The sequence below is a fragment of the Nocardiopsis nanhaiensis genome (assembly GCF_054778635.1).
In genome coordinates this window covers 1-55,928 of sequence record NZ_BAAGZJ010000043.1, presented here as the reverse complement: position 1 = coordinate 55,928, position 55,928 = coordinate 1, and the positions used below count along the sequence as shown (strand labels likewise).

Annotated in this window: 50 protein-coding genes (1 of these 50 running past the window's edge); 28 read left to right on the top strand and 22 right to left on the bottom strand. The window is 69.4% G+C overall.

Annotation, left to right across the window (positions count from 1 at the left end; genetic code table 11):
• The 4 genes from ACYVD1_RS20420 to ACYVD1_RS20405 form a co-directional block, all read right to left on the bottom strand.
• Window positions 1-301, bottom strand: partial view of a sigma-70 family RNA polymerase sigma factor gene (locus tag ACYVD1_RS20420; protein WP_460775204.1) — the 5' portion only. The gene continues 290 nt to the left of window position 1, outside the view; 301 of the gene's 591 nt are visible here — the first part of the coding sequence; the start codon lies at window positions 299-301; its stop codon lies beyond the left edge, outside the window.
• A 133-nt stretch (window positions 302-434) separates the two neighbouring features.
• Complete coding sequence (locus ACYVD1_RS20415) at window positions 435-1,115, bottom strand: fasciclin domain-containing protein (RefSeq protein ID WP_460775200.1); 681 nt, start codon at window positions 1,113-1,115, stop codon at window positions 435-437.
• A gap of 137 nt (window positions 1,116-1,252) precedes the next feature.
• Window positions 1,253-2,887: a molybdopterin-dependent oxidoreductase gene (locus ACYVD1_RS20410; RefSeq protein WP_460775197.1), complete on the bottom strand. Its 1,635-nt coding sequence runs from the start codon at window positions 2,885-2,887 to the stop codon at window positions 1,253-1,255.
• A gap of 110 nt (window positions 2,888-2,997) precedes the next feature.
• Window positions 2,998-3,606: a fasciclin domain-containing protein gene (locus tag ACYVD1_RS20405; RefSeq protein ID WP_460775193.1), complete on the bottom strand. Its 609-nt coding sequence runs from the start codon at window positions 3,604-3,606 to the stop codon at window positions 2,998-3,000.
• Between the two features lie 258 nt (window positions 3,607-3,864).
• On the opposite strand from ACYVD1_RS20405, the gene ACYVD1_RS20400 reads away from it, so the two are divergent.
• The gene (locus tag ACYVD1_RS20400; RefSeq protein ID WP_460775191.1) at window positions 3,865-5,457 is read left to right on the top strand and encodes an OmpA family protein; all 1,593 of its coding nucleotides are present in this window, start codon (window positions 3,865-3,867) and stop codon (window positions 5,455-5,457) included.
• Between the two features lie 142 nt (window positions 5,458-5,599).
• On the opposite strand, the gene ACYVD1_RS20395 is transcribed toward ACYVD1_RS20400, so the two are convergent.
• A complete protein-coding gene (locus ACYVD1_RS20395) occupies window positions 5,600-6,292 on the bottom strand; it encodes a hypothetical protein (RefSeq protein WP_460775188.1) in 693 nt (230 codons plus the stop codon).
• 354 nt (window positions 6,293-6,646) lie between these two features.
• Here ACYVD1_RS20395 and ACYVD1_RS20390 point away from each other — a divergent pair, with 354 nt between their 5' ends.
• The 8 genes from ACYVD1_RS20390 (at window position 6,647) to ACYVD1_RS20355 (ending at window position 13,260) form a co-directional block, all read left to right on the top strand.
• Window positions 6,647-7,636, top strand: coding sequence for a LysR family transcriptional regulator (locus tag ACYVD1_RS20390; protein WP_460775185.1), 990 nt, complete (start codon window positions 6,647-6,649; stop codon window positions 7,634-7,636).
• 243 nt (window positions 7,637-7,879) lie between these two features.
• On the top strand, window positions 7,880-9,013 hold the full coding sequence (locus tag ACYVD1_RS20385) for an ABC transporter substrate-binding protein (protein ID WP_460775183.1): 1,134 nt from the start codon (window positions 7,880-7,882) through the stop codon (window positions 9,011-9,013).
• Complete coding sequence (locus tag ACYVD1_RS20380) at window positions 9,010-9,858, top strand: ABC transporter permease (protein ID WP_460775181.1); 849 nt, start codon at window positions 9,010-9,012, stop codon at window positions 9,856-9,858. The genes ACYVD1_RS20385 and ACYVD1_RS20380 overlap by 4 nt, the downstream gene beginning before the upstream one ends.
• Window positions 9,858-10,721, top strand: coding sequence for an ABC transporter permease (locus ACYVD1_RS20375; RefSeq protein ID WP_460775179.1), 864 nt, complete (start codon window positions 9,858-9,860; stop codon window positions 10,719-10,721). The genes ACYVD1_RS20380 and ACYVD1_RS20375 overlap by 1 nt, the downstream gene beginning before the upstream one ends.
• Window positions 10,718-11,605, top strand: a complete 888-nt coding sequence (locus ACYVD1_RS20370; RefSeq protein WP_460775177.1) for an ABC transporter ATP-binding protein — start codon at window positions 10,718-10,720, stop codon at window positions 11,603-11,605. Before ACYVD1_RS20375 ends, ACYVD1_RS20370 begins: the two co-directional genes overlap by 4 nt.
• Complete coding sequence (locus ACYVD1_RS20365; RefSeq protein WP_460754619.1) at window positions 11,595-11,942, top strand: hypothetical protein; 348 nt, start codon at window positions 11,595-11,597, stop codon at window positions 11,940-11,942. Before ACYVD1_RS20370 ends, ACYVD1_RS20365 begins: the two co-directional genes overlap by 11 nt.
• Before the next feature lie 10 nt (window positions 11,943-11,952).
• Complete coding sequence (locus ACYVD1_RS20360; RefSeq protein ID WP_460775173.1) at window positions 11,953-12,723, top strand: SDR family NAD(P)-dependent oxidoreductase; 771 nt, start codon at window positions 11,953-11,955, stop codon at window positions 12,721-12,723.
• A 36-nt stretch (window positions 12,724-12,759) separates the two neighbouring features.
• The gene (locus tag ACYVD1_RS20355) at window positions 12,760-13,260 is read left to right on the top strand and encodes a 2,4'-dihydroxyacetophenone dioxygenase family protein (protein WP_460754611.1); all 501 of its coding nucleotides are present in this window, start codon (window positions 12,760-12,762) and stop codon (window positions 13,258-13,260) included.
• Between the two features lie 92 nt (window positions 13,261-13,352).
• Here ACYVD1_RS20355 and lpdA read toward each other — a convergent pair whose 3' ends face one another.
• The 4 genes from lpdA to ACYVD1_RS20335 all read right to left on the bottom strand — a co-directional run bounded on the left by lpdA (window position 13,353) and on the right by ACYVD1_RS20335 (window position 18,783).
• A complete protein-coding gene (lpdA, locus tag ACYVD1_RS20350; protein ID WP_460775171.1) occupies window positions 13,353-14,759 on the bottom strand; it encodes a dihydrolipoyl dehydrogenase in 1,407 nt (468 codons plus the stop codon).
• Window positions 14,760-14,885: 126 nt separating this feature from the next.
• The gene (locus tag ACYVD1_RS20345; RefSeq protein WP_460775168.1) at window positions 14,886-15,893 is read right to left on the bottom strand and encodes a DedA family protein; all 1,008 of its coding nucleotides are present in this window, start codon (window positions 15,891-15,893) and stop codon (window positions 14,886-14,888) included.
• A gap of 132 nt (window positions 15,894-16,025) precedes the next feature.
• Entirely contained in the window at window positions 16,026-17,603 is a 1,578-nt protein-coding gene (locus ACYVD1_RS20340) for a hypothetical protein (protein WP_460775165.1), read from the bottom strand.
• A 73-nt stretch (window positions 17,604-17,676) separates the two neighbouring features.
• Window positions 17,677-18,783, bottom strand: coding sequence for a winged helix DNA-binding domain-containing protein (locus ACYVD1_RS20335; protein WP_460775161.1), 1,107 nt, complete (start codon window positions 18,781-18,783; stop codon window positions 17,677-17,679).
• 178 nt (window positions 18,784-18,961) lie between these two features.
• On the opposite strand from ACYVD1_RS20335, the gene ACYVD1_RS20330 reads away from it, so the two are divergent.
• Complete coding sequence (locus ACYVD1_RS20330; RefSeq protein ID WP_460775158.1) at window positions 18,962-19,762, top strand: maleylpyruvate isomerase family mycothiol-dependent enzyme; 801 nt, start codon at window positions 18,962-18,964, stop codon at window positions 19,760-19,762.
• A gap of 84 nt (window positions 19,763-19,846) precedes the next feature.
• On the opposite strand, the gene ACYVD1_RS20325 is transcribed toward ACYVD1_RS20330, so the two are convergent.
• The 3 genes from ACYVD1_RS20325 to ACYVD1_RS20315 all read right to left on the bottom strand — a co-directional run bounded on the left by ACYVD1_RS20325 (window position 19,847) and on the right by ACYVD1_RS20315 (window position 23,476).
• Entirely contained in the window at window positions 19,847-22,228 is a 2,382-nt protein-coding gene (locus ACYVD1_RS20325; protein WP_460775155.1) for a trehalase-like domain-containing protein, read from the bottom strand.
• Window positions 22,229-22,516: 288 nt separating this feature from the next.
• Window positions 22,517-22,687, bottom strand: coding sequence for a hypothetical protein (locus ACYVD1_RS20320; RefSeq protein WP_460775153.1), 171 nt, complete (start codon window positions 22,685-22,687; stop codon window positions 22,517-22,519).
• Between the two features lie 72 nt (window positions 22,688-22,759).
• Window positions 22,760-23,476, bottom strand: coding sequence for a class I SAM-dependent methyltransferase (locus tag ACYVD1_RS20315; protein WP_460775151.1), 717 nt, complete (start codon window positions 23,474-23,476; stop codon window positions 22,760-22,762).
• A gap of 155 nt (window positions 23,477-23,631) precedes the next feature.
• On the opposite strand from ACYVD1_RS20315, the gene ACYVD1_RS20310 reads away from it, so the two are divergent.
• Both ACYVD1_RS20310 and ACYVD1_RS20305 read left to right on the top strand, forming a co-directional pair.
• Window positions 23,632-24,462: an SDR family NAD(P)-dependent oxidoreductase gene (locus ACYVD1_RS20310; protein ID WP_460775149.1), complete on the top strand. Its 831-nt coding sequence runs from the start codon at window positions 23,632-23,634 to the stop codon at window positions 24,460-24,462.
• A gap of 383 nt (window positions 24,463-24,845) precedes the next feature.
• Window positions 24,846-25,583, top strand: a complete 738-nt coding sequence (locus tag ACYVD1_RS20305; protein WP_460775146.1) for an SDR family NAD(P)-dependent oxidoreductase — start codon at window positions 24,846-24,848, stop codon at window positions 25,581-25,583.
• 113 nt (window positions 25,584-25,696) lie between these two features.
• Here the strand turns inward: ACYVD1_RS20305 and ACYVD1_RS20300 are convergent, their stop codons facing one another.
• A complete protein-coding gene (locus tag ACYVD1_RS20300; protein WP_460775143.1) occupies window positions 25,697-26,317 on the bottom strand; it encodes a DUF4352 domain-containing protein in 621 nt (206 codons plus the stop codon).
• A gap of 235 nt (window positions 26,318-26,552) precedes the next feature.
• Between ACYVD1_RS20300 and ACYVD1_RS20295 the strand changes: the two genes are divergently transcribed.
• Window positions 26,553-28,694, top strand: coding sequence for an N-6 DNA methylase (locus ACYVD1_RS20295; RefSeq protein ID WP_460775140.1), 2,142 nt, complete (start codon window positions 26,553-26,555; stop codon window positions 28,692-28,694).
• 274 nt (window positions 28,695-28,968) lie between these two features.
• Window positions 28,969-30,351: a hypothetical protein gene (locus ACYVD1_RS20290; protein WP_460775136.1), complete on the top strand. Its 1,383-nt coding sequence runs from the start codon at window positions 28,969-28,971 to the stop codon at window positions 30,349-30,351.
• A gap of 214 nt (window positions 30,352-30,565) precedes the next feature.
• Here ACYVD1_RS20290 and ACYVD1_RS20285 read toward each other — a convergent pair whose 3' ends face one another.
• Both ACYVD1_RS20285 and ACYVD1_RS20280 read right to left on the bottom strand, forming a co-directional pair.
• Window positions 30,566-32,041, bottom strand: a complete 1,476-nt coding sequence (locus ACYVD1_RS20285) for a sodium/glutamate symporter (protein ID WP_460775133.1) — start codon at window positions 32,039-32,041, stop codon at window positions 30,566-30,568.
• 461 nt (window positions 32,042-32,502) lie between these two features.
• Complete coding sequence (locus ACYVD1_RS20280) at window positions 32,503-34,314, bottom strand: serine/threonine-protein kinase (RefSeq protein WP_460775130.1); 1,812 nt, start codon at window positions 34,312-34,314, stop codon at window positions 32,503-32,505.
• 207 nt (window positions 34,315-34,521) lie between these two features.
• On the opposite strand from ACYVD1_RS20280, the gene ACYVD1_RS20275 reads away from it, so the two are divergent.
• Window positions 34,522-35,910 (top strand): hypothetical protein, encoded by a 1,389-nt coding sequence (locus tag ACYVD1_RS20275; protein WP_460775127.1) that lies wholly within the window; start codon window positions 34,522-34,524, stop codon window positions 35,908-35,910.
• A gap of 78 nt (window positions 35,911-35,988) precedes the next feature.
• Here ACYVD1_RS20275 and ACYVD1_RS20270 read toward each other — a convergent pair whose 3' ends face one another.
• Window positions 35,989-37,677, bottom strand: a complete 1,689-nt coding sequence (locus ACYVD1_RS20270; RefSeq protein WP_460775124.1) for a hypothetical protein — start codon at window positions 37,675-37,677, stop codon at window positions 35,989-35,991.
• A gap of 393 nt (window positions 37,678-38,070) precedes the next feature.
• Window positions 38,071-38,487: a YchJ family protein gene (locus ACYVD1_RS20265; RefSeq protein WP_460775121.1), complete on the bottom strand. Its 417-nt coding sequence runs from the start codon at window positions 38,485-38,487 to the stop codon at window positions 38,071-38,073.
• 95 nt (window positions 38,488-38,582) lie between these two features.
• Here ACYVD1_RS20265 and ACYVD1_RS20260 point away from each other — a divergent pair, with 95 nt between their 5' ends.
• From ACYVD1_RS20260 to ACYVD1_RS20250, 3 genes are all read left to right on the top strand, one after another.
• Entirely contained in the window at window positions 38,583-39,116 is a 534-nt protein-coding gene (locus tag ACYVD1_RS20260) for an NUDIX hydrolase (RefSeq protein WP_460775119.1), read from the top strand.
• 79 nt (window positions 39,117-39,195) lie between these two features.
• Window positions 39,196-41,184, top strand: coding sequence for a sigma factor-like helix-turn-helix DNA-binding protein (locus ACYVD1_RS20255; protein ID WP_460775115.1), 1,989 nt, complete (start codon window positions 39,196-39,198; stop codon window positions 41,182-41,184).
• A 573-nt stretch (window positions 41,185-41,757) separates the two neighbouring features.
• On the top strand, window positions 41,758-42,747 hold the full coding sequence (locus tag ACYVD1_RS20250; protein WP_460775112.1) for a TerC/Alx family metal homeostasis membrane protein: 990 nt from the start codon (window positions 41,758-41,760) through the stop codon (window positions 42,745-42,747).
• 68 nt (window positions 42,748-42,815) lie between these two features.
• Here ACYVD1_RS20250 and ACYVD1_RS20245 read toward each other — a convergent pair whose 3' ends face one another.
• The gene (locus ACYVD1_RS20245) at window positions 42,816-43,067 is read right to left on the bottom strand and encodes a hypothetical protein (RefSeq protein ID WP_460775108.1); all 252 of its coding nucleotides are present in this window, start codon (window positions 43,065-43,067) and stop codon (window positions 42,816-42,818) included.
• Between the two features lie 385 nt (window positions 43,068-43,452).
• Between ACYVD1_RS20245 and ACYVD1_RS20240 the strand changes: the two genes are divergently transcribed.
• From ACYVD1_RS20240 to ACYVD1_RS20220, 5 genes are all read left to right on the top strand, one after another.
• Window positions 43,453-44,328: a hypothetical protein gene (locus tag ACYVD1_RS20240; protein WP_460775105.1), complete on the top strand. Its 876-nt coding sequence runs from the start codon at window positions 43,453-43,455 to the stop codon at window positions 44,326-44,328.
• Window positions 44,329-44,682: 354 nt separating this feature from the next.
• Window positions 44,683-45,414 carry a class I SAM-dependent methyltransferase gene (locus tag ACYVD1_RS20235; protein WP_460775102.1) on the top strand — a complete coding sequence of 244 codons (732 nt, stop codon included), beginning with the start codon at window positions 44,683-44,685 and terminating at the stop codon, window positions 45,412-45,414.
• 189 nt (window positions 45,415-45,603) lie between these two features.
• Window positions 45,604-45,867 (top strand): hypothetical protein, encoded by a 264-nt coding sequence (locus ACYVD1_RS20230; protein ID WP_460775099.1) that lies wholly within the window; start codon window positions 45,604-45,606, stop codon window positions 45,865-45,867.
• A 444-nt stretch (window positions 45,868-46,311) separates the two neighbouring features.
• Entirely contained in the window at window positions 46,312-46,941 is a 630-nt protein-coding gene (locus ACYVD1_RS20225) for a hypothetical protein (protein WP_460775096.1), read from the top strand.
• A gap of 187 nt (window positions 46,942-47,128) precedes the next feature.
• Window positions 47,129-48,427: a purple acid phosphatase family protein gene (locus ACYVD1_RS20220; protein WP_460775094.1), complete on the top strand. Its 1,299-nt coding sequence runs from the start codon at window positions 47,129-47,131 to the stop codon at window positions 48,425-48,427.
• A gap of 115 nt (window positions 48,428-48,542) precedes the next feature.
• On the opposite strand, the gene ACYVD1_RS20215 is transcribed toward ACYVD1_RS20220, so the two are convergent.
• Complete coding sequence (locus tag ACYVD1_RS20215) at window positions 48,543-48,725, bottom strand: hypothetical protein (protein WP_460775089.1); 183 nt, start codon at window positions 48,723-48,725, stop codon at window positions 48,543-48,545.
• Between the two features lie 267 nt (window positions 48,726-48,992).
• Window positions 48,993-49,352, bottom strand: coding sequence for an MmcQ/YjbR family DNA-binding protein (locus ACYVD1_RS20210; protein ID WP_460775087.1), 360 nt, complete (start codon window positions 49,350-49,352; stop codon window positions 48,993-48,995).
• A gap of 183 nt (window positions 49,353-49,535) precedes the next feature.
• Between ACYVD1_RS20210 and ACYVD1_RS20205 the strand changes: the two genes are divergently transcribed.
• From ACYVD1_RS20205 to ACYVD1_RS20195, 3 genes are all read left to right on the top strand, one after another.
• Window positions 49,536-50,474 carry a VOC family protein gene (locus ACYVD1_RS20205; RefSeq protein ID WP_460775085.1) on the top strand — a complete coding sequence of 313 codons (939 nt, stop codon included), beginning with the start codon at window positions 49,536-49,538 and terminating at the stop codon, window positions 50,472-50,474.
• Window positions 50,475-50,560: 86 nt separating this feature from the next.
• Complete coding sequence (locus ACYVD1_RS20200) at window positions 50,561-51,916, top strand: MFS transporter (RefSeq protein ID WP_460775082.1); 1,356 nt, start codon at window positions 50,561-50,563, stop codon at window positions 51,914-51,916.
• Between the two features lie 106 nt (window positions 51,917-52,022).
• Window positions 52,023-52,457, top strand: coding sequence for a hypothetical protein (locus tag ACYVD1_RS20195; protein ID WP_460775078.1), 435 nt, complete (start codon window positions 52,023-52,025; stop codon window positions 52,455-52,457).
• A gap of 87 nt (window positions 52,458-52,544) precedes the next feature.
• Here ACYVD1_RS20195 and ACYVD1_RS20190 read toward each other — a convergent pair whose 3' ends face one another.
• Both ACYVD1_RS20190 and ACYVD1_RS20185 read right to left on the bottom strand, forming a co-directional pair.
• Window positions 52,545-53,399, bottom strand: coding sequence for a poly(ethylene terephthalate) hydrolase family protein (locus tag ACYVD1_RS20190; protein ID WP_460775074.1), 855 nt, complete (start codon window positions 53,397-53,399; stop codon window positions 52,545-52,547).
• Between the two features lie 191 nt (window positions 53,400-53,590).
• Entirely contained in the window at window positions 53,591-54,259 is a 669-nt protein-coding gene (locus ACYVD1_RS20185) for a DUF4352 domain-containing protein (RefSeq protein ID WP_460775072.1), read from the bottom strand.
• Window positions 54,260-54,471: 212 nt separating this feature from the next.
• Between ACYVD1_RS20185 and ACYVD1_RS20180 the strand changes: the two genes are divergently transcribed.
• A complete protein-coding gene (locus tag ACYVD1_RS20180; protein ID WP_460775068.1) occupies window positions 54,472-54,621 on the top strand; it encodes a hypothetical protein in 150 nt (49 codons plus the stop codon).
• 143 nt (window positions 54,622-54,764) lie between these two features.
• A complete protein-coding gene (locus ACYVD1_RS20175; protein ID WP_460775063.1) occupies window positions 54,765-55,577 on the top strand; it encodes a hypothetical protein in 813 nt (270 codons plus the stop codon).
• The last annotated feature ends 351 nt before the right edge of the window (window positions 55,578-55,928 follow it).

Below are 55,928 nucleotides of genomic sequence, written 5' to 3'. Positions count from 1 at the left end.
GGACCCGGTCCACCGCCTTGCGGTGGGCGAGGGTCATCACCCAGGCCTGCGGGCTGCCTCTGCGCGCGTCGTAGCGGCAGGCGCTGCGCCAGACCTCGACGAGGACTTCCTGAGCGACCTCCTCCGACTGGGCGGGGTCGCGTAGGATCCGTCGGACCAGCCCGTAGACGGATGGGCTGATCAGGTCGTAGACCTTGCCGAAGGCGTGCTCGTCGCCCCGGGCCACGCGGCGCAGCAGTTCCTCCAGGCCCGGTGGCCCCGCATGGACCGCTCCCTGCGGCTGCGCTGCTGCCCTGTCCATCTGCATCCTTCTCGTCGTCGGGGGTGCGGACCGTGAGTCGGAATCGGTGGTCGGTGATCCCACCCTGGGACCCGGGCGGCCCGGCGTCAACGCGCGGACCGCCCGGGGAACCTTGGGTCAGGACACCCTGTCATTAGGCGGGCATCAGGACCGTGTCGATGATGTAGACCGTGGCGTTGGCGGTCTGGACGTTGCCGCAGACGACCTCGGCGTCCTCGTCGACGGTGAACTCCTCACCGGCGCCCTCAGTGGTGACCTCGTCACCCTGGAGCGAGGTGAACGTGCCGTCCTCGAGGTCGGCCGGGGTGTGCTCACCCTCGACCACGTGGTAGGTCAGCACCTCGGTGAGCTCGTCCTGGTCCTCGAGCAGGGCGTTCAGGTCCTCCTCGGGGATCTCGTCGAACGCGTCGTCGGTGGGCGCGAAGACGGTGACGTCCTCGGCCGAGTTGAGCGTGTCGACCAGGTCGGCCTCTTCCACCGCGGTGACCAGGGTGGAGAGCAGCGGGTTGTTGGAGGCCGCGGTGGCGACCGGCTCCTCGGCCATGCCCTCGAAGCTGCCGTCGCCCTCTTCGGGCACCTCGGCACAGCCGGGGCCGAAGTTCTCGCCGGCCTCCTCCATGCCGTTCTCGTCGTTGCCCTCGTCCATGCCGTCGCCGTTGGCGTCGTCGTCCTGCTCGGTGTCGCCCATCTCGGGCGCGTCGTCGGCGCCGTTGCCGTCCATGTCACCACAGGCCGTGAGACCGAAGGCGAGCGCGGCGGCCGCGGCGGTGGCGGCGAGTGTGTTCTTGCGGATCATGGCGTTCTTGCGCTTCATCGTTCTCTCCTGGTTGGTGCTCTTACGCGGTTATCTGTGCGTTCTGCTATGTGGACTATGCGTTCTGTTATGTGGTTTGTGTGTTCTATGTGGCCTATGGGGCTTGTGAGGTCTGTGCGGTTTAGCTCAGGTGGGGCTCAGGTCGCTGTGAAGCGGATGCGGTGCCAGCCGGTGGCTCCGTCGGGGATCGGGTCCACCCGCTCCGAAGGCTGGGTGAAACCCGTGGAGTCGGTCGCCCGGACTTCGACGGAGTGGTTTCCCGGCTCGACGGTGGCCTCGGTGACCCACTGGACCCAGGTGTCGATACCGGGCACGACGGCGAGCTCGGCCTCCCACCAGTCGCCGTCGTCCACTCTGACCTCGACGGCGTCGATACCGCGGTGCTGAGCCCACGCTATTCCGGCGAGTACGACCTCCCCGGATTCGACGCGCCCAAGAGGGGCGGGCACATCAACGCGGGACATGGTCTTGACCGGAGCCCGCACGCCCCAGTCGCGCTGGGCCCAGTAGGCCTGCTCGTCGGCGAAACGGGTGAGCTTGATGTCGGTGACCCACTTGGTGGCGCTGACGAACCCGTACAGGCCCGGCACCACCATCCGCGCGGGGTAGCCGTTGACGTGGGGCAGGGGTTCCCCTCCCATGCCGACGGCGAGCAGCGAGTCGCGGCCGTCCATGACCGCTTCGGTGGGTGTTCCGCAGGTCCAGCCGTCGTCGGAGGTACTGAGGATCTGGTCGGCGTCGGCCTGGACCCCGGCCTCGCGCAGCAGGTCGGCGAGGGGGAAGCCGAGCCAGCGGGTGTTGCTGATCAGGTCGCCGCCGATCTCGTTGGACACGCACACCAGGGTGATGTCGGCTTCGACCAGATCACGGGACAGCAGCTCGTCCATGTCGATCTCGAAGGGGCGGTCCACCAGGCCGTGCACGCGGAGGGTCCACTGGGTGGAGTCCAGTCGGGGAATGGTCAGCGCGGTGTCGATGCGGTAGAAGTCCGCGTTGGGGGTGCTGAAGGGCTCCATTCCGGGTATGCCGAGGTCGGCCCCGGACGGCAGGGGCGGCAGCGGCTCGGCCGGTGCGGGCAGGGCCAGCTCGGCCCGGGAACCCGCGCCGCCCATGAGCGACGGCAGCCAGCGTCCGAGAGCACCGGCGGAACCGGTCGCGGCCACGACACCGGCGGCGGTGAACACGAAGCCGCGCCTCCCGGGCCCTCGGCCCGGTCCCGGAGCGGGAACGGCCGGGTTCTCCTCGTCCGCGACCGCCGGTGCCTCCGGCTCCCCTTTCCTTCCCCCCGGTTCGAGGGCGCGGAGCGCGCTTCTCCGGAGGAGGGCGAGTGCCACTGCGCCCGCCGCCGCACTGACGACCACGGCCGCAGCCGCCCCCAGGTCGTCCGTGCGGCGGAGAGCCACGGCGGCGAGCCCCACCGCCGCGAACAGCAGCAGTCCCGCGTATCCGACGAGGGGACGGCGCAGCGCCACGACACCCAGCACCGCCCCCGCCAGGACGAGGACGACCAGGACCCCGGTGATCAGCACGGCCTTGTCGGCCGTCCCGAAGAGTTCGATCGCCCACTCCATGAGGAACGGGGGACTGCTGTCGACGAGCGCGTCGCCGACAGTGACCACCGGAGAGGTCGCGCGGAAGAGCCCGGCGGCGAGTTCGCCGAATCCGAGCGCCGCCCCGACGACGAGCAGGCCAGTACCCACCCCGACGGCTGCCCGTCGCCAGTCGCGTGGCGGGTTCTTCTCCCCGCGTGTCTCGGTAGTCACGTAAGGCATTCGCGGCCGCCGGTCGGCCGGATTGGTGGATGGGGAACTTTTCTCGATTTCTCTGTTCCCGCGTGCCCGGATCAGGGACCCGGGGGCTCACACGCGGCTACCGCCGGGGCTCAGGAGGGGATGACGAGCATGCTCACCGCGTGCACGGTGGCGTTGGCGGTCTGGATATTCGCGCAGACCACGGGTGCGTAGTCGTTGACGGTGAACTCGCCCCCGGACTCGGATACGCGCACCTGGCCGCCGTTGAGGGCGTCGAACATGCCGTCGTCCAACTCCCCCGGCTCGGCCTCCCCGGCGACCACGTGGTTGTTGAGCACGTACGCCAGTGCGTCCGGGTCCTCCAGGAGGTCCTCGACCTCCTCGTCCGGATACATGTCGAAGGCGTCGTCTGTGGGCGCGAACACGGTCAAGCCCTCGGAGGTGTCCATGTCCTCACTCAGCCCCGCCTGATCCAGCGCGTCGGCGAGGTTGCCCAGGACCGGGCTTTCGTCGATGGCGCTGGCGAACGGCTGGTCTGCCATCTCCTCGATGCTGCCGGGGCCTTCCCGCGGAAAATCGGAGCAGCCGGGACCGAAGGGTTCGGCCGCGCTCCCTTTCCCCCCGGCCGAACCCTCCTGCCCGCTTTCCTGGAGTTCCTCGTCGCCCGTATCCCCGTCGCCACAGGCGCTCAATACGAGCGCGAGTGCGGCCGCGGTGGCCGCGAGGGTTCTCTTCCGCATGCGGCGCTCCTCCATGCGATCGCCGTCCGTTACCGGAACACGACGTTACGCGCCAGTAGCCTGTTGCGGGCCGTTCAACTCACTCCACACGCGTCACTCCACACGCGGATGCGAGGGCATAGCGAAGAATCCCCCAGAGGGGTCACCCCTGGCCAAGGCGGTTGACAGCGCTCCTATCGGGACGCCGTGGTCGGTTCGACCCTGTGAGTGCAGGAAGATATTGCCCGTACGTCTCCTCAACGATCGGAGTTCCCCCACATGGCGCGGAAGACGCCCCTCACCGTGGTCGCGCTCATGGTCTCGGGCAGCCTCCTGCTCAGCGGCTGTACCCCGGTGTCCGACTGGTGGTCCGAGACCTTCGGCGACGCGTCGGGTCCGCCGGAGGTCAGGGAGGAGTTCCCCTACGTCCGTGAGGGGCGCATCTTCCAGGACACCGGTCAGGACACCGAGATGCGCTTCGCCATCACCGGCCTCGAACGCACCGCCGATTACACCGTCATGCACTACGAGGTCACCTACCTGGACGACTTCGACGGACCCAACCGGAACCTGAGCATGGCCCACACGCTGGTCGACCCCCTCACCGGCCGCGTGTACCGGCAGTTCCTCGACGACGAAGGGCTCAAGTACGGATCCGAGAGCCCGAACGAGGACGGCCTCTACCCCGTGCACGACGGGGTCACCAACGAGTACACCCGCTACTTCCCGAGGGTTCCGGACGATGTCGAGCAGGTGACCTTCGTCGGCAGCGGCCTGGGTGCCATGACCGGCATCACGATCCAGGACGTGGACGAGGAGCGCGAGGACCCGGAGAACCCCATCGGGCCGGACCACCTCAGCCTCGACAACCCGCCCGACGGGGGCGAGAGCCTCGACTTCGCCAACCGCCGCCCCGACGAGGACGCGCTGGCCGACGAGGGCTGGGTGCAGAGCTTCGTCGACTCCGAGGTCGCCTCCACCACGCGTGACGGTGACCGCGAGATCATCTCGCTGCACTCGGACGTGATGTTCGAGTTCGACCGCTCGGACCTGACCGACGATGCCGCTGACGTGGTGCGGCGCGCGGCCACCACCCTTGCCGAGAACGTCGACCCCGACGATCCCACCATCACCGTCATCGGCCACACCGACGGCGTCGGTGACGACGCCTATAACGACAATCTGTCCGTCGAGCGGGCGGAGAGCGTGCGCGACCTCCTCGCGGAGGAGCTCGGTACGGACTACAACCTCGAGGTCGAGGGCCGCGGCAAGAGTGAGCCCATCGCCCGAGAGGGCGGCTCCGACGACGAGGAGGCCCGCGCGCGCAACCGCCGGGTCGAGTTCTCCTACGTCTTCGACCCCACCGTCGAGGCCACCGAGGACGAGGACTACGACGACGACGGTCTGGGAGTCGCGCAGCGCAACGCCACCTGGCCCGCGCCCTACAGCGACGACCCGGGTTCCGTGGTCGCGGAGGGTGAGGAGGACGGGATCCTCCTGGAGATCCACCCGCTCCGCCGCGACGGTGCCTACGTCGTCGGCACCGTGGCGATGACCAACACCACTGACGAGCCACTAGCCCCGGAGCTGGGCGGTACCGAGTCGGTGGCGGGTGGCCCCGAGCAGTTCAACAAGGGCACGCTCGGCGGGTTCCAGCTCTTCGAGCCGGACAGCGGCCTCGTGCGCTACGTGGCGCAGATGGACTTCGGTGAGGGCCGTTACAGCAGCTTCGCTGAGGAGGTGCACATGATCCAGCCCGGCAACTCCCACGAGCTGGTCGCGGTCTTCCCCGCGCCCCCGGTGGACGTCGAGGAGTTGACCCTGCGCGCCGGACCGTTCGGCGAGTTCGAGGAGATCCCGGTCGAGTACTAGGGGGAGCTCGGAGGAACTCGGGAGGGGCCGCTGGAAGCCGGCGGCCCCTCAGCCGTGTTCCGAGGAGTGGAACCGGGGAGCAGGGCCTCGGACGAGGCCTGCTCGAAGTGCGGGGAACACGGGGTGCCCGCCGCCAGGACGGTTAGCCCCGGATCTGTTCGGCGGCCTGTAGGACGACGCGCTCGAGCTCGCCGCGCTCGACGTCGTCGAAGTAGGCGATGGCGGTGACGTGGAAGTCGCCGGGCAGTTCCAGGTACAGGTGTCGGCTGGACCCGTCCACGGTGCCGACGTATTCCAGGTCGCCGCCGAGGTCGTCGGAGTCCTCCGTGTGGTAGGTGTCCACGTCCACGTCGACGTCCACCTCCCAGTTCATCTCCGCTTCGGTGCCGGGCACCTGGACGACGTCCGGGTTGGCGCTGGGGTCGGTTCCCGACGTGAACACGAGCGTGAAGGAGGGGGTGCCCGGCTCGGTGCTCCCGTCGCTGAACGTGCAGGAGACCTGCTCGGCGCCGTCGATCCCGTCGATGGCGCCGCTGTCCTCGGTGAGGACCGTGCCCGGGGCGAGGTCTCCGGCGATCTCCGCGGCGTTCGCGCTCTCGCATGACTCGGGAAGACCGTAGGCCGAGGAGTCCTCCTCATCCTCCTGAGCCTCTGCGTCCTCGGGGCTCGGGCTGGCGCTCGCGTCTTCGGCGGGGGAGTCCGCTCCGTCCGATGACAGGCTCAGGTCCAGGTCGAGGTCGACCGCGTCGCAGCCGACGAGGACGACACCACCGATGACGACTGCGGCGGCGGCCGTGCCCAGGCACGACAGGGGTTTGGACGGGATCAGGCGCATGGGTGGCTTTCGGTTCGGGGTGCGCCGGGCTGTAGGAGGGGGCTCCGGCAGGGGACACAGGGAAACCTAGCAAGTCCGGCGCCCATAGGGCGTGTTCGGCGCCGTTTCTGGGGCGGTCAGGGGTGGAGCGGACGACCGCCGCGCCGTGCCAGGGGCGGCGATGGGTGGCTTCCGGAATCTCAAAATAAGATTTCCCAATAGTCCGAAACGAGGGAATGCGGTAGGTGGCGGAGTTCACTGTCGTTTATCGTGCTGAATTTACTTTTCCCCCCTGTATCTTGAATCACTCCGGCCTCCCAGCCCTCCACCTCCATCCCGCAAGCCGCCCCCCATCGCACGACGGAGCGTGATCGCATGCTCGACACGGATATCCGCCTGGAGTGGTTCGTTTCCTTTCTTGCCGTGGTTGACAGCGGCAGTTTCGTGGCCGCGGCGGAGGCCACACGCCGGTCACAGCCCAGGGTCAGCCAGCACGTGGCAGCGCTCGAGCGGGAGATCGGTCAGCCCTTGTTCGACCGCAGGAAGCGCCCGGTACGGCTCACCGAAGCTGGTGGCGCGCTGGCCGTGCAGGCCCGCAACGTTCTCCGGGCACTGGAGGTCGCGGAGTCCGCGATGGCCCCGTGGCGCGGCGGCACCCGCGGCATCGTCTCCCTCGGCGCCTACCCCAGCGCCGGTGCCGCTTTCGTGCCCGACCTCCTCCAGAGCCTGGCCGCCAGCGACCCGGACATCAAGGTGGTGCTGTCGGAGCACGCCACGCTGGAGCTGGACGACGCCCTCGTGGGCGGCGAGGTCGACCTGTACCTGCGGCCCATGGCGCCCAAGCCCGTGTCCGCGTCCGTGACCAGCCGCCCCCTGTGGACGGAACCGCTCGTCGTGGTGCACGCCGAGGACCACCCCCTGGCGGACGTACCGGAACCAGTCCCCCTCGCGGCCGTCGCCGCCTACCCGATCGTGTCCATAGGCCGCCTCGACGCTCCCAGCAACGCCGAGTTCGAGTCATGGCACGTCTTCCAGGAGCACGACCTGGCGATCGAACTCGTGCAGGCGACCAACCAGCCCCAGACCCTCGTGTCCCTCGTGTCCCGGGGCATCGGAGTGGGCGTCACCAACTGGCTGGCCGCCTGGACCGCCGATACCTCGGGTGTCCGCGTGCGGCATCTGCGGGGGTCACCGGAGCGCCGCGTCGCCGTGTGCTGGGACTCCACACGGACGCTCACCCCGGCCGCCAGACGCGTCCTCCAGGTCGTCTCCGAGGCCGCGACACCGTTCGGGACCGCGCCCGTCGCTTCGCGGATCGCAGCGCGGCGGAGCGTTCCGGCACAGCGCGTCCAACGGGGCGGCTGAGTATTCGCTCCGCGAATACCGGTATAACCGAATGGTTCTTCACGCCTGATCCCGGCACCGGTAGCGTCGTGCCCGAAAAGCGCGAATGGTCGGGTCCAGTTCCATCTGGGCCCGTTCGCGTCGCCACACCCCACCCCCCACACACGGCGGTCGCCGACGGGTGCTCCGGCGCGTTCCCACCTCACGGACCGGGAACGTGTGCGCCCGCATGGGGGCGCACACCCGCCCACTGGAAGAACGCTCATGCACCGATTCCCCTTCACCCCCCTCGCCGCTGCCTGTTCCATAGTCCTTCTGGCCTCAGCCTGCAGCGGGGGCGCGACCGTGGACGACGACGTGGAGGGGGCGGACTCCGCCGCGAGCGGCTCCCTCGACGCCGGCTACGTCGACGGCATCGACCAGCTCGGCCTGCCCCTGGCCACCGAACTCGGCCACTTCGAGGACAACGGCCTGGACGTGACCGTGGCCGACCCCTTCCCCACCGGCGTGGACGCCATCAACGCCATGGAGGCGGGTGAGGTCGACATCATCCAGGTCGGCGTACCCGCCATGCCCGCGGTGAGCGAAGGCGTCGACCTCGTCATGGTCGGCAACTACTCGGGGTCGGCCACGGAGCGCAGCGTCGACGACACCATGTCGATCGTGGCCACCGAAGGCTCCGACATCGACTCCGAGGACCTCTCCACCCTCGAAGGCGCCTCCATCGCCACCAGCTTCGGAACGATCAACCACCTCTACCTGCTCGGCCTGCTCCAGGACATGCGCATCGACGTCGACGACGTGGACCTGGTCAACACGCCGCCGCCGGACATGCCCGTCGCATTGGAGACCGGGGGAGCGGACGCCGCGGTGAGCTGGGACCCCTGGCCGATCACCGTGCTCGACCAGGTCGATGACACCTACGAGGTGGTGCGGGGCGGCGGCTACATCCCCTACATCGGCTACATCGTCACCACCCCCGAGTACCTGGAGGAGAACGAGGACTTGGTCGAGGCCTTCCTGGCCTCCCGCGCGACCACGGACCGCTGGATCCGCGACAACCCCGACGACGCCTCCGAGGCCGCGGTCCGCTGGATCACCGGTACCGAGCTCGAGATCGCCGAAGAGGCCATGCAGTACAACATCGAGCAGCTCGACCCCCGGTTCTCGGCCTGCAACTACCTGGCGCTGGACACGGTCGCCCTGCTCCTGGAGGAGGAGGGCGAGATCGAGTACGAGACCGACCTCAACGACCTCTTCCACCCGGGGCCGATCCTCTCCGTCGAGGAGAACCACCCCGAGCTGTTCGACGACCTCGCCGAAGTACCCGACCCCGCGCTGATCGAAGACGACTACACCTTCGTCCGCGAGGTCGCCCAGGAGGCGTGCGCCGTATGACGCACGGCCCAGCGCGCGGTCTCGGACGCGCCGCGCGATCCGGTGCGGCCGCCCCACGCCGCGGCCGCACCGGAGACCGGGTCGGACGCTTCCTCTGGTTCGTGCTCCCACTGGCCGCCCTGGTGGGCGTGTGGGCCGCCGCGGTGTCCGTGACGGGCGTACCCCAACGGGTCTTCCCCCAGGTCAACGATGTGGGTGCGGCCCTGTGGAGCATGGCTGTCTCGGGTGAACTGGCCCGCCACGTCGGCGCCAGCCTCTACCGGGTCCTCGTCGGCTCGGTCGTCGCGATCGCCACCGCACTGCCGTTCGGGATCGCGCTCGGCGCCAGCCGGGCCCTGTCGGCCTTCTTCTCTCCGCTGCTGCGTTTCTCGGTGGCCCTGGCCGGGATCGCCTGGATCCCCATCGCCACCCTGTGGTTCGGCTACGGCGACGGCGCCGTCATCTTCATCGTGTGGAACGCGATGTTCTTCGCCCTGGCGTACAACACGATGCTGGGCGTGCGCAGCATCCCCGTAGCGCTCCTGCGGTCGGCCCGGTCCCTCGGAGCCGGACCGTGGCGGATGTTCTGGGAGGTTCTGCTGCCCGGCGCCATGCCCAGTGTGATCACGGGCCTGCGCATCGGGCTGGGCTACGGATGGCGGGGTCTGGTGGCCGCCGAGATCATCGCGGCCAGCGCGGGGCTGGGATACGCCCTGTTCCTGGCCCAGACCACCTTCTCCACCGACGTCATCATCGCTTCGATGGTGTTGATCGGAATCCTGTGGCTGCTGACCGACCGCCTCCTGCTCGCCCCGCTGGAACGCCGCACGGTCGAACGGTGGGGAATGACGAGGGGTGATCGCTGATGTCGGCCGTCACGACGCGCACCGACCCCTCCGCGCGGCCGACGCGGCGGCGCGCACCGCTGGCCCGCCGGGTCTGGTCCCGGCTCACCCGAAGCTCCGCCTTCCGCACCCTCGGACCGTTCGTGCCGGTCCTGCTCCTGTGGTGGGGCCTGGCCGAGAGCGGGCTGTTCCCGCCGGCGTTCTTCGTGGGGCCCGACCGGGTGGTGGTCGAGTTCATCGACCTCATCCGCAAGGGCGTCCTACCCGGGTACCTGGGGGACTCCATGGAGCGGCTGGCCTACGGGGTGGGTTTCGGCCTGCTCATCGGGCTGCCCATGGGGTTCCTGACCGCCATGTTCTGGCGGCTGCGCAGAGCGGTCTGGCCGATCCTGCTGTTCTTCCAAGCGATCGCGGACATCGCCTGGCTGCCGATCGTCATCGTGTGGTTCGGGTTCAGCCTGACCGCCGTCACGTTCGTCATCGTCTACACGATCGTCTTCCCCCTCATGCTCAGCGTGGTGTCCGGGGTCGAACAGGTGCCCAAGGAGCTGATCCGGGCCGCGCGCAGCCTCGGCGCGGGACGCGTCCGGGTGTTCTTCGAGGTGATCGTCCCGGGGGCGCTGCCGTCCGTCGCCACGGGCGTGCGGACCGGGCTCGGTTACGGCTGGCGTGCGCTGGTGGCCGCCGAGATCATCGTCGGCACCAGCGGTATCGGTTTCATGATGTTCGACGCCCGCCGGGCGGGCGACGTCAGCCAGGTCTTCCTCGGCATGGTCGTGCTCGGGATTCTCTGGTACATGCTCGACGCGCTGGTCCTGGCGCCGTTCGAGAGGGCCACCGTGGAGCGGTGGGGGATGGTACGCAACATGGAGGGCGACGGATGACCGCGCTGGTGATCGAGAACCTGGAGAAGGTCTACACGGACGCCTACAGCGGTGACGAGGTCGTCGCGATCGGCGACGTGTCCTTCACGGTGGAGCAGGGCGAGTTCGTGTCCGTGCTCGGCCCGAGCGGCTGCGGCAAGACCACGGTGCTCAACACCGTGGCCGGTTTCGTGCGGCCCACATCGGGCTCGGTCGCGGTGGACGGCAGGGACGTCAGCGCCCCAGGACCCGACCGGGGGGTGGTGTTCCAGAGCCACGCCCTGTTCCCGTGGAAGACCGTGCTCGGCAACGTCGCCTTCGGCCTGCGGATGAAAGGCGTGCGGCGGCGTGAGCGTGAGGAGCGCGGCCGCGAGTACCTGGACCTGGTGGGCCTGGCCGGGTTCGAGAACCGTTACCCGCACGAGCTCTCCGGCGGCATGCAGCAGCGGCTCGGGGTCGCCCGGGTCCTGGCCAACGAACCCGCGGTGATGCTCATGGACGAACCCTTCGCGAGCATCGACGCGCAGACGAGGCGCAGGCTCCAAGAGGACCTCACCCGCATCTTCGAGGAACGGCGGCCGACCGTGTTCTTCGTGACGCACGACATCGACGAGGCGGTCTTCCTCTCCGACCGGGTCGTCGTGCTTTCCCAGCGGCCCAGCGCCGTCCAGGAGATCGTCACCGTCGACCTGCCCCGTCCGCGCTCCTGGCGTGCGGCGGTGGACCAGCCGGGCTTCCGGGATGCGGTCGCCCACCTGAACGGCCTCCTGGACGTGGACGGCTTGGAGGGTGACCTGGGGGAGGACGTGCCGGTCGGCGGCGAGCGGGGCACCGCGGACGGCGAACGGGGCTTCGGCGCCGCGCGGGGTTCCGGCAGCGAACAGGGCGCCGCCGATGTCCGTTAGAGCGCTCGGGGGCAGGGCGGCGAGGAGTGCCACACTGCGGCGGATCGTGGTCGTGGTGCTGCTCGTCCTGCTCTACCAGGGCTGGCTGACCTTCCAAGCGACCGGCAAGGCCGAGCCCGGTCTCGGGGACGAACCCGACGAGCGCGGCCGGTTCGACGTGGACGTGGTCCTCGGCTTCGAACCCGAGCGCTACCACTTCCTCAAACTCCAGGACCACGGACGGGTCTCCGGGACCGACGGTACGACCGTACACCTGCGCGGAGTCTCGCCCGCCGGGGTCGACGCACTCGCCCGCGAGTACTGGATCGACACCCTCGCCGTCCCCGACCCCGACTGAGGATGGGCCCATGGACCAAGTACGGAACACCGGCCCCGCGGCCGACGACGCCGACCGGGCCCGGGGAGCGGCCGCGACCGCGCGGTCGGCGGTCGTGGTGCTCGGCGGTACCAGCGGCATCGGAGCCGCGGTGGCCGCGCGGTTCGCCCGGCGCGGGGACCGTGTCGCCGTCGCTGGCCTACGGGCCGACCAGGCCCCTGAGGAGGTCCGAGGGGCCGCGGAGGTCACCGAACTCGACGTGACCGGCGAGGGCGAGCTGGAGGGCTACCTCGCCGGATTCCCTGAGATCACCGCCCTGGTCAACACGGCCGGGATCATCCGGCGCCGCGACGAGTTCGACCCCGCGGTGTTCGCGCGCGTCGTGGAGGTCAACCTGACGGCGGCCATGCGCGCCTGCGTGGCCGCGCGGCCAGCTCTGGCCGCGGTGGGAGGCTCGATCGTCAACATCGCCTCGATGCTGAGCTACGTCGGCGGCCCCCTGGTGCCCGGCTACAGCTCGAGCAAGGGCGGGATCACCCAGCTCACCAAATCGCTCGCGGTCGCCTGGGCGTCCCACGGCATCCGCGTCAACGCCGTCGCACCCGGCTGGATCCGCACCGACCTGACCTCGGGTATCCGCGAGGACGACACCGCGGAGGCCCGCATCCTCGAGCGCACCCCGATGGGCCGGTGGGGACACCCCAGCGAGATCGCCGGCGCGGTCGAGTTCCTGTGCGGCCCGGACGCGGGGTTCGTCACCGGAGCCGTGCTTCCCGTGGACGGCGGGTACCTCGCCGCCTGACCAGGCCACGCAACCGAACCCCTACAGGAGGAATCAGTGTCCCCGAGCAAAGCCCCACTCATCCAGCCGTCCGCGGACCTGCCCGACGAGATCGCGATCCCCGCCGTTCCCGAGGACCCGCGGATGTGGGTGCCCCAGGCACCGGACGTGTGGTTCCGCCCGCTGATGCTCAACACCGTCACCGGCCAGTGGTGCAACCTGCTCAAGGTCACGGCCTCCGGCGTCGTTTCCCGGCACCGCCATCCGGGGGCCGTGTTCGGGTACGTCATCGAGGGCAAGTGGTACTACCACGAGCACGACTGGGTCGCCGAGGCAGGGCACTTCGTGTACGAGCCGCCCGGTGAGATCCACACCCTCGCCGTCCCGGAGGACTGCGACCACATGGTCACGTTCTTCAACATCACCGGCGCGATGGTCTACGTCGACGGCGACGGGGCGGCCACCGGCTACGAGGACGTCTTCACCAAGATCGAGATGGCCCGTGCCCACTACGACAGCGTGGGCCTTCCCGGGGTCCTCGAACCGCTCATCCGCTGAGTCCGGCCGGTGGCCGGGCAGAGGTGGGGGACCGGAGCGCGTCCGGTCCCCCGCGAAGCGTTCAGGGGCGGCTCCGAACCGGCCCGGACGCCTTAGAAGTTGATCATGTGCCCGGCCAGGCCGTGGACGGCCTCCTTGACCGACTCGCTGAGGGTCGGGTGGGCGTGGATGTTGCGCGCCACCTCGTGCACCGTAAGGTCCCACTGCTGGGCGAGCGTCAGCTCCGGCAGCAGCTCGGTGACGTCCGGGCCGACCATGTGGGCGCCCAGGAACTCGCCGTACTTGCCGTCCGAGATGAGCTTGACGAAGCCGCGGGTGTCACCCAGGCCGTGCGCCTTGCCGTTGGCCATGAAGGGGAACTTGGCGACCTGGACGTCGAAGCCCGCTTCCTTGGCCTCCTTCTCGCTGTAGCCGAAGCTGGCGATCTGCGGCTGGCAGTAGGTGGCCCGCGGGATGAACCGGTAGTCGACCTCCTGGGTCTCGGCGTCGGCGATGGTCTCCACCGCGACGATTCCCATGGCCTCGGCGGTGTGGGCCAGCATGAGCTTGGCGGTGACGTCGCCGATCGCGTAGATGTGCGGGACGTTGGTGCGGCCCCGGGAGTCGATGTCGATGGCGCCCCGGTCGGTGAGCACCACCCCGGCCTTCTCCAGGCCGTAGCCCTCGACGTTGGGCGAGAAGCCGATCGCCTGGAGGAGCTTGTCCGTCTCGAGGGTCTGCTGCTTGCCGTCGGCGCCGGTGACCGTCACCTTGACGCCCTTGCCGGTGTCCTCGACCTTCTCCACCTTGGTGGAGGTCATGATCTTCACGCCGAGCTTCTTGTAGGCCCGGGCGATCTCCTTGGAGACCTCCTCGTCCTCCAGCGGCACGACGCGGTCGAGGAACTCCACGATGGTCACGTCGACCCCGTAGTTGCTCATCACGTAGGCGAATTCGACGCCGATGGCCCCGGCGCCGGCGATGACGATGCTCTCGGGGAGCTTCTCGGTGAGGATCTGCTCCTCGTAGGTCACGACCCGCTCGGACAGGGAGGTGCCGGGGATCAGCTTCGTGGAGGAGCCGGCGGCGATCACCGCGTTGTCGAAGGTGACGGTGCTGGTCGACCCGTCCTCGGACTTCACCTCGACGGTGTGGTCGTCGATGAAGGTGCCGCGCCCGTTGAGCTCGGTGATCTTGTTCTTCTTCATGAGGAAGTGGACGCCCTTGACCCGGCCGTCCGCGACCTCCCGGCTGCGGCTGAACGCCTTGCCGTAGTCGAACTCCACCGTCCCGTTGACCTTGATGCCGAACTGTTCGGCCTCGTTCTGGAACAGGTGGGCGAGCTCGGCGTTGCGCAACAGGGCTTTGGAAGGGATGCAGCCCACGTTGAGGCAGACCCCGCCCCAGTACTTCTCCTCGACGACGGCCACGTTGAGGCCGAGCTGGGACGCGCGGATCGCCGCGACGTAACCGCCCGGCCCGGCGCCGAGGACGACCAGATCGAAGTGTTGCTGTCCCATGACGGGATCTCCTTGAGTGAGTTTGCGACGCACCCAGTGCAGCCGGCTTGCCCGGGGTGTCGGATTGCCGATCGCCAGCCTAGTCGCGGACCCCGCCCCCGTGTGTGACCGTGTGCGGCCATGGATCTACTTTACGGAGTCCTTGGAGGCCGGGCCGTCGTCGGAGGGGTTCGGAACGTCTTCGGAAGTCGTCCCGGATGCGGCTTCGGCGGGAGCCTCCGCGCTCGCTCCGGTTGCGGGGGCGGTCCCGGCGGCGGTTTCGGCGTCGGCCTTGAGAACGGTCTCGGCTTCGATGCGCTCGGTCTCTGCGTCGTAGGCCTCGGCCACCTCGCGGAGGGCCTCCGCCTTGCGCGCCTTCTGGTCCCGGGCCTGGCCGAGGACCGGGTACATCGCCATGCCGAAGATGAGCGCGAGCGTGATCCACAGGGCGTACTGGTCGATGAGCAGGACCACGTCCACACCCGTTTGGCCCGACGCGTACCCGATGGCCGCTACGAGGGAGGTGATCATGAGGGCGCCGATCGCGTCCAGCAGCATGAAGGTGCTCAGGCGCATCCTGTTCACACCGGCGATGATGTGGGGGATCCCGCCCGGAACACCCGGGAAGTAGCTGAGGGGGATGATCAGCCGCATGACCCAGGGGTTCATCGTCTGCAACCGGTTGGCGAAGCGCTGGCCGCGCTCGCTCGGGATGAGGAAGGCGACGATGCCGTGCCCCCAGCGGCGGCCCACCCACCAGAAGAGCCAGTCGATCTTGATCTTGCCGATCACGCCCGCGACGACCACCAGCCACAGGGGGGCCTCTCCGATGCTGGCGAAGGCCGCGCCGGCGCCGACGGCGGCGTGGCTGCCGGTGACGAAGGCCAGGCCGATCGGGTGGTCCGCGATGAAGAGCGGCCGCAGCGGCAGGGTCAGGAGGAAGAAGGCGGGGATCACGACGGCGAGCGCGAGCAGGATCTTGTCCTGGCGCTCGAACCTGCCCTTCCACGGAGCCCTGGCCTTCATCTCGGCCTTGGCGCGCTTGGACTCCTCGAGGTCCCACTCCTTGCCGGCCGCCTTGAGGACCGCTTCACGGGTGGGCCGGGCACTCTGTTCGCCGTCGTGGGACCGGTGGCTCTTCGTGTTCGTCGTCATGTCCCCAGAATCCCGTGAGAGCGCCCCTGCCGGACAGTCGTAGGAGTCACCGCCTCCTTATGAGGGGTGTTGTGGGCGGGTGATGACAAGTGTCATGTCGGGGTCGGCCGCCGCGTGACCAGTTCCTGGGGCTCAGTGTCCGGGCGGGCCCATGGGCCACTTCCAGTGCGGTGCCCAAGTGCTGCTGTCCGACACCCCCGGCGGGAGGGGCGGCAGCAGACGAGCGCCCGGAGGACGCGGATCGTCGGGGCTCTCCGGGCCCTGCTCGGACTCGGGGGCCCCGAACGGTTCGAAACCCGGGGACGGTTCGGGCTCCGGGGACGCCTCCGCTTCCTCGAGCGAGCGGGGCTCCCGCCACACGGGTTCACCCGGCCCCGGGGCGGTGGCCCACGGTGCGGGGACCGGGAACTCGTCGGGTTCGTCGAGGGGGCCGTCCGGGAAGCCCGTGGGGTCCGAAACCGGTTCAGGGCTGGCCGTGAGGTTCTCCAGGGCCGACCCTGCCCCGGGCTCGGGGGCGTCCAAGTGCGGGTCGAGGGCGCCGAAGGACGCCGACATCGGCCCGGAGTCCACCTCGGCGAAGTGCGCCGCCACACCGAAGTGCCGGGGCGGACGGCGGTGCGTGCCGGTGTCGTCGTGCTCGATCGAGGGGGCCTGCGGGTGTCGGACCGCACCGGCCGGGTGCATGCGGGCCCACCAGGTGGCGGCCTCGTCCGGGTGCAGCTCCGCCAGGACGGTGAGTGTGCCCGGGATGCGCGGGTGCCGTCGGCCGGCCCGCCAGGAGTGCATCAGCGACTGCGGCTCCAGGACCAGGACCCGCTCGCCGTCCACCAAGGGGATGTCGCCGGGGCAGGCCTCGTTGCCGACCCACGTTCCGTCGCCGCCGACCAGGTCCCACTCACCGCGCACGACGTCGGCCAGCGGGTCCACCTGGGCGTCCAGGGACGCCGCGACCCACCGCGGGTCCGGCCTGGTACCGGGCAGCCGCTGGCCTTCCTTGCCGATCAGCGCGTCGGCGATCAGGGTGTGCAGCTGGAAGTTGTCGCTCACACCGTCGAAGCGCACGCGGAAACCCCGCCACGAGGCGCGGTCCAGGACGAGGGCCCGGCTCACCTCGGCCATCCGCAGCAGTTCGGCGACCTCGCCGAACTCGGTCAGGCGTGTGGAGAGCGCGTGCACGATCTGACCCAGGCTGTCCAGCGCGCTGGGGTCCGAACGCACCGCGGAGCGCACTGCGGAGTCGCTCAGCATGGCCTTGGCGGACAGGCCGTAGCGCAGGGAGGTCCACCAGCCGATGGTGGCCAGCGGCGCGTTGTCGCCCAAGACCTCCTCGACCCGCTTCTCCTCGACCTCGCCGACGTCGTTCGGCGGGGGGAGGGTGCCGCCGCCGGTCTTCTCCCAGGCGTGCATGAAGGCCGCGGCCGCCTGGCCGTAACTGCCCAGCTGCCGCAACACCTCCAAACCCACCTGACCGGCCGGCGCTCCGGACTCGACCAGGGCACCGGCCAGGACCGAGAGGTCCGCCGCGATCCCCGCGTGGGGTTCGCAGTCGATCAGGACCGGGGTGAGAGCTTCCATCGCGATGGCGAGCTCCTCCTGGGGCACCTGAGAGGAGAGCCGGAACACGTCGTGCACGGCTTCGGAGAAACCGGATGCCTGGCTGGCGGCGGTGTCGAGCACACGTTGGAACGCGGCGCGGAACTCTTCAGTCACCAGAGAATCCTGTCATACCCGCACGGACTGTCGGTGAACTGGATGCATGTGCACACAACGGGTGACCGAACGCTCAGTGCTGGTCGGTGATCCGGACCTCCCCGCCTCCGCGGCCCGGGTCGAGGAAGGCGAGCAGTCGGTGCCCCTCAGCAGTGATCTCCTCGGTTTCCGCACCCGTCAATCCGGTGAAGGGGACGACTTCCAAGGAGGGGGCCCGGCGGCTCCGGTCCACTCGCCACGCGGCGCTCACCTCACCGTCGAGCAGCACGGTCGCGGGCGGCATCCCGTTGCGCGCCGAGATGCGGCGCAGGTTCTCGGTGGAGATGATCCGGCTCCGGTCCGCGTGGCCGCGCAGCAGGTTGTCGAAGTCGTAGAGGAAACGGACCGGGGCCGGGGTTTCGGGGTCGGGGCGCGGGGCCTCGGGGAGGTCGAAGAGCTCGGCCCCGTTCTCGCCCCGGAAGGCCATCAACCGGTCGCGCATGTTCTCGACGACCTCCCTCAGCCGGGTCAGCCCGGACCAGGCCTGTACGTCGCGCACGCTGGCCGGGCCGAAGGCCGCGAGGTAGCGCTGCACCAGAGACTCGCGCCGGGCCCCGCCGTCCATGGGCCTCCCGGTCCAGGTGTCGGCTGGGGCAAGCGCGGGCGGCCCGGAGGCGCCCCAGACACCGCGGGGCGGGACCTGCACCACCGGAAGCAGGCAGCGGACCACGTAGGCCAGGTGGTTTCCGGGCACCCCCGGCCACCGTTCGCCGAGCCGCTCGCCCAACTCCTTGGGGGTGAGCGGACGCTCCTCCAGGAGCTCCCGGCCCAGTGCCACGACGGCCGCGCGGTCCACGTCCGCCGTGGCCCTGCCGTGGACGCTGCGCGCCAGGTCCCGATCCATGGCCTTCTGGGTGACCGGTCGCAACCACCATGCGTCATCGGGGGTGACCAGGTGCAGGGTCGACCTCATCAGCGACATCCGGACCAGGGATCCGTCGGTGAGCAGCCGCCCGATCCCGTCCGGGTCGGGGCTCTCCAAGCGGTTCTGGAAGCCGACGTACCAGGTGTGAGTGGTCTGCGCCTGCAGCCCGGACAGGCGGGTGACCAGATCCGTGGGCGAGAGGTCCACCCGGCGCAGCAGGAGCTGGCGCTCCAGTGTGGCGCGGTTGAGCGCGCGGTGGCTGAGGGTGGCGGTCATCGTGGGGCCCTCCCGGTTCCGGAACGTGCCGGAACCCTACAATCCGGGGCGGACACTCCAGAAGCCTGGCCGAAAGCGGTCAGGGGCACCGCCGCTGTGGGCTCGGCGGCCGGGACGTGGTGTCCTGCGGAGGGCATGGGAACGCGTCGTCCCATGGGAACTCGGACGAAGGAGGGGCATGGCCGCTGACACGGGGAAGCGGATGCGTGAAGCGGTCACGGAGATGGCGGACCGGTTCGCCGTGCTCGCCGCCTCCGTGCCGGAGCCCGACCGGACGGTGGCGGCGACCCCGGCCTGGTCGGTGACCGACGTGCTCGGGCACGTCGCCATGGAACCCGGCCGGTACCGGGAGCTCGCTCTGGGCCGCGGGGACTGGCCGTCCGAGGTGGCCGACCTGCCCGCGTTCAACGCCGAGCAGGTGCGCACACTGCCCACGCGCGACCCCAACGAGCTCGCCGAGCGTCTGCGGGCGGACACTAAGGCGTTGGTGGAGACGGCCGCGGGGTTCGCCGACGATCCGCCGATGATGTACTTCGACGGCGACCAGCGGGTCCGTGCAGACCGCGCGCTCGGCACACTTCTGGGCGAGTTCGTGGTACACGGACACGACATAGCCCGGACCGCGAACCGGCCCTGGCCCATCGAACCCGCGCACGTACCGCTGGTGCTGGCCGGTCTGCACCAGGTGCTGCCCGGATGGGTGGACCCGGCCCGCTCCGCCGGGCACACGGCCACGTACGAGATGCGCCTGCGCGGCATCGAACGCAACGTCTACCGTTTCGACGACGGACGGCTGACCGTCAACCCGGCGGAGACGGGTGCGGTCGACGTGCGGATCAGTTCGGAGCCGGTGACCGCACTGCTGATGAACTACGGCCGGGTGGGCCCGTGGCTACCAGCCCTGACCGGAAGGGTACTGGCCTGGGGGCGTCGTCCCTGGCTCGCGCCGGGTCTGGTGCGACGGTTCCTCCCGGCTTGAGACGCGCGTCGGGCGCCCCTTTCGGGGCGCCCGAGTGCCTTGTGTAGGCGGTGGGGAGGAAGCGAGTGTGCCCGGGTCCCGGGTTCAGAGCCGGTCGAGGAGTTGGGCGCAGCGGATCAGGCCCAGATGCGAGTAGGCCTGCGGGTGGTTGCCCAGCGCCCGCTCGGTGACCGGGTCGAACTCCTCGGGGATCAACCCCGTGGGCCCAGCACACCCCACCAGGTGCTTGAACAGCTCCTCTGCCTCGGCGCGGCGCCCGGTCAACAGGTACGCCTCGATCAGCCACGTGGTGCACAGGTGGAAACCGCCCTCACCACCGGGCAACCCGTCGTCGCGGTGGTAGCGGTACACCGTCGGACCGCTGCGCAGCTCGGCCTCCACCGCCGTCACCGTCGCCTGGAAGCGCTCGTCGGAGGGGTCGATCAACCCGGACAGGCCGATGTGCAGCGACGCCGCGTCCAGATCGGTGCCGTCGTATGCGGTGGTGTAGGCCTGCGCCTCGTCGTTCCAGCCCTTCTCCAACACCTCCTGGGCGATCTGCGCGCGCAGGTCCGGCCAGGACGGGTCCACGGTGCGCCCGTACCGGCCGGCCAGGGTGATCGCCCGGTCCAGCGTCACCCAGCACATGACCTTGGAGTACACCCGCTGGCGGGGCTCGTCGCGCTCCTCCCAGATACCGTGGTCGGGCTCGTGCCAGCGGCGGGCCACCGCCTCGGCCATGGAACGCACCAGGTCCCAATCGCGGTCGGCGAGTTCGCCGCGCACACCGCTGAGCTGGGCGATGAGTTCGACGACGGGGCCGAACACGTCCATCTGCACCTGGTGGTCGGCCAGGTTGCCGATCCGCACCGGGCGCGAGCCCGCGTAGCCCGACAGCGACTCGATGACCTCCTCGGGGCCCAGGTCGGTGCCGCGCAGGCTGTAGAGCGGACGCAACAGCTCGGGGCCGGGCAGCGAGGCCACCACGCGGTGCACCCAGTCCAGGAAGGCCTCGGCCTCGGTGGTCGAGCCCAGCGAGACCAAGGCCTGGACGGTCAGGGCGCCGTCGCGCAGCCAGCAGTACCGGTAGTCCCAGTTGCGGACCCCGCCGATTTCCTCGGGCAGGGACGTGGTCGCTGCCGCCATCACACCCCCGGTGGGCGTGCACAGACCCCGCAGGGTCAGCGCCGAACGCGCCGCCAGCGCGTTCTCGGTGTGCGGGAGCTCCAGGGTGTCCAGCCAGGACGACCACTGCCGACCGGTCAGTTCCTGGCGCCCGGCCTCGGTGTGTTCCTCGGGCGCAAGGGAATCGGTGCCGCAGCGCAGTTCCAGCACGACGGGGCGCTCGGAGCGAGGATGCACGGTGGCGCGGGCGACGTCGTCGGTGCCGTCGTGGTCCACCTGCCATTCCACGCCCGGGGAGCGCAGCACCATGGGGAAGCCAGCACCTTGGATGCGCAGGCCTTCGGGTTCGACGGTGATGCGGATGGGCGCGCGGCCGAAGTCCGGGCGCGGCGCGAACTCGACGTTGGCGGGGGTGACACCGCCGATCACCCGTACCAGGTCGGTACGGCCGGGCGCTGTGCCGTGCGCGAGGTAGTCGGTGACCTCCAGCCGCGACCACCGGGTGCGCACGGTCATGGTGCCGGGCAGGTAGCGCTGGCCGAGGGGCAGGCCGCCATGGGCGGGGGTGATCGCGTACACGCCCGCCTGGCGGCCGCCGAGCACTTCCGCGAACAGGGCGTTGGAGTCCGGCTCGGGGTGGCAGAACCAGGACAGGCGGGCGTCCGGGCCCAGCAGCGCCACGGAGGCCTGGTTGGACAGCATGGACATGCGCTCGATGGGCGTGGGGCGCTCGCCGAACACCCAGGAGCGGCGTTCGGTCGCGAGCATGGCCAGCAGGGTGGCGGCGGTGGGGGTGTCCGGGACGCGGTGGGCGGCGACCGTGGGCTCCTCACCGACCCGGACGCCCGCGTCGGCCCCGGCGTTCAGGTTCTTGAACACCGGCTCCTCGCCGTCGCCGCCGCCGATGTAGAGGATCGCGGTGGCATCGATCTGCTCCCGCAGCAGTTCCAGGGCGGCGGCCTTGTCTGCAGGCGGGGCGTCAGGGCCGGTGCCGGGGTGGCGGGGGTCGATGGTGAGGTCGGTGTCGAACTCGGTGCCGTAGGCGCCCACGAGGCGGACCTCGGCGGGAAGCCGGGAGAGGGCGGCGAGGTCGCGCAGGGGGCGGGCGGAGATGACCGCGCACACGGTTCCGGGCAGGTCCGCGAGATCGCGCAGCGCGCGGACGGCTTCGGAGAGGGGGCCCCTGTGGTCGGAGTCGACCGGGGCGAGCGCACCGTCGTAGTCGCAGGCCACGAGTAGGCGCGAGGTTCGGGCGAGGGCGGAGACGCGTTGCCGGACGTCGAGCGGCATGGCCTCTAGGGTCGTGTCGGCTGGCCACTGTGGCACTGCCGGAGCCGCCTCGACCACCTGGGTGACCGTCACGTTGCCTCCTCCACCGGTCCGTTGGTCGACCTGGGAAAATAGGTGAGATGTAGGACTCCGCGCGCATGTGTCTGGTTCACACGGGGTTGGTGTGACGAACGTAGACGCAGGGGTGGTGGCGCGGGATGAGCATCGGGGGACTTTGAACAGACCTAAGGAACATTTAGCGTTCACACGGACAGAACTGGTCATGCCAGCCGTTCTGGAAAAGGTCAGGTCCCCCAGAAGTCAACGCGAGACTACCCGCGCTCCCGCCGTGCGTGCGACACGTGCATTAAGTGAGGCACGTCACGAATAGGACACTTTGTCGTGAGGGTGGAGGAGTCGCCGCTCCTGCTGCGTGAGCAGGCCGTTGGTGTGGTGGAGGTCGCGGACCGGTCTGCGCGGGTGGTCCTCCTGCGCGTGCACCCGCACCCGCACGTACGAAACCCCGCCCCCGGCCGCGGAGTAGTTGTCCACAGCCTGTGGGCGGGGTGTTCGATCGGGCGACACCGGGAACTGAGTGGTCCGGCGCCGGTCAGGTGGTGCCGGTCAGGTGCTGGACGACTCCCATTCGGGCTTGCGCAGGTGGTGCACCCACGCGGGCGGGACGTTGGCGAACACCTTCTCCGAACCGATGCCGTAGCGGTCCAACCAGTCCTGTACCACCCAGCTGGTCCGGGCCTGGCGCAGGTAGTCCTCGCGCTTGGCGATCACGGCCTTGACCTCCTTGGTGTACAGGTACCCGTAGAAGGACAGGGTTCCGCCGGGGCGCAGGACCTTGAAGTAGTACTCGAAGATCCCCTCGACCTGCTCAGGGGTGAAGTTGGCGAACGGCAGACCCGACACGATCACGTCGTAGGTCTGGTCCGTGCCCATCTCGTCCACGAGGCAGGCGTGCACGTCGGCCGCGTCGGCGATCGGCGTCATCACCGGGTCGGTTTCCAGCAGGTGTTCGAGGTAAGCCGCGAACTCCGGGTTGGACTCGACGAAGTCGACGGTGTCACCCGGGCGCATCGCCGCGGCGATCCCGCGGCTGATGGCACCGGTCCCGGCCCCGGCCTCCAGAACGCGCAGGGGCTCGTCGGGTTCGGTTCGGAAACGGATGTGGTCGGCCATGGCGTGCGCCAGGGCGCTGCTGCTGGGCACGATGGAACCCGTGGCATGGAAGGTTCGCAGCGCTTGGCTGAAGAAGAGTCTGGTGTCACGCAGACGCTCATCCAGCCTGAGGGCGGAAAAGGGTCCGGCAGGGCTCTGAGTCTCGGACATGGTTGAACGCTAACGCCTCTGTGCTGCAAGGGGGAGACCGTGGCGGCCTTTGTCTGGGAAACGCCGCGTGGCTATCACCACGGTGCGGAAGGGAACCGGTGCCACACGGGGGTCACGTATCGGGTGGCCAATGACACAGGATCTACGCTGTGGGGATGAGCGAAGCGGCCAAGTCCCCCGGTCCCCCCTCCCACCCCAGAACCGCACTGGTCACCGGAGCCTCGAGCGGTATCGGGGAGGAGTACGCCCGCAGGCTCGGCCAGCGCGGCTACGCCCTGGTCGTGGTCGCCCGCAGGGGCGAGCTCCTCGAAGGCTTGGCGGCGGACGTACGAGAACGCTGCGGAACGGACGTGGAGGTCCTCTCCGCCGATCTGGGCACCCCCAAGGGTGTGGCCGCCGTCGCCGACCGCCTCTCCGTGGACGGCGCCGGGGACCTCGCCCCGATCGACCTCCTGGTCAACAACGCTGGCCGCGGTGACGGCGGCGCGTTCACTGACCAGGATCCCGACGAGATCGACGCCATGCTGGACCTCAACGTCCGCGCGGTCCTCCAGCTGACCCGCGCGGTCCTGCCGGTCCAGCTCGCCCGTCGCGCCGCCGGTTCGGACCACAAGCTGGGCGTGGTGAACGTGTCGTCGATGGCGGGCGAGATCCCCGCCAATCCGGGCGGCTCCGTCTACGGTGCGGGCAAAAAGTTCGTCACGCTGTGGAGCGAGAGCGTGGCCGCCGAGGTGCGCAAGCAGGACGTGCACGTCACCGCGGTCCTGCCCGGCTTCGTGCGTACCGACATGACCCGGGGCGTTCAGGAGCAGGGCATGCCCGAGTTCGCCTTCGTCCCCAAGGAGCACATCGTCCGCGATTCCCTGCGCGCCTGGTCGGTGGGGCGCCCGGTGGTCATCCCCGGGGGCCAGTACAAGGCCGCCGACGGCGTCCTGCGGATCCTGCCCAGGGCCCTGGTCCGGGCCGTCGCCCGCCGTATGGCGTGACTCGGGGCACCGGCGGCTCTTGCTGAGGCTCCCCGTCCCCGGTTGGTCACCGGTGGCTGGAAGCACCTAGGGCGTGTTCGGTGGATGCTGCCCGTCGCGAGCGGCGTATCCAGTGGTGCTGGCACAAGGCCGAAGAAGGAGTTCCCCTGCTGTGCGCTGCCTCGCAAGCTCGGCAGCATCGCACAGCGGGGGCCCGCCCGGGTTTGGCTGTCGACTGAGAGATGCGCGGTGACAGTGCCGCTGGGGCGACGCGCAGCAGGGTATGTGTCCGCTGAACATGCCCTAGAGCGGGAGGAAGGCGGTTCCGGGAGGCAGTGCCCCTGCATACTACAAGGGACGGTAATCTCGTGGACGCCCAGCTCCACCCCGTCGAAAGGCCCCCCATGAGTCGCAGCGTGCTGGTCACCGGTGCCGCCCGGGGCATCGGCCGGGCGGTGGCGACCGCCTTCGCCGAGGCGGGCGACCGGGTGGCGGTGCACTACGGCACCCGACGCTCGGAGGCGGAGGCCACGCTTCAGGGGCTGCCCGGCGACGGACACGTCCTGGTCGGAGCGGACCTGCGCGACCCCGAATCCACCGCCTCTCTGGTCGATCGGGCCATCGAAGGGCTCGGCGGGGTGGACGTGGTGGTGAACAACGCCGCGGTCAACCGCCCGCACCCCATCGCCGAGACCTCCTACGAAGAATGGCTCTCAGCCTGGTCGGAGACCGTGGACGTCAACGTGTACGGGGCCGCGAACGTGTCCTACCTCGCCGCCCGGCACATGATCGACCGGGGCACCAAGGGCCGCATCGTCAACATCGGCTCGCGCGGCGCCTTCAAGGGCGAACCGGACCACCCCGCCTACGGTGCCAGCAAGGCCGCCCTGCACTCGATGGGCCAGTCGCTGGCGGTGGCCCTGGCCCCGCACGGCATCGCGGTCGCGTCCGTGGCCCCCGGCTTCGTCGAGACCGAGCGCGTCTCCGAACGCCTCACCGACCAGGTCCGCGCCCAGAGCCCGTTCGGCCGCGTCGCGGGCCCCGAGGAGGTCGCCTCGGCGGTGCTGTACCTGGCCTCTCCCGAAGCCGAGTGGTCCTCCGGCGCCGTCCTGGACCTGAACGGCGCCTCGCACCTGCGCTGACGGTCCCGTTTCTCCTTCGGAACCGACACGGTGGCCGCAATCTCCTGAGAGTCAGGGTGTCGCGACCACCGTTAGAACCCAAGCACGGCCCGGGGCCGCTTCTGTTGTGGGGTTCAGTCGTCGAGGTCGACGCGCACGCCGTCCTCGAACATGCTTTCCCCGTTGACGAGCATGTGGTCGATCTCGGTGTCCTCGCTGATGTCGTAGACCAGGGTCGCTTCCGCGGCCTGGCCGGGGTTGAGCTGGTCGATGAACGTCGCGTCCGCGGAGGCGCTGATGTCGTACTCGTACATCGACCCCGCCTCATCCATGAGGACCTGGTCGCTCCCGCTGAGGTGCTCCGCCGAGGAGCTGATGTTCTCGGCGGTCAGCTCAACGACGACGTACTCGCCGCGGGGCTCCTGGGTGAGCCCGAACTCGTCCTCGATGCTGGTGACGCCGTACTCGATGGAATGGACGGTGAACTCGAAGGATCCGTGCTCGAAGGTGTCGCCGAGCTCGTGGGCGGCATCGCCCTCTTCCTCGCCGTCGCCGCCATCGCCGTTGTCGGCCTCGGCCACCTCGGTGGCCTCATCGCCGTTGTCGGTGTCGGTGCTGGCGATCATCAGCACGCTGCACCCGCCCATCAGCAGTACGACGAGCACGGTCGGGATGCCGCACCCGAGACCGATCTTGGCGCCGGTGGACATGCCCTTCTTCGGAGGCTGGAAGGGGGGCTGCTGGGGCTGGGACATGGGTCTGCTCCGGTTCCGTGTGTGGGACGCACGAGACGTGCGCGAAGGGGTGCGCTTGGCCCACCCCTCACTTCTCGATCACGTTCACGGAGTTAATCATAGTCTGTGAATATTGCCAACCACTATTTTGGTAGCCATGTGAACACTCACTGAAGTAGGCGGACATCCATAGTGTGTATAGTCGTGTGGTCACGGCCGCAGAAGACGGACAGGGGGCACTGTGGACACGGAGGGCGTGGAGGTAACCTCGGCTGACATCGCCAGACTGGCCGGGGTCAAGCCGACCGCGGTGAGCAACTGGCGCCGGCGCCACGACGACTTCCCGCGCCCCGTCGGAGGCACCGAGCGCAGCCCGCGCTTCGACCTCGCCTCCGTGGAGCACTGGCTCTCCGCACGCCACCAAGCACCCATCGACCCCGAACAGCGCCTGTGGCAGGCTTTGGAGTCCGTACGCGGCGACCTGAACGCCGGGGACGCGCTAGGACTGGTCGGCCTGCTCCTCCTCCACCTGCACCGACGCCCCGGCGCCGAAGTCCCCAGCACACCCGAGGGCCTGAGCGGCCTGTTGGACGCGGGCGAGGACGACGTCCTCTCCGCCCTGGGAGAGGGCGTACGTGAACCGGCCGTCTCCCGCCCCCGCCCAACCCTCACACCCCGCTTGGTGAACCTGCTGCTCACCGCCGCCCGCACAGCGGCCGCCCACGGCGCCCAAGCCACCTTCGACTCCCTGCACCACCGGCTCGACCAGGCCATGCGTACCGGCTCCCACGCGCTCTCCCCCGCCCTGGCCGACCTCATGGTCCGCCTCAGCGACGCCCCGGGCGGGGTCGTGGCCGACCCCTCCTGCGGCCGGGGAGAGCTCCTGCTCGCCGCAGCCCGGGCCGAACCGCGCACCCTGTGGGGACAGGACCGCGACCCCGCCCAGCTGTGGGTCGCGATCCTGCGGTTGGCCTTCACCGAAAACACTCCCGCTGTGGATATACACACCGCCGACGCGCTCCGCGAACCGGTGTTCACACTCGGCGCCGCCGACGGTGTGGTGTGTGCTCCCCCCTTCGGAGACCGCAACTGGGGCTCGGACGGGGTCGCTGACGACCCCCGCTGGGTCTACGGGGTCCCGCCGAGGCTGGAGTCCGACCTGGCGTGGGTGGAGCACTGCCTGGCCCAGGTCCGCCCCGGCGGCACCGCGGTGGTACTGATGCCCCCGGCCGCGGCCCGCCGCCCCTCCGGCCGCCGCATCCGCCGCACCCTGCTGCGTGCGGGCGCCCTGGCCGGAGTGGTGTCCCTGCCGGCGGGCCTGGCCGCCCACCACACGGTCCCCCTGCAGCTGTGGATCCTGACCCGGCCCGCGGACGCATCCGCACCGCCCGGCCCGGTCCTGTTCGTCGACCACGCCACCTCACCCGGAAACGCCTCCGGCGGGGGCTCCGAACACGAGGTCCTGTCCCGGATCCACGACCTGTGGGCCCGGTTCCGCCACGACCCCGCCGGTTTTCCCGAGCGCCCCGGTCTGGCCCGCGCCGTCGAGGCGGCCGACCTGGTGGACGAAGACGTCGACCTCACCCCGGGGGTCCACCTGCCCGTGCGCCGGTCTCCGCACGATGCCGCCCGGGAGTTCACCGAGCGGCGCACGCTGCTGGAGAGCGCGATGGAGCGCCTGCGCGACCACCTCTCCGAGCTCACCGCTCCCCAGGACCGACCCGGGCCCGCCCCTGGTAGCGACACCCCTCCCACCCCCACGGGGAGCGCGGGCTCAGGCGCGGGCCCAGGTACTGTCACTGGCTCAAGCTCAGGCATGGTCACGCTCGGCGAACTGGCCAAGGCCGGGTCGGTGACGATCCGCAGGGTGGCGCGCCGGGGAGGATCGGAACCCGCCCAGACGGTGTCGGCGCGCGTGATCGAACCGGAGGACGTCGCCACCGGGAGCCCCGCCTCCCGCGTCCGCCCCGTGGACGCCGACCCGATGCGCAACCCCCCGGTCCAGGAGGGCGACGTCCTGGTTCCCGTCTCCCTCGACCGCCCCATCGCCCGAGTGGCTACCGAGGCCGACGTCGGCGCCTACCCGGCGCCCGGCATGTACGTGGTGCGCACCAACCCCGCGGCGGTCGACCCCTGGTTCCTGGCCGGGTTCGCGACCAGCGGCGACGAGGCCGAACACCTGTCGCGGGTGAGCAGCACCCGGGGGCACCTTCGCGTGGATCCCTCCCAGATGCGGTTGCCCGTCCTGCCCCTGACCGAACAGCAGCGCCTCGGGGAACGCTTCCGCCGGGTGCGCCTCTTCGAGTCCGCCGTGCGCGAAGTGGCCCTCCTGGGTGAGGAGTTGGGGGCCGGAGCCGTGGACCTCATCGCCCGGCAGACGGGGACCGAAACCGGCTGAGGTCAGCCGGAACACCACCGGACCGTAACCGCGGCCCTCCCCTCCGGGTAGCTACGGCTCCCACCACAGCAAATCCGGGAAGCGGAAGTACGAACCGCCGGTTTAAGGCGCCTGAACGGCGGATTTTCCGGTGGGCCACGAGGGTTTGGCCAACGCCCAAAAACGCCTTTCGGCGGCCTTCTTCCCACGATGTCCGCGAAACCGCACCACAGCCGCGCGGTCGCGCTGTACAAGAGAGGGGCACGCAGCGCGAGGAGAATGTCGGGGGGCACGCATGGCATCCCATGGCCCGGAGGGGCCGTCCCACCGCCGGTTCGCGGCCAGGCCGGTGTCCCTGCTACCCACCGAGGAACTCTCCCGCAGAGCGTTGGAGTCCCCGCTGCTCAGCTCCGTCATCGCCCTCGCGCGCTGGTGCGGACCGGTCACACCCGTGGACGCGGACGGTGTACCGGACCTGGACGACGCACGCTCCGCGATCGCTGAGGTCGGGCTGTGGCCCCGTGCCCTGTGCCGGGACACCGACCGGCGGGAAGCCTGGGTCCGGCAGATCACCTGCATCAGCCAAGCGGAGGAGTTCCTCGTCTGCTGGCGGGTCGCCCGGTACCTGGGCCTCATCGAATGCGCGGTCGGCCAAGCCCGGCCGGCCCCGGAGCTGGAGGACTGGGTCGGCTCCACCGGACGGATCCTGCACTGGTGGACGCTCGCCTTCCACGAGTGCGTCGAACGCTCCCTGCGCGGTACCGCCGGGCTCGAACCGCACACCACGCTGAGCCGCCTCTACGAGTCACCCAACGGGGCCCTCGTCCCAGTGCAGCTGGCGACCCAGGAAGTCCTGCCCGCGCAGGAGGCCCACTACCTTCCGTTCCGCTGCCACGCCTGGAGCACCGCCCTGCTCACCCGCGCCCTGTGGCAGCTCAACGAAGCCGGGGCGGTCGCCATGGGGTGGGACGCCCCCTGGTCCGGACCCGCCCCACCGCACAGCCAGCGTCCGGGGCCGGCGTGGGTTCAGCTCACCGACCTGGGGCGGTTCGGGATCCGTCAGATCCTCCTCGCGCAGGAACACCCGGCACCGCTGACCGAGGAATTCGTCCAACTCGACGCCGACGCCTTCCTCGACGCCCTGTCCAGCTTCTCCCCCGACGGCCAACTCGTCGCGCTCACCGCGTGGCTGGACGCCCGGCCCCCGGAGCGCGCGCTGCGGGAGATCGTCTCGGTGGCCTCCGGTCCCGGGCTGGCCCTGCGCCGCTGGAACGCCACCCTGGCGCTGGGCACCATCAGCTCCCAGGTCGACGCGGAGCTGCGCAGCCTGCTCCACGAACGCGACCCGACAGTGGCGAGCATGGCCTCGGTCGTCCTTTTGGCGTCACAGATGCTCTCGAAGCCCGAACGGGCGAGGCTGACCTCCGATTACGGCCACTGGACCGCCATCGACATGTTCGCGGCGGCCACCGCGCTGGGTGAGACCGGGCTCAAGACCTTCCTGAGCTCCGAAGCGGCCGAGGGCATCGACCGGTTCCTGCTCAACGACATCGACCGGCTCTGGCACCCGGAACACCCCGATACCCGCCAGGTCCTGCGGATCCTGAGCCAGCACCACCCCGACCCGTCGATCGCGGCCCGGGCCCGCGCGGTCCAGGCCCACGCCCCACCGGCCTGATCCCGCGGAGCGGACCGGCCCGGGGACCTCCGCCGGGCTCCGGCCCGCCCAAGACCTCCCCCATGGGACCGCACGGTCCCGGCACCAACGCGGCCTCCTCCCCGGCCAGGCGGGGCCGGTTCCGTGCGGGGGGCGGTCGACCGTCACGGTCGACCGCCCCGCCACCGGGAACACCCGGTCAGAAACCCGGCCGGAACACCGGCCAGGGAACCGGTCAGGAAGCCGAAGCGCGTTCTTCCTGCCTCTGTTCGGCCTTGCGCCGCCTGCGTCGCAGCACCACGAGCCCGAAGAACAGGGCCGCCACCATCGTCACGGCCATGATGGCCAGGAAGCCCAGCGGTCCGACCAGCGGACTCACGATCAGCGGAATGGCCGCCGCGGTGACCAGGCCACCACCGAAGAACGGCTCGAAGACCAGCTGCTTGTAGCCGAACGCCGGGTAGGCGGGCGTCTTGACCTCGGGGTCGACCACGCGCATCAGCACCATGCCGGTGGCGGTGACGCCGAGGGACTGGCCGAACTCACCGATGCCCCGCTCGAACCAGAAGTTCGGCATGATCCGCGGCGCCAGGACGAGGAAGGCGAACAGGGACCACAGGACGCCCGACAGGGACAGGATCGCGAACGCGGCGATGTTGTCGGCGATGGCCTGCAGGGACAGGGTCGCCATGGCGGCGATGATCAGCACGTCCAGGGACATGCCCTGGATGCGCTCCACCGACTTCTCGTCGACGATGTGGTTCTTGTCGAACCGGTCGATGAACATCTGCACGATGATGCCGCCGATCATCGCCAGCGGGAACAGCGGCACGTAGGCCATGACCTCGATGGCGTCGGCCCACAGGACCTGCTCGATCCACTGCAGGGCGGACAGGATCAGCTGACCGACGAGTACCGCCAGGCCCACCAGGCTGAAGTGCAGGGTCAGCGGGTCCATCGACGAGGGGTGGACCGTCATGGTCGAACCGGGGGTGCGGTTCTCACGCTCGACCAGGCCGGCCTGTTCGCGTGCGGTGCCCTTGTTGTCGGCGGAGATGACGCTGGTCTTGTTGCGGCGCGCGCCCCAGTTGATGAGGATGATGCCGATGATCACGCCGGAGAGCAGACCGACGGTGGCCATGCCCAGGGCAAGGTCCTGCCCCTCGGCCCAGCCGACCTGATCGAAGGTGTTGCCCAGCCCGGCGGCGGTTCCGTGGCCCCCGAGGAAGCCGATCTCGATGAGCGCGCCGGAGATCACCGGGACGTTGAAGAACGGGGCCAGGACCAGCAGTGCCAGCAGCAGACCGATGACGTACTGTCCGGCGGCCACGGTGATACCGAAGGACAGGTTGGGTCCGGCCAGATCGACCGCTTCGCGCATCTTGGGCATCCGTTTGCCCAGGAAGAGGCTGGCGAAGACCACCGAGATGAGCAGACCGGGCAGCGCGGCCCAGACCGACATGATGTCGACCCCGAAGAGCCCGCCCTCGGCGGCCCGCTCCGCGAAGCCCACCGCGACACCCCGGTCGGCGAGCAGACCCATGACCCAACCGAAGACGTCAGGACCCAGCAGCAACGCGATACCGCCACCGATGATCGAGCTCGGCAGGTACAGCTTCTGCGTCAGCTTCCACTTGACGCGGACTAGCTTCGATACCAGCAGCAACACCCCCAGAAGGAGGAGCGCGAGGCCAACGGTGTCAGGGGACATTTCTACCTCTCAATACGGTCCCGCGGTCGTGCGGCGGCACAGGTGTGCCCGTGCGCACGCGCAGGTGCTGGGGCATAGGTGTGCCCCAGTGCGCGCACGGCAGCGCGGCGGCACTGCGCGGAACGCGCGGTTGCACAGGGGCTGTGGCTGGGAGGTAGATCGCGCACGGAAGTGGCTCAACTAACGCGAACGCTCGGGGAATCCTACACACGGTGTCGAAGTGGCAAAGACATCCTTTGCCCGCGTTCAGTCACGAACCGCCGATACGGCATCAGGGCTGCACAAACACCCCTGGGACCGGTAGGGAATCGGCCCAATCGCGGGAAGCACTGCGGCTGACACCTTCACGCTCCTCCAGGCCCACACCGCCCCGCGGCGACTTCCCCCAAAGTCCGGGAACACACACCGCACCCATGGGAAATCACGGTGAGGATCATCATGCCGCCACCGAGAAACCGACGTCAGTCACACGAACCGTCGAACAGCCTCCGCGCCACCTCGACCAGCTTTCGGTGCCGCGCCTCCTCAGGCCCCACCATGACCACCGCGTCCGCCCCCTTCCGGTCGGCACCGTCCGGAACCAGCCCCAGTGTGGCCCGCACCGCGGCGAGCGTCCCGGCACCGGCAGGGGCCCCGTCCAGGACCCCCTCGCGCAGGTGCGTCGACAGCGCCCAACCGGTCTCAGTGGCCGCACCGGAGAAGACCAACCCCAGCTCCTCCGCCTCACACAGCGCCCGCAAGACCCGGTCCACCGCATCCGTTTCGGCCTCGACCATCGGCTGGTACCACTTGGCCGCCTCCACCAGCCACGCAGCGCCCGACCGCAGTTCCATCCCGGCCGCGCGTTCCTGCACCAGGCGCTCTCCGATCACCCCGGTACTGGTCCCCCACGGCAGGTCCCTCAACGCACGGGCCAATGCCCACCGCACTCGAGCGCCCCGCGGCTCCCGCGCGTGACCACCGGGGAAAGGATCCTCCGGGGCCGGCCACCACAACGCGGCGTCCGACAACCGGGCCCACGCCTCGACCAGCGACGCCAACCTGACCTCCGTGGAGTAGGCCGACCAGACGTCGGCCTGGTCGGAAAGCCCGACCCGGCCCCCTTCGGCGGCCAGCAGCCCGAGCACCGCCCCCGCCTCCACCCACACCCGGGCCAGGTCCGCGTTCCCACCCGCCGCCTCGGTGAGCCGCTGGCGCTCCCGCACCATCAGCAGCCCGTCCTTGCGCAGGCGCGGCGGACGCTCCGCGACCGCGGCCAACAGCCTGGTGTCCGCCCCGGCCAGAGCGGTCAGCGCCCAACGCGACCCTTCGGCCAGGCCCTCCTCCCCATGGCGCAGCATCTCGTCCAGCGGAACGCCCACCACCGCCTGCGGGGCCGTGCTGAACGGCCAGGGGTGAGCGCTCCGGATGGCCAGCGCCACCTCCCTCGGCATCTGCATCACGCGGCTGCCCGCCTCCCAAGGCAACAGCAGGCCGCGCTCGACCATCCAGTCGACCTCCGGGTCATCCGATCCGTCCACGGGGATCTGAAGGCGGTCACCGTTGCCGTACAGGTCGTAGGAATCCACCTCCGAACCCAGGAACGCGAAACCCATCAAGCGGTGCCACACGTCGTGCGAGGCACTGCGCAGCACCTTCTCGACCCGGTCCGGTGTGCTCAGGAACCGCCTGACCGCGGATTCGAGGGAATTCCAGTCCCCGGTGGGGTCCAGCCCCAGAGTCAGGGCGACCCTGCGCAGGCTGGGAAAGTCGAGCTCGTCCAGGCCCTGCTCGAGCTCGGGCGGCGCCGCGGGCACACCGAACTGGTACTCGGCGTCATCGAGCAGGTGGTATCCGCCCTTACCGTCCGGCCACAGGATCGCCAGGTCGGTCAGGGCCTCGATCGCCTCCTCGGCCCTGACCCGCGCGAGCCCCGGCCGTTCGGCACCCACACCCGCCAGGACGTCCTTATGGCTCACCGGACCCAATCTGCCACCGGTCATCAGGAAATGCCCTCCGGGCAGCTCCCGAGGGGGCATGTCGCCGTGCCCCGGCCGGAGGCCCTTGTGGTCCTCCGCCACACCTACCACCGCGTAGATGAGCTGCTGCTGCGCCAGGACGAGCCGTTCGAAGACGAGGGGGCGGTAGGCCAGGAAGGCGAGCAGGTCGACAACGGTCTCAGGTGTGGCCCGGTCAAACCTGACCGCCCCCTCCGAGAGGGAAGCGAGCAGGTCGGCGATCCGCTCGGGAGACATCGAGCGGATATGGGACTCCAACGCTGCAAGACGATCCATGCGTTTACACTAGACACTCCCGAGCACAAGGTGCACGCACTGTCCACAGGCCGCCGAACGCCCCCCGGCCCCACGGCACCCGGGACACATCCGGAAAGCCCCGCTCCCGGCTTCGTACCAATCTGCGCGAAACCGTCCCGCCACCCCGCGCCAGGGCGATAGAAGAGGTGTTCAAGCACTACCCCAGAAGAGAAACCGGGAGCGGACGTGCCCTCTCAAGACCCGTCGAACCCGGAGCACCCACCCCTCTCCGCCAGGCCCGTGTCACTGCTCCCCGTCGACGCCCTCGCCCGCATGGCGCTGGACACCCCACTGCTCTGCGACGCCCTCAGCTTGGCCCGCTGGAGCGCACCAGGCACACCGGTCACCCACCACGGGGTGCCCGGCATCGACGACGCGCGCACCGCGATCACCAGATTCTCCCTGTGGCCCCACGACCTGCCAGGGCGGGCCGCCGAGCGCACCACGTGGCTCGGCGGCCTGCACTCCGCCACCGACGTCGCCCACTTCGTCGTCCCCTGGTCCACCGCCCTGCGCCTGGGACTCATCGAGATCGACTCCTCCGAGGCACGCCCCGTCCCCGACCTGGAACAGCGGGTACGCGACCCGCACCAGGTCCTGAACTGGTGGTTCCGGGAGTTCGAGCACACCATCGAGAACGCCCGCGGCGACCTCGACCACCCCGAAACCCCCACCCCCGGCACCACAGGACCAGACCTCCTCCCCGGTGTCCTGCGCTATCTCTACGAGGCCCCCGACGGCGCCCGGCCCAGCCTCGAAACCCTCGCGCCGGAGGCCCTCACCTCACCCGACCCAGCCGCACCCCGCGTCACCGACTATCTGCTGCACGTGCTGTGGCAGCTCTCCGACACCGGCGCCGTCGCCCTGGACCACCACCCGTCCAGCACACCGGCGCGGGACGGCCACGACCGCTGCACCGCCGAGCTCACCGCACTGGGCCGCTACGGGGTCCGCAGGCTCCTCCTCGAAGTGGGGATCCACGCCCCGCTCGTGGACACCCTCGCCGAGGCCGGGGCCGCCCGCTTCCTGGACGCCCTGTCCGTGCTCCCCTTCGAGGAACGGCTCGCCGAGGCCGGCCCGTGGCTCGACCTGCGCGGTCCCCCCGAGGCCCTACGCCAGATCTCCGCGGTGGTCTCCGGCCCGGGCCTGGCCCTGCGCCGCTGGGTGGGCACCCAGGTCCTCAACACGACCAGTTCCGAACTCGAACCAGACCTGCGTTCCCTGCTGCACTCACCCCTGCCCGCCGTGGCCAGCATGGCGGCGATCGTCCTGCTCTCCTCCGGGATGCTCAGCCAACGCGGCATCGACCGGCTCCTCAGCGAACACGGCCCCTGGGTGGTCATCGACATGGTCGCCGCGGCGATGGCCCCGGACAACGCCGACCTGACCGACTTCCTCTCCTCGGAGGGCACCCCCGACGTCGAACAGACCGTTCTGGAGGCCCCCGACCACCTCCGGCTGCGCACCCACCCCGACGCCCTACCCGTCCTGGATGCCTTGGGTCGGCAGCACCCCGATCCCGCCACCGCCGCCAAGGCGCGCGATCTGGCCGCACGACTGCGCCCCGAGACATGAGCGCGGCCGACCGCGCCGGGCGGCCCGCACCCGACCGCGCCGGGAATACGCTCCGGTAAGCCTCGCTGGATCCCGTGGTCAGCCGCGCTGGGCCAGGGAGGTCAGCATCGGGCCGAACTCCTCGTCCGCGGTGTGCAGCGAGACCGACTTGGCCTCGTGGTCAAGCGTGACACCCACGGCACGCAGGTCCAGCGGCTCCCCCTGGCCGCGCCCGCGCGAGTTCGGGTGCCACCAGTACAGCTGCGCGCTGATCGGCTTCTCGGCTTCGGCTGCGAAGCGCTCGGCGATCTGCTGCATATGGTCCATCGCCGCGACCGGGTGCCCCTGGCCGAGCGGGTGCGCGAGAATCACTTCGGGCACGGGAAAGGCCACGACGGCACCGTAGGGCGACTCGCCAAGGTAGCGGTCCAGGGCGTGCGCGTGGGCAGCTACGTAGGGGTGCTGACCGCCGATGTGCATGACCTTGGCGCCGTTGTACTCGTGTTCGCTCACCTCCACGGGCTCACTCAGCGCGCCGCTCACCGCCTCGGCGAAGACCTGGCCGTCAGGGCGCCCCGACTGCTCGTGGGCCGCGCGCGGCAGGGGCTGGAGTGAGTCGGGGCTGTCGATGACCACGGTCTGCCACAGCCCCGGAGCGACCTCCCGGGTCACCAGCTGTTCCATCACGCCCTCGGGGAAGGCGTTGACGGGGTAGAGCCGGACCCTGAGCTGCCCGGCGGGCTGGGCCGCGCTGTCCTGTGTGGCCTGCGCGAGCTGATCCAAGGCAGAACGGGAGAAACCTGACGCGTGCTGGGCGATCTGTTCGGGGGTGGCTCCGTCCAGCGCGGAGCGGAAGCCGCTGATATCCGTGCTGGCGCTGTTGCCGTCGGTGAGCTGGATGACGAGGGTGTTCGCGTCCTGGAACCCGGCCTCGACCCCGGCCTCCCGGAAGGCCGCCACCAAGGAGTGGGCCACGGGGTCACCGGGGCCCTCCGGGCCCTGGGTGCCGGGGATCTGTGGGCCCGCACCGCCCTGAGTTTGGGGGTCGGGGGACGGCTGGCCCTGACCACCCTGGGGTTGGGCACCCGGGGTTCCCCCCAGGAGGCCGCGCTCCTGAGCGTTGCGGGCCATGAAACCCGCGAAGTGGGCGGCGAGCCCGCGCCGCCGGCCCTCCGGGGAGACGATCGCGTTGTCGAAGGTCTCGGCCAGGCCGCTCTCCAGAAGGACGCCGGCGCCGGGGACGGACACCCGCAGTCCGGTCGGCCGGAGGTACTCGGCGTGCAGGCCCTCGCGGGCACAGGCCTCCACCAGCGCGGCACCGAAGTCCGCGGCCATCCTCCCCTCGTCCATCTGCTGGGCCTGGTGCAGCCGGGAGCGCATCCAGTCCGGGATCTGGTCGTCCGCGCGCGGGAAGCGCCGCATCTCCTGCAGGTAGACCAGCGGGTTCGGCTCGGGCGAGATCTCGGGCTGGGTGTCGTGGTTGTACTCGACGTTCATCTGGCCGGAGTGGTGGACCGAGACGAGCATCGAGAGCCAAGTGCCCTTGCCCTCTTGGAACCCCGCCTGCTTGAGGACGTCCACCTTGCCGGGGACGTCGTCCGGCACCTGGATCTGCCGGACCTGGCCGTCAGCCCCCTGCACCGCCAGCATGCCGTCGTCGAGGGCGCCGATCGGCCGGGCCAGATACGTGAGCTGCTGCCAGCCCTCCGGTACAGCCGAGACCAGGGACCGGGCGAGGTCCTGGACGAACTCGCCCTGTTCCATGGGGCTGAGGTTGCGGGGGTCCATATGGGTGGCTCCGTGTCCGTTCGGCGGTGTTCCCGAGTCCTTCCTACCGGGTTCAGCGGACCGGCAGTACCCGGTAGACCACGGGACCCCCCGGCGACCGGCCCCGAACACCGCCGTGGCGGGTTGTCCACAGGTCTTCAGCGGGATCGCGGCGTTCGTGGCATGTTGGTTGTGGGGCCCCGTTCCCCCGCTCCTGGGCCCGTTCCGTACTATCCGGTTGTCCCTTTGTCGGTTCTCGATGTACCGACTATCAACCTGTCCGGTGAAACCGAATCGCGCATCTTTACGATGTAGATTCCCTATATTCCCCTTCGCCCGATTCCAGGTGCGACAGCTCCTCGCACCACAGACTTTCACCACCCGACGCTCCGCGTCGTGCCGGGCACCAGTGCGCTAGTCGAGTGCGTCGAGGTAGGTCCAAGCGCCCTCGTGGCGCAGGAACCGGCTGTGCTCTCGGAGTTCACCCTCGCGGCCCCGTTCCCGGAAGACCGCGCGGAACTCGACCGTTCCCTCGTTGTGGAAGGGCGTGCCCTCACCCGTGCGCACGATCTCCAGACGCACCCACTCCGTCGCGGGGTCCAGGCCCACCTCGGCTGGCCGCGTCGAGGGATGCCAGGAGCGGAGGAGGTAGGCCTCGTCACCGACCGCGAAGGCGCTGTAGCGCGAACGCATCAGATCCTCGGCGGTGGCCGCCTTGGCGGAACCGTCGTGCAGCCGGCCGCAGCAGTCATCGAACCCCTTCGGCCTTCCGCAGGGGCAGGACGCGGCGCTGGAACGGGACGGCCGGGTACGCGGGCTGTGCTTCGACATCCCACCATTGTGACGGCTGCCCGCCACCCCACCGTCCGGGTAGAGGGGAAACCGGACCGGAGCACGGTGTCACCCGGCGGGATAGGGTGCCGCGTATGCGACGCGACCCCCTGGCACAGCGCTCCGCCGACGCGGTACTGGCCGCCACGGGCCAGGCGCGGAGAGAGTTCGACGACGCGCACACGTGGCTGATCAAGGCTCTCGAGGGCACCCTCAACCCGGTCTCAGCGGAGGTCTGGGCGTTGGACCGCGACCTCGAACACGTGCTGCTGGTCCGGCACCGCTGGCGCGGCTGGGTCTGTCCCGGCGGCTCCGTCGACCCCGGGGAGAGTCCGCGCGAGGCGGCCGCCCGGGAGTTCCACGAGGAGACCGGCCTGCGCGCGGAGCCGTCGACCATACCGTCCGTGGCATGTGTGCGCTCCTACCGCGCGGACTGGGATCCCACCCTGGGACTGGCCTACACAACGATCGTCGACCGCTCACTCCCCCTGTCCGGCGAGTCCGGACAGCCGACCGCGTGGTTTCCGCTTGCGGCCCCCTGGGACGGCGCGTTCCCCGAAGACCGGGACCGGATCCGGGAGTACATACGCCACCTCGACCACACCGGTGTCCGCCGCAACCGAACCTGAACCGAAAAACGAAGGCGAACTGTCAGCGACCACCTCTAACGTGGGAACCGATCCCGTTCCACAACGTGGGAGGCCCTCCGTGCCCCGGCCTGTCGACTTCCGGCTCACCGAACTCGTACCCGCCCTCGACCGGACCTGTGACGACCTGGCCGCCGGAGCACTCGCCCACCCGCTACTGCCGGACGAGTGGTGGCGCAAGCTGCGCCTGCCCCTCGTCCTGGGCCGGGTCGGCGCCGACCACATCGCCTCCGGGCTGGCCGACCTCGCGCTCGCGCGCTGGTCGGGGCAGGCGCTCGGCGAGGTCATGCCCGCCCTGTACGTGTCGGGGCCCGAGGGCGGGGAGGAGTGTTCGGCGGGGCACCGTTTCCTGGCGGCCCCGCTGGGGTCACTCACCGACGACCTCGGCGACGGCCGCGCCCTGGGACGGATCCGGGACGCCTTCCGCACCGCCCTGGGCCAGATCCCCCAGGAGCATCCGCACGAACCTCCCGCGCCGTCCCCTCCGGCCACAGACCTAGGACCGGGAAGCCCCGAGCACCGGGAGTACTCGGTGGCGGGCGACGGTCGATCCGGTCGCGACCTTCTCCTCTCCTCAGTCGACGCCTGGTTCGCCGGCCTCGGCGAGCGGCGCCGGGCCGTCTCCTCCCGCCGAGTCTTCACCAATTCCCCCGACACCCTGGACGCGATCGGCGCGGACTTCGGGGTGACCCGGGAGCGGATCCGCCAGATCCACCGCCAGGTCGTACAGGACCTGCACGCCTGGTCCGAGTCACCCTCCGGTGCGCGGCTGGGGGGCCACGTCGCCGCCGTCGCCGAGGGACTCGGCGCCGCCGCACCGGTGGAGACCTTCTGGTCCTCGCACCCCGAACACTCCGTTGCCGTGCCGTCCCTCGGTGTCCCCCTCGGTCAGATCGTCCTCGCTCTGCTCCCCGAGCACCGCGTGAACGGGGACTGGCTGCTGACCGGGGACGTCCACGACCTCGCCGAGCGGTTGACGGACCTGTTGGAGTCCAAGACCGCCCTCCCTCTCTCCGAGGCCCTGGAACTGGCCCGCGAATGCGGGGTCGCCCCCCGGCACGCCCGTGCCTGGCTGGAGTCCCAGCCGCACGCCCACGTCGTGGCGGACAGCCTCGTCCACTGGGGGCGCAGCCTCCCCGACAAGGCATACGCGGTCCTGTCCGCCTTGGAACGACCTCTGCACGTCGACGAACTGGTCTCGCACATCGGCGGTGACTTCAACGAGGCCGGTTTCCGCGACCGGATCCACAACGACGCCCGCCTCATGCGGCGGGACCGCCGCGTGTTCGGGCTGCGTTCTTGGGGCGGCGAGGAGTACTTGGGCGTCGAGGCGACGATGCGCCGCGAACTCGAGCGGGTCGGCGGTGAGATGCGCGTCAACGAACTCGCCGAGCTCATCTCCGGCCGGTTCGACGTGACCGAGGGTTCGGTGCGCTCCCTGGCGGCGGGCAGCGAGTTCGACCGGCCCCGCCCCGGCTGGGTCGCGATCCTCGACGGTCCGGATCCAGCCACCAACACATCGTACCGCCCCCGTCGCGGGGTGGAGCGGACCCGCCGGTGCTTCCGCGACAGCGAGGGCGCCTGGTGGCTGCGCTTGGACCTGAACGCCGAACACCTGCGCGGGTCGGGGTTCCCCGTCCCCAGCGGTTTCGCCGCAAGCGTGGGCATGTACCCGGGCGTGCGGATGCCCGTGCGGATCGACGGGCGCGAGACCACCGTGACCTGGAAGAACCAGCCGCTCATGAGTTCGATCCGTGCCCTGCTCCTACGTGAGAACGCCGCACAGGGCGACCTCGCCTTCCTCACCATCACCGAGGGCGAGGTGCGCTGCCGGGTCCTGTCCCCCGCCGTGCCGACCACGGACGGGGTCTTGGGCCGTGCCCTGCGTTTGGCCGGGATCGCCGACCCCACGCCCGATCCGCTCGCCGCCTTGGCCGATGCGGTCGGCCTGACGTCCCAGTCCTCTCGCACGCAGGTCCAGCGTCACCTCACCGACCGCGGCGACGGCGATATCCTGGCCGTCCTGGGCACCGGCCCCGGGCATGGCTGAGCCCGCCCCGTACCGCCGTATCGGCCTGGGCACCGCCACAGCACACGACCGACCGCGTCGGACGAGGGGATCCGACGCGGCCGTTCGACCGTTACGGCACCGGTATCCGGATCAGGGGCACGCGGTTCTCAGGGCCGCACGTCCCGGACGCCGAGGTCCTGGTGGCGGAAGCCACCGGGGAGGCGGACCGTCATCGGGCGCGGGACGCGGGCGCGGGATTGGCAGGGCCTTTCCGTATGGGGCTGCGATCTCCATCCACAGGATTCGTACCCAGAATCCCGTTGGGGACAAAACGCGAAACCGGCGAGTTTTCGGTCTCGCAGCCCGCGAACTGGCGAAACCGGTCAGTGGCGGGGACCACAGTGATACCGGTGGCCACTTGTGGCACACGGGTGGCGTGGTGGGACACCGAGTTGCTAGGCGTTACGGGAGAGGGTTCCGTGGGGGGAGCAGTCGTCGCACCAGAGTCGTGCGGTCCTCGCCTTCCCCGCTCACTCCCCACCCCCACCACCCGAGCGAACCCCGGGGCCCCCAGGTCCCCCAACCAAGCACCCACACAAGGAGTACAGCCCCGTGAACGTCCCTCTGTGGCTGTGGATCACGACCGTCGTCGTGATCGTCACCCTCATCTGCGTCGACTTCGTGATCGTGGCACGCAATCCACGCAAGCCCTCGACCCGTGAGGCTGCACTGTGGGTCAGCTTCTACGCGGTGCTGGCCGTGGCTTTCGGCGCCGCCCTGGCCTTCACCGCGGGGGCCGAACACAGCATCGCGTTCTACACCGGTTGGGTCGTCGAGTACTCGCTGAGTATCGACAACCTGTTCGTGCTGATCCTGATCATCGGCTCGTTCCAGGTACCGCCCGAACACCAGCAGAGGGTCCTGCTCATCGGGATCGGCCTGGCACTTTTCTTCCGCGCCCTGTTCATCGTGGCGGGCGCGGCGGCGGTCGAGGCCTATGTCGGCGTGTTCTACCTGTTCGGCGCGATCCTGCTCATCACCGCGATCAAGCTGTTGGTCTCCTCCGACCACGATGTCGGCCACGCCGAGTACAAGGAGAACGCGCTGGTGCGCAGGGTGCGGCGTGTGCTGCCCACCACCGAGCGCTACCACGGCGCCCGGATGACCGTCCGGTTGGAGGGCAAGCGCTACATCACCCCGATGCTGCTGGTGGTCATCGCCATCGGCATGGCCGACATCGTCTTCGCCCTGGACTCCATCCCGGCGATCTTCGGCATCACCCAGGAGCCGTACCTGGTCTTCACCGCCAACGCCTTCGCCCTGATGGGCCTGCGCCAGCTGTACTTCCTCATCGGCGGCCTGCTCGACCGCCTGGTGTACCTGAACAAGGGCCTGGCGCTGATCCTGTCGTACATCGGGGTGACCCTGATCCTGCACGCCATGGAGTACACCACCGACCTTCCGGTGAGCTCCCCGCCCGAGCTGGTGTCCCTGGGTGTCGTCCTGGGCATCCTGGTCGTGGTCACCGTCGCGAGCCTGGTGGTCAGCCGCGGCGGCCAGCAGCACGAGCCCTCCCACGACCCCGAACCGGACCCCCGGTAGGGCGGACCGGCCCAGGAAGGGCGGATGTGCGCGCCCCCGCGAACGCACACATCCGCCCCTGTTCGGAATCAGTCAGCCGGCTCGAACGAGCGGGACCTCTGGTCCTGCCCGTCCTGGGGTGCGCGGTTGAGGCGGACCACTTCGTCCTGCCAGTGGCGCAGCTTCCGCTGCATGCGGTTCTGGTTGTAGGACAGGGCAGCCATCGCGAAGATGGCGACGATCACCGTTCCGACCAGGAAGAACGTGATGGCGGTTGCGACGACCAGGATGATGGTGGCGTTCACGGCACCGACCTCCGATGATCCTTCGTCCTTCGGCACGCCTTCCATGGGTGGCTGCGACCGAAAGCGTGATTCGACCCGAATTGCACACGTCGAGTGACGACAATGTAGCGATACGGTGTTCTCTGCATTCTCTCTTGCTGTGAACTCGGCACCAGGCTACGCTCTGTTTCTCTAACTGAATACGTCCATTTTGGGTAGGGCAAGCGCAACCTTGTACACCCAAGGGATCCGGAGGGTTCAGCAGATGTACAGCAGCACCCGGGATGCACAGGAAGAGCACGTTCACGCACTCCGGGAACTTCGCCGGGGGATCGGGTGCACGACGGACCGGATCTTCGAATACGCCCTACTTGTACAGGCTCTTCGCACCAAGCTCGCCCCACGGGGTAGACAACCTTCGCACGAGAGTCTGATCGCGGAGATGACCAACCAGGTCCAGTCAATCAGTGACCCGAAGCACCGGGATGCAATTCTGGTCGCGCTGAACCTGGACCCCCGCTACCAGCAGCGCACTCTCGTGGATCGCCGAAGGCAGTACAACCAGGACCTATGGGAATCCAGCGACCCAGAGGTCCGAAACCTGCGGGTCGGCAATTTGCGGACGCTGGAGCGCCGTGAGAATCAGGCCATCGAGTGGATCGCCCGGAACTTGATCGACCACCGAGAGCCCTCTAGCGCACCTCATAACGACTTCTCCACCGACCGGAAACCAGCGCAGAGCGATCTCGAGATTGAAGCCATCTCGAACATCCTCTACTTCTCCGAGAGTGGGGTCCTACAGAAACAGGAAACACACAGGTGGGTGCGGGCTTCGTCGGAATATTCTACCCGGGAACTCACCGTGGCGCACTGGTACGTCAACGGAAGCCGGCCCGGAACGATCAGAATCGACAGCCTCTACGGATGCAGCGTTGCCTCACGCACGGAAACCGCCAGCGGTGAGCTGATCGCGGACCTGCGCATCTTTCGGGGTCTGCAGCCGCACCATGGACCCTATGCCTTCGGAACGGTCCTGAACATCGACAGTGACGCTCAATGTCGACCAGTCATCAACTGGCGCCCCCAATCCCACGCAACCAAGCGGATTGAGTTCCACCTGAACTTTCACAGCTCCTTCAAGCCGGTCCGCGCCTGGTGGTTCCAGTCGCGGCGGGATATCCTCGGCCATGTCGAACCGAACGCGAACGACAACCGTCACCTGGAAGAGCTGGAAGAGGGAAGTTATCTGTACCAGATTTTCGAGCATGACCACATCATTCCGAACCAAGTACACGGGCTATCCTGGGTGTGGCCCTGAATCCTCCAAGAGCGCAGCGAAATTGAGTTGAATTGCGAATAGTAGTTGACGACGGATAGGGATACGGGCACCCGACGGCCACTCTCCCCGGTCGCTCCGTCTATGCCCGAGCCGCTGTCCATACTTCTCCGCACCGGTCGTGCACCGACTTTTGACCCGTCCACTCGAATTTGATGACCCATGCGGGGCATATTCCTTCAGGTACCGGCGCATATCGGGCACCCACCAAGACCGGCGGACTGGATTCGACTTCCTGCTGAGTCGACACCCTCGTGTCGGGATAGGATTTCACCTGGCCCTTCGCTATCCCGGACCGACTCCGGAAAACGCCTTTATTCAGGAGGAAGCAGAGAAATGCCCACTGTCGAGTGGAACCGGAAGACCTGGGGGAAAACGCACTCCTGGGAGCAGAGCGGTGACGAATGGGCCTTCATGGCCGCACACTGCCGTCAGCCCTACCCGGAGTGGAAGGGGTCCCTCATCGACACACTGCTGGCTCCCTGGGCCGCCCGGGGCGACACCCTCGAGATCGGCCCGGGCCACGGCCGCTGGACCGAGCACCTCCTGGAGCACTCCCCCAAGGTCTGGATCGTGGACGTCAACGAGAGCTGCCTCGACCGGTGCCGCGAGCGCTTCGCCGACCGGCAGGAGCTCAACATCCACCACACCCACGGATACTCGATGGACCCGGTCCAGGATTCCTCGATCGAGTTCGTCTGGTCCTTCGACGTCTTCGTGCACTTGGACCCGGACGTCATCAACGGCTACCTCAGCGAGATGAGCCGGGTCATGGCTCCCGGCGCCACCGCGGTCATCCACCACGCGGGCAAGCCGGACTGGACGCTGCGGCTCTCCCCGCTCACCCGGCGCACCGGCCGGGCCGGCAAGGTCGCCCAACGGTGGCTGAGCCAGCGCCGCTGGCGCGACGACGGCAACCGCTCCGCCGTCTCTCCCGAGGCCTTCGCCCGCTGGGCCGGCGCAGAGGGCCTCCAGGTGGTGAACCAGCGCACGTCGTGGGGTTCCGAGGACCAGTACACCGTCGACAAGTACCGTGACTGCATCACCCAACTCCGCAAACCCGCCTGACCTTCGCCCGTACCCGGCGTCCCTGCTGTATGCACAGGGACGTCGGCCGCGAAAGACGGCATTGCCACCGCCGGGATTCCGCAAACCGCGCACATCGAAGGTCGGCACTTTCTAGGCTGGGGGTATCCGACAGCGTTCTCCCGCCCCGCGGCCGGAAGTCCCACCGTCGCGCCCCCGACCAGGAGCGAGATGACCCATCAAGAGGTCGAGGACCTCATCCACGGACCGGCTCCGGATCGCTCGGAGTGCCGGGCGATACCCCGGGATGAGTTGGGAAGCGACGAGTGCGACGCCGTGGTCGCTCGTGTGACGGGCGATGTGGAGCTGCACTGCGGCGCGTCCAACGTGGACGGGTTCGTGGTCTGCCGGTTCCACCTGTTCTACGCCCTCCACGGGGGCTACACGCGCACCAAGCTCCGCACCGAGAACCAGGGGTACGAGGGTGCGGAGTAGGCGGTCCACCCAGGTCACCGGGCCGGACGTGCGTCCCGTCCCAGTTCGGTTCTGCCCGCGGGTCGAACGCGACCGAAGAGCGGTCAAGAAATCCTGATCAAAAACCAGCAAAACTATCAATTGCGAGAATAAAACTCGCACTTTATTCGCTGGGCGCGGCAGTCCGGAATAATGTCCACTTCAGATGCATGCCGCCAATTGCCCGGGAGTAGTTTAGCGAAAGCTGCCGCTCCAGCCGAGCTGGGAAGAAATACCCGAAGGGGTCCCATGCCCGACCGCGAGACTGCACGACCAGGGTTCGTTGTTCCGAGACCGCAGGTCCAGCCCAGTACTGAGGGCCTGGGGCCGCGAGAGAGGCCCAGGCCCTCCGCGGGTTGCTTCGCGGCTGCGGGAATATTCTTCCTTTTCGTCAGTCTCCTGGTCGGCCCCACGATCTCGGCGGCGGTGGTTCCAGCTGCCATCATCGTTTTCGCGACGGTGTTCACCTACTACCTCACCCTGGATTCCAGGGAGCAGAAGCACCGGAGACACATGGAGATCCTCCGGGATTCCTGCGGTCGGGACTACATCACGGTGAACATGCTCGCCTCCCGGGACCGCCCCACACTGCGCCGCGCCCAGCACGCGGTCGACACCATCCTCGGAACCCCGTTGCACCGCTCCGGCCACCTGATGAAGGCCGCGCGGAACACGTCACTGCTCTGCGGACTCGAGTGGCGGATCGCCTGCGACCTGTACCGCGTTTCGGCGGCGGAACGGGACCTCGCTCAGACAGCCCTCCCCCACACCGGGGGCGACCTGGACCGGGGGGCGTACGAGCGGGCGGCGGAGGCCTTCCAGCGGATCAGGGGCCGGGCTGAGGAACAGGCCGCCGCGCTCCACGCCTACGCGGAGCGGGTCGAGCACGCCCAGGGCCTGCTGGACCAGTGGAACCGCGCGGCTGAGCACCGTCCGATCGCGGTCGACCTACCCGCCGACAGCGCCCATCTCCCTCCCGAGGTCACGGACTCCCTGGCCGCCGCCCAGAGGGAAGCACGCAAGGTCTCCAGGATCCACGCGGAGCTCGATTCCTGACCTCGCCCCGTAGGTCCTCGCCCCAGGTCCGCCCCAGGTACGCACCCCAGCGCGTTCCCAGGGTCCTGCCCCGCTTACTCCCACGTTCACCAGCCGCACACCCCCGGCTATGGTGCATTCACAGCGCGTTGTCCCGCCTTGGTTAGGTTCGCCGTGCCCCGAACCCCACACGGAAAGCAGATCGGCCATGTCGGTCACCGCCCGTTCCACGGCACACCGCAGCCTCACCTTCCTGGCCCTCGGCGCTCTCGCCGCGGCCCCCGCCCTGACCCTGCCCTCTCCCGCGCTGGCGGAGTCCGGACCCGAGCGCATCCTGCTCTCCCCCACCGACGACCCCGCCGCGTCCCAACACGTAACGTGGCGTTCCGCCGACGCTGACGAGGACGCCCAGCTGGAGATCTCCCCGGCGGGTGGCACGGACGAGGTCGAGCAGATCCCGGCCGAGTCCACCGGGGAGGCCGCGGACCACCACTACTACCGGGTCACCCTCACTGATCTGGAGGCCGACACCGAGTACGGGTACCGGATCGTTCCCGGCGAGGGCGAGCCGAGCCCCTGGCAGACCTTCACCACCGCCGACACCGAAGCCGCGCCCTACGACTTCCTCTACTTCGGCGACATCCAGAACGACATCACCGAGCACGCAACCCCCGTCGTCCAGGCCGCTTTGGAGGCCGAGCCCGGCGCGGAGCTGGCCGTACACGCCGGCGATCTCATCGATCACGCCAACGACGACTCCGAATGGGGCGAGTGGTACGACGCCTTCGGCCCGGAGGCCACCGGCGGCATCAACCACGTGGCCGCGGCGGGCAACCACGAGTACGCCGACAACGCCCTCAGCGGGCACTGGCCCCTGCAGTTCCCGAGCGCGGGCAACGGCCCAGAGGAGGGCACGGACCTGAACGAGACCGTGTACTCCACGGACTACCAGGGTGTGCGCTACATCAGCCTCAGCTCCAACTACCGTGACGCCGACATCGACGACATCGACGCCTGGCTAGAGCTCCAGCAGGACTGGCTCGCCCAGACCCTGGAGGACAACCCCCACGAGTGGACCGTGGTCACCTTCCACCACCCCCTCTTCTCCAACAGCCCCGGACGCGACAACGAGCCGCTGCGCGACGCCTGGCTGGACACCCTTGAGGACTACGACGTCGACCTGGTGCTGCAGGGCCACGACCACTCCTACAGCCGCGGCAACCTGGTCGAGAACCGCACTGAGAACCCCGACGCCCACACCGGCCCCGTCTACGTGGTCTCGGTGGCCGGCCCCAAGATGTACGAAGCCACCGACGAGAACTGGACCGACAACGGCGCCGAGGCCCGGGTCCAGGTGACCGACACCCAGACCTACCAGACGGTCTCGGTGGACGGATCCACGCTGGAATACGAGGCCACCACCGCCGCAGGCGAGACTGTCGACGCCTTCACCATCACCAAGGACGACGGCGAGAAGCTGGTGACCGAGCAGAACGACCAGCGCTAGATTCCGCCGGAACACACGTGTTGGGGGCGGCCCGAGTCCGCTCCCAACGCCATGGCGGGCCGCGGATCGCGCTGGGGGCGGACTCCGCGGCCCGCCGTTCAGGGCTTCGCCCGGATCAGAGGGCGAAGCCGCCGTGGACCCCGGGTCCGGCCAGCACGGAGACACCGTCCGAGTTGGCGTTCGGAGTGCTCAGCTCGGAGGCCTGGGCCGGGAGCGCCAGCACGGCGACACCAGCGAGGGTCGCGACGCCCACGGCGACCGTCCTGGCGATACGGGACAGAGAACTCGTTCTCTCCACGCGTATTCCTCTCTGCACCCTTGAGGGCGCGTTCTTGAGGGCGACCTGATCCAAGGGAATCATGGTCAATGGTGCGATCACCGCACCATGAAAAAGGAGTATAAGGATTGATCAGTTCCCCCTCAGGAATGCGTCCGGCTTCGGCCAGAAAATGTCAGCAGGGGTACTGAAGCGGCTCCAGGGACCGGAGTTATCCTACTCTCCGATCCTTTCCGCGACGATCCGTTATGCCAAGGTGCTCGCAAAGTGGGGGCGTTTCCGTGGACGTCAGGCATCGACCAGGGACGCGGGTGTGGGCGGGGCGGTGAGCAGGTCCTCCGGGGCCGTCAGGTACCAGGCTTCCAGGGTGAGTTCGCTGAGTTCGTCCAGGTCGATTCCGTCGAGGTGGACTACCACCCAGCCGAAGCCGCCCGCGGTGAACTGCACCTCGAACACCTCGGGCCGCTCGGCCACCAGCGCGGCCTGTTCGATCAGGGTCTGCTTCAGCCCCACGGTGGCGGTGCGCGGCCACAAGTAGCCGAACGGCCTGCCGCGGACCCGGAACGTCGTGTACCGCTCTGACTCCTGGTCAACGCATTCCGGCAGCGCGCTCACCAGCCGCAGGAACCGCTCGATCTCAACGCCCATGGGATGAGACAACCACACACCTGTGACACGTGGCGCCGCGGGGCGGGGTCGGCTGCAGCCAGGGGCGCATGGCACGGGTCACTTCCGACAGGGAATATAACTTGAACTCTCAACCTTTTACTGGATGACTACTTTGAGAGGCTGCGCGCCCCGCGGCCTCGGCCCGACCCCAGGGAGCCCACCATGCCCGACACCTCGCAGACCCCGCAGAGCCCGCCCGTGAGCGACCGCGTGCTCAACGACGCCACGGGCATGGACGCCGTATCCCTGCACGTGGGCGACCTGGAGACGATGACCTCGTACTACACGAACGCCCTCGCCCTCGAGCCCATCGAGGAGCGTTCGGACGGGGGCGAGGTGCGCCGCGTCCTCGGCCGCGGAACGACCCCGATGGTCCGGTTGGTCGCCACCCCAGGGCTGCCCGCGGTCGACCCGCGCCAGGCGGGGCTGTTCCACACCGCGTTCCTCTTCGACGACGCCGCCTCGCTCGCCGCGACCGTCTACCACGCGGCACAGGACCAGCGCAGCCGCTTCGTCGGCTCCTCCGACCACCTGGTCAGCGAGGCCTTCTACTTCACCGATCCCGAAGGCAACGGCATCGAGCTCTACACCGACCGTGACCGCTCGGACTGGCAGTACGTCGACGGCCGGCTCCAGATGGCCACGCACCACCTGGATCCGAACGAATACCTGCGCACCCACCTCGAGGAGGCCGTCGTCTCCGACGCGCCGCGCCGGGCAGGCAAGGTCGGCCACGTCCACCTGCAGGTCGGCGACATCGCCACCGCCAGAGCCTTCTACGTCGACGCACTCGGGTTCACGACCACGGTCGACACCTACCCGGGCGCGCTGTTCGCCTCCGCGGGCGGCTACCACCACCACGTCGCGATGAACACGTGGAACAGCGCCGGGGCGGGTCCGCGTGCCTCGAGTCTGGGGCTGGGCGACGTGGCGCTCACCGTGCCGTCCCGCCAGGACCTGGACGCCCTGGTCGCCCGCCTGAAGGAGAACCGCCTGGAGCACGCCGACACCGGCCGGTCAGTGCTTCTGCGCGACCCGTGGGGCACCCAGGTGACAGTAGCCCTTCCAGGGTCCGGCACCGCCGAGCTCCTGGAGCGGTGACCTTCCGAAGACCGCATGCGAACCGTTGCCCGCGCGCCGGTGTGGCGCCGCACATACACTGCGGCCCACCTCTCTAGCGTGAGGACATGACCGCGACCGAGAAAATCTACTCAGCTCTGGTCAGACGCGACCGGCAGACCGAGGCCGACCTACCTGAAACCGTGCGCGCCGACGTCGCAGGAAACGGCCTGCGCCTGGTATCGGCCAACGCCCTGCAGTCCTCCGGCGACCAGGCGGTCAATGCCTCGACGGTGCTGCCCTGGCTGTTCCACGCCCTGGGCGTGCCCGCGGCGCTGGTGGGGCTGCTCGTGCCCGTCCGCGAGGCCGGTTCGATGCTGCCGCAGGCGCTGTTGACGCCGCTGATCCTGCGGGCCCGCTACCGCAAATGGGTGTTCGTCTCCGGTTCCCTGATCCAGGCCCTGTCGGTGGCGGTGATGGCGGCGACCGCCGCGCTCGCGCAGGGGCTCGCCGCCGGGCTGGTCATCCTGCTGGCCCTGGCCGTGTTCTCCCTGGGCCGGTGCCTGTGCTCGGTCTCCTCCAAGGACGTCCAGGGCCGTACCGTGCCCAGCGGGGAGCGCGGCCAGATCATCGGGCTGGCCACCGCCGCGGCCGGGCTCGTGGCCATCACCCTGGGGGTGGGGATCCGTGTGCTCGGCGGAGAGGACCTGGACGCCGGTCGGCTCGCCTGGGTGCTGGCCGGCGGCGCCGCCCTGTGGGTGGGTGTGGCCTGGGTCTACGCCCGGGTGCGGGAACCGGCCGACGAGGCGGCCTCGGCGGGCGCGCCCGCAGGGTCGGGGCGGGCCTCCGGCGACGCACCCGTGCGGTGGCACGACTGGTTCGTCCAGACCTACCGGCTGCTGGCCGAGGACCGTTCCTTCCGGCACTTCGTCACGGTGCGCGGCCTGCTGCTGGTGTCGGCGCTGAGCCCGCCGTTCGTGGTCACCCTCGCCACCCAGTCGGGCACCACCGGGCTGTCCGGGCTGGGCGGGTACGTCATCGCTTCCGGGGTCGCCGCCCTGGTGGGCGGGCGCCTGGCGGGCCGGCTCGCCGACTGGTCGAGCCGGAGGCTCATGACGTTCGGGGCCGCGCTCGCCTCGGCCATCATCCTCGCGCTGGTCCTGATCGTGTCCCTGCCCGGTTTCAACGGAACGACCGCGTGGGGATCGTCCGTGTTCATCGCCTGCTACTTCTTGCTGACGTTGACGCACACCGGGGTCCGGGTGGGGCGCAAGACCTACGTGATCGACATGGCCGAGGGCGACCGGCGCACCACCTACGTGGCGGTCTCGAACTCGGCGATGGGGTTGGTCCTGTTGGTGGTCGGAGGCATCAGTTCACTGCTGGCGCTCCTCGGAGTGGAGTGGACGCTGGTCTTCCTGGCGGTTCTGGGGCTGGTCGGGGTGGTGGCCGGAGGTCGGCTGCCCGAGGTCTCCCGGGGGTAGGGAGGGCTCTCGGCCCCGGGAAGACCTCTCGGGATGGACTGCGCCCCCGGAAAACGGGCCTGTGGACAACCCGATCCGGCGGCCCTGCCCCTCCCATACTGGAAAAATGCTCTCCAGGAACGCCCACGCCCTGCTCCGGGCCCTCTTCCGAGACCTGCCCGGCGAACGCCACATCCTGACCCTGCACACCCGGTACGCGATGTCCACCGCTCTCGAAGTCCGGGGCTGGGACTTCGAGGTCGAACACCCGGAGGTGGTGGAACGGCTGTACAACGCCCTCAGCTCGACCTCGCCCTCGGCGCTGATTCTGCGCACCTTCACCGACCGGCCCTCCCACACGCTCGCCAACGGGGTCGTCATACCGGTCAAGAGCGTCCTCGGCTGGCAGGTGGGGGCGCACGCACTGGCCCCCTTGGACGAGGCGGAGATGTTCGACGCCCACTGCACCGATGCCGCCTCGGGTGAACCCGTCCCACCAGAGCCCGGTGTGGAGTACACGAGCGCTCCGGTGGTGGAACTGCCTGCGTTCCACGAACCCTGACCGACCGGGGGCCGCGCCGCAGGCACGGCCCCCGGCTCTTCGGATGCGGGGCATGGAGAGGGGGAATGGTTTTCGGTGAGGGCTCTGTCAGAGGTTCTTGCTGTCGACGTCCCACTCGGGGTCGGCGCACAGGCCACAGTCAGCACCGATGAACTGCTCGGCGGCCTCCTCGTCGTCCTTGAGGTGCCACTGGAGCCAGGCGGTACCGACGCGTCCGTACTCGCCGCCGTCGGGCTCGGGGAAGGTCCCGTAGTGTCCGACGTCCAGGTGGCCCATGAACGCGGGGAGGTCCTCGGGCAGGTCCCGCCAGTCGTTGAGCGCGTTCTCGTAGGCGATGTCGCTCGGGCCGCCGGTGAAGTAGGCGATGGGGGCCTGCAGGTGTTCGAGGCGGTCGGGGTCGCTGTCGCTGAACATGCCGCTGTTCCAGATGACCGTGGTGGTGATGCGGGGGTCGTCGGCGACCTCGTAGGTCTCCAGGCCACCGCATGACTGGCCCATGACGGCCATCCGGTCGGTGTCGAGGCGGTCGCGGTACTCGCTGAACAGGCGGGAGTTCTCCGTTTCCGACCAGTCCAAGGCTTCGGTGAGCATCTCGGAGTCGGTGCTCCCGGAGCCGTCCGGCTGACCGTTCGCGATGACCAGGAAGCCGTGCGAAGCGAACTCGGTGAGGATGTTCTCGAACCACGTGCCGTCGGCCCGGCAGGCGCCGTTACCCCACGCGACGACCGGGAGTGCCTCGTCCTCGGGCAGCTCCAGGGGCCGGTAGACCGTGTGGTCGGGCAGGCGGTCGTCGGTCACGTACCCGGCCTCGTAGGGCCCGGTGCCGCCGGAGGCCTCGGGTTCGTCAGCGGCAGCCGCCGACGGCACCGAGACGAGCGCAGCGGCCATCAGCGGACCTGCGAGGACTGCCACGCCCCGTCGGACTGAGTTCCCATTTCCCATTGCGTTCTCCTGCGGGTGGAGGGGCGCACCGGTTTCGTCCGGTGCGTTGGGAAGCGAATATCCGCGTTGTCGGAGGAGGAGTCAACGGACCCGGCACAGGACGGGTCACTTCACCGATCCTGTGGCACACCCGGCTGCAGGCGGTTTCCCGGCGGTACGAAATGCCTTCCGGTCGCTGGCGCACAGACCGGTCAGTCGAGGTCGATGCGGGCACCGGTTGCCCCTGAGCTCCTGCCGCTGACGATCATGTGGTCGGCCTGGAAATCGCTCGGTACGTCGTAGGCGAGGGTTCCGCTCGATCCGGTGCCGGGGTTGAGGTCTCTGTCGAACAGGTCGGAGGCCCAGATGTCGTAGCGGTACATGGAACCGCTGTCGTCCATGAGCACCTGGTCGCGGCCGGAGAAGTTTTCCGGGCCGCTGCCGAGGTTGGTCACCTCCATCTCGACGGTGACCCACTGCCCGTCGTGGTCATCGTCGGCGAAGTAACTGAGGTCGGCGACCGGCACGTCGTGTTCGATGGCGTGCACCGTGATCTCCCAGTCTCCGTGCTCGACCATCTCCCCTAGGCCCGGATGGTCCTCCTCAACCGCTTCGACCTCCTCGATTTCGGCGCCCTCGTCACCCTCGTCGGTGTTCTCACCTGTTCCGGCCTCTCGGCTCTCGGAGGTCTCCGGGGATGCTTGGGCAGTAGCGCCGCCATCACGGTCGGGGTCCGAGACCAGGGCGCCGAGGACGGCCAGCATGACCAGGCCGGTAACGGCCGCTCCGAAGCAGCCGAGGCAACCGATACCGATCTTGGCTCCGGTGGACATGTCCGGAGCGGTTGCGGGCTGGCCGTAGGGGTGGTGGTTGTGGGACATGGTGCGCTCCGGTGTCTGATGGTTGAGAGGGCGGAGCGGGTGCCACCGAGGTCGGATCGGGGACGGGACGGCGGACCGCGACTGTCTCCACGGACCGCCGCCCGCCCCAGCAACCCCTTGCGGCGTCGCATCATTCAATATACACACTATTGCTGTGAATGTCATTCACACGCTAATGTTCACTCCTGGAACACGAACAGGAGGGCCCGCTCATGAGCTGTTCACGCACACTCGCCACCGCCGCTCTGGGGCTACTGCTCACCACCTGCGGTGGAAACGAGGTCGTCCAACTGGAACCGCCCAGCCCTGCGCCTCCGCCCACCGCGGAACCGGATCCCTCCCCCGACGAGGGCGACGACTGACGGGGGATTCACACGCACCAGACCCGAGCGCTCCTCTTCGGCCCGACACCGACAGAACTGCCGCGCCCCTCACCGGCCGCCGAGGCACACGGGCGACACCGCCCCACCTACCGGTAGAACCCGAAACGCCCGAGGGAGCAGCCATGCCGGACCGCCCGACCACCCGCCCAGGCGCCGTACTTCCGGAGCCAGCCCCTCCGCCCACCCACGAGGAACTCCGAGCGCGTGAGGAGTTCAAGTCCACTTCCGCCTGTGCCGGTTTCCTGGCGGCACCAGTCGTCCTGTTCCTGATGGTCCTCCTCCCGGACGCCGTGCCCCTGATCGTCGTCGTGTTGGTCGTGTGCGGCATCCTCGCCGTCCGCTGGTACCGGGCCCCCCAGGGGAAACGGGAACGGCACCGGAAGCAGAAGCAGCTACTGGCCGCGGCGGCCGGCCGGGACTACGTCACCGCGGGCCTGCTCACCCGGCGGAACCGGCCGTTATTGCGCCGGGTACAGAGCGCCGTGGACACCGTTCTGGAGTCGCCCCTGCACCGCAGCGGCCAGTTGCTGGACAACGCACGCAATACCGTAGTCCTGCGCGATCTCGAGTGGCAGATCGCCGCGGACCTGCACAAGGCCTCGAGCGCCGAGCGTGAACTGAACGGTGTGGGGACGCCTCAAAGCGACCAGAAGCAGGCGAACCTGGCCCACCAGAGGGCGGTCGGGGCGGTCAACAGCCTCCGTGCCGAAGCCGAGGGGCGGATCGCGGCGCTCCAGGGGTACGCCGCCAGGGTGTGCAAGGCTCAGCACCTCTTGGACGACATGGGCCGCATCGAGCGTTACGACCGGATCGCGAACGAGATCCTTGCCGAGAGCGCGGGCGGTCGGCAGCAGGACGAAGCACTGGCTTCCCTGGAAGACGCGCAGAGGGACGCGCTCCGGATTGCCCGCCTCCACGAAGAACTCGGTTTGTAGGACAGGGCAGGGCAGGGCAGGGACAGGATTGGGAAGGAAGAGCCGGGTAGGAAGATCCGGGAAGGGTCAGGCAGGTGTAGAGCGGGATAGGTGTAGGGGTTATGCTGCGCTACGGCCTGTTGCTTACACCCCCATCGGCTCAGGCGCCCGACACACATTAGATGTTGCTTCTATTCGGAGGTGCACCAGTCGCCCTTGCTGGGGTTCCCTCCTTTCCCGCCGCTCGATTGTGGCCGTCTCCGCTGCGCGCCTCAAGGTCGTCGCCATCGAGCGCTTCGCGCGTCAACGGCGCTCCACCTTGACCCGCTCCGCTACGACGGCGGGTTGGCGGCTATCGGGAAAGGGGGAAGG

What these genes read in the sequence shown, in the direction of transcription:
- ACYVD1_RS20385 (WP_460775183.1), top strand. Translation starts at nt 7,880, where the DNA reads ATGCACCGATTCCCCTTCACCCCCCTCGCCGCTGCCTGTTCCATAGTC.
- ACYVD1_RS20195 (WP_460775078.1), top strand. Translation starts at nt 52,023, where the DNA reads ATGCTCTCCAGGAACGCCCACGCCCTGCTCCGGGCCCTCTTCCGAGAC.
- ACYVD1_RS20270 (WP_460775124.1), bottom strand. Translation starts at nt 37,677, where the DNA reads ATGGACCCCCGCAACCTCAGCCCCATGGAACAGGGCGAGTTCGTCCAG.
- ACYVD1_RS20370 (WP_460775177.1), top strand. Translation starts at nt 10,718, where the DNA reads ATGACCGCGCTGGTGATCGAGAACCTGGAGAAGGTCTACACGGACGCC.
- ACYVD1_RS20185 (WP_460775072.1), bottom strand. Translation starts at nt 54,259, where the DNA reads ATGTCCCACAACCACCACCCCTACGGCCAGCCCGCAACCGCTCCGGAC.
- ACYVD1_RS20365 (WP_460754619.1), top strand. Translation starts at nt 11,595, where the DNA reads ATGTCCGTTAGAGCGCTCGGGGGCAGGGCGGCGAGGAGTGCCACACTG.
- ACYVD1_RS20260 (WP_460775119.1), top strand. Translation starts at nt 38,583, where the DNA reads ATGCGACGCGACCCCCTGGCACAGCGCTCCGCCGACGCGGTACTGGCC.
- ACYVD1_RS20280 (WP_460775130.1), bottom strand. Translation starts at nt 34,314, where the DNA reads ATGGATCGTCTTGCAGCGTTGGAGTCCCATATCCGCTCGATGTCTCCC.
- ACYVD1_RS20315 (WP_460775151.1), bottom strand. Translation starts at nt 23,476, where the DNA reads ATGTCCGAGACTCAGAGCCCTGCCGGACCCTTTTCCGCCCTCAGGCTG.
- ACYVD1_RS20285 (WP_460775133.1), bottom strand. Translation starts at nt 32,041, where the DNA reads ATGTCCCCTGACACCGTTGGCCTCGCGCTCCTCCTTCTGGGGGTGTTG.
- lpdA (WP_460775171.1), bottom strand. Translation starts at nt 14,759, where the DNA reads ATGGGACAGCAACACTTCGATCTGGTCGTCCTCGGCGCCGGGCCGGGC.
- ACYVD1_RS20190 (WP_460775074.1), bottom strand. Translation starts at nt 53,399, where the DNA reads ATGGGAAATGGGAACTCAGTCCGACGGGGCGTGGCAGTCCTCGCAGGT.
- ACYVD1_RS20335 (WP_460775161.1), bottom strand. Translation starts at nt 18,783, where the DNA reads ATGACCGCCACCCTCAGCCACCGCGCGCTCAACCGCGCCACACTGGAG.
- ACYVD1_RS20265 (WP_460775121.1), bottom strand. Translation starts at nt 38,487, where the DNA reads ATGTCGAAGCACAGCCCGCGTACCCGGCCGTCCCGTTCCAGCGCCGCG.
- ACYVD1_RS20210 (WP_460775087.1), bottom strand. Translation starts at nt 49,352, where the DNA reads ATGGGCGTTGAGATCGAGCGGTTCCTGCGGCTGGTGAGCGCGCTGCCG.
- ACYVD1_RS20405 (WP_460775193.1), bottom strand. Translation starts at nt 3,606, where the DNA reads ATGCGGAAGAGAACCCTCGCGGCCACCGCGGCCGCACTCGCGCTCGTA.
- ACYVD1_RS20305 (WP_460775146.1), top strand. Translation starts at nt 24,846, where the DNA reads ATGAGTCGCAGCGTGCTGGTCACCGGTGCCGCCCGGGGCATCGGCCGG.
- ACYVD1_RS20230 (WP_460775099.1), top strand. Translation starts at nt 45,604, where the DNA reads ATGACCCATCAAGAGGTCGAGGACCTCATCCACGGACCGGCTCCGGAT.
- ACYVD1_RS20395 (WP_460775188.1), bottom strand. Translation starts at nt 6,292, where the DNA reads ATGCGCCTGATCCCGTCCAAACCCCTGTCGTGCCTGGGCACGGCCGCC.
- ACYVD1_RS20200 (WP_460775082.1), top strand. Translation starts at nt 50,561, where the DNA reads ATGACCGCGACCGAGAAAATCTACTCAGCTCTGGTCAGACGCGACCGG.
- ACYVD1_RS20415 (WP_460775200.1), bottom strand. Translation starts at nt 1,115, where the DNA reads ATGAAGCGCAAGAACGCCATGATCCGCAAGAACACACTCGCCGCCACC.
- ACYVD1_RS20380 (WP_460775181.1), top strand. Translation starts at nt 9,010, where the DNA reads ATGACGCACGGCCCAGCGCGCGGTCTCGGACGCGCCGCGCGATCCGGT.
- ACYVD1_RS20400 (WP_460775191.1), top strand. Translation starts at nt 3,865, where the DNA reads ATGGCGCGGAAGACGCCCCTCACCGTGGTCGCGCTCATGGTCTCGGGC.
- ACYVD1_RS20205 (WP_460775085.1), top strand. Translation starts at nt 49,536, where the DNA reads ATGCCCGACACCTCGCAGACCCCGCAGAGCCCGCCCGTGAGCGACCGC.
- ACYVD1_RS20220 (WP_460775094.1), top strand. Translation starts at nt 47,129, where the DNA reads ATGTCGGTCACCGCCCGTTCCACGGCACACCGCAGCCTCACCTTCCTG.
- ACYVD1_RS20180 (WP_460775068.1), top strand. Translation starts at nt 54,472, where the DNA reads ATGAGCTGTTCACGCACACTCGCCACCGCCGCTCTGGGGCTACTGCTC.
- ACYVD1_RS20375 (WP_460775179.1), top strand. Translation starts at nt 9,858, where the DNA reads ATGTCGGCCGTCACGACGCGCACCGACCCCTCCGCGCGGCCGACGCGG.
- ACYVD1_RS20330 (WP_460775158.1), top strand. Translation starts at nt 18,962, where the DNA reads ATGGCCGCTGACACGGGGAAGCGGATGCGTGAAGCGGTCACGGAGATG.
- ACYVD1_RS20390 (WP_460775185.1), top strand. Translation starts at nt 6,647, where the DNA reads ATGCTCGACACGGATATCCGCCTGGAGTGGTTCGTTTCCTTTCTTGCC.
- ACYVD1_RS20240 (WP_460775105.1), top strand. Translation starts at nt 43,453, where the DNA reads ATGACCAACCAGGTCCAGTCAATCAGTGACCCGAAGCACCGGGATGCA.
- ACYVD1_RS20310 (WP_460775149.1), top strand. Translation starts at nt 23,632, where the DNA reads ATGAGCGAAGCGGCCAAGTCCCCCGGTCCCCCCTCCCACCCCAGAACC.
- ACYVD1_RS20410 (WP_460775197.1), bottom strand. Translation starts at nt 2,887, where the DNA reads ATGCCTTACGTGACTACCGAGACACGCGGGGAGAAGAACCCGCCACGC.
- ACYVD1_RS20235 (WP_460775102.1), top strand. Translation starts at nt 44,683, where the DNA reads ATGCCCACTGTCGAGTGGAACCGGAAGACCTGGGGGAAAACGCACTCC.
- ACYVD1_RS20360 (WP_460775173.1), top strand. Translation starts at nt 11,953, where the DNA reads ATGGACCAAGTACGGAACACCGGCCCCGCGGCCGACGACGCCGACCGG.
- ACYVD1_RS20300 (WP_460775143.1), bottom strand. Translation starts at nt 26,317, where the DNA reads ATGTCCCAGCCCCAGCAGCCCCCCTTCCAGCCTCCGAAGAAGGGCATG.
- ACYVD1_RS20290 (WP_460775136.1), top strand. Translation starts at nt 28,969, where the DNA reads ATGGCATCCCATGGCCCGGAGGGGCCGTCCCACCGCCGGTTCGCGGCC.
- ACYVD1_RS20175 (WP_460775063.1), top strand. Translation starts at nt 54,765, where the DNA reads ATGCCGGACCGCCCGACCACCCGCCCAGGCGCCGTACTTCCGGAGCCA.
- ACYVD1_RS20345 (WP_460775168.1), bottom strand. Translation starts at nt 15,893, where the DNA reads ATGACGACGAACACGAAGAGCCACCGGTCCCACGACGGCGAACAGAGT.